55 protein-coding genes (2 of these 55 cut by a window edge) are annotated in these 55,241 nt (G+C 72.3%); 31 read left to right on the top strand and 24 right to left on the bottom strand.

Translation table 11 applies throughout. The features are described from left to right. Positions 1-582, top strand: the 3' portion of a protein-coding gene (locus AC4BGE_RS08215; protein WP_490574950.1) for an RNA polymerase sigma factor. 594 nt of this gene lie to the left of the window's left edge; only the last 582 of its 1,176 coding nucleotides appear in the window; the start codon falls outside the window, past its left edge; the stop codon is at positions 580-582. A gap of 127 nt (positions 583-709) precedes the next feature. After that, on the top strand, positions 710-2,050 hold the full coding sequence (locus AC4BGE_RS08210) for a dipeptidase (protein ID WP_490574949.1): 1,341 nt from the start codon (positions 710-712) through the stop codon (positions 2,048-2,050). A 24-nt stretch (positions 2,051-2,074) separates the two neighbouring features. On the opposite strand, the gene AC4BGE_RS08205 is transcribed toward AC4BGE_RS08210, so the two are convergent. Further along, a complete protein-coding gene (locus AC4BGE_RS08205; RefSeq protein ID WP_490574948.1) occupies positions 2,075-3,064 on the bottom strand; it encodes an LLM class flavin-dependent oxidoreductase in 990 nt (329 codons plus the stop codon). A gap of 132 nt (positions 3,065-3,196) precedes the next feature. On the opposite strand from AC4BGE_RS08205, the gene AC4BGE_RS08200 reads away from it, so the two are divergent. Together AC4BGE_RS08200 and AC4BGE_RS08195 are read left to right on the top strand one after the other, a co-directional pair. Next, the gene (locus tag AC4BGE_RS08200) at positions 3,197-3,868 is read left to right on the top strand and encodes a DUF2238 domain-containing protein (protein ID WP_490571048.1); all 672 of its coding nucleotides are present in this window, start codon (positions 3,197-3,199) and stop codon (positions 3,866-3,868) included. Between the two features lie 23 nt (positions 3,869-3,891). Then, positions 3,892-4,350 carry a sulfotransferase family protein gene (locus AC4BGE_RS08195; protein WP_490574947.1) on the top strand — a complete coding sequence of 153 codons (459 nt, stop codon included), beginning with the start codon at positions 3,892-3,894 and terminating at the stop codon, positions 4,348-4,350. A gap of 50 nt (positions 4,351-4,400) precedes the next feature. On the opposite strand, the gene AC4BGE_RS08190 is transcribed toward AC4BGE_RS08195, so the two are convergent. The 4 genes from AC4BGE_RS08190 to AC4BGE_RS08175 form a co-directional block, all read right to left on the bottom strand. Next, the gene (locus AC4BGE_RS08190) at positions 4,401-5,699 is read right to left on the bottom strand and encodes an RNA polymerase sigma factor (protein WP_490571050.1); all 1,299 of its coding nucleotides are present in this window, start codon (positions 5,697-5,699) and stop codon (positions 4,401-4,403) included. A gap of 40 nt (positions 5,700-5,739) precedes the next feature. Next, positions 5,740-6,108, bottom strand: a complete 369-nt coding sequence (locus tag AC4BGE_RS08185) for a YciI family protein (protein ID WP_490571051.1) — start codon at positions 6,106-6,108, stop codon at positions 5,740-5,742. Between the two features lie 141 nt (positions 6,109-6,249). Next, entirely contained in the window at positions 6,250-6,960 is a 711-nt protein-coding gene (locus AC4BGE_RS08180) for a CPBP family intramembrane glutamic endopeptidase (RefSeq protein ID WP_490574946.1), read from the bottom strand. Between the two features lie 55 nt (positions 6,961-7,015). Next, the gene (locus tag AC4BGE_RS08175; RefSeq protein ID WP_490574945.1) at positions 7,016-7,900 is read right to left on the bottom strand and encodes an excalibur calcium-binding domain-containing protein; all 885 of its coding nucleotides are present in this window, start codon (positions 7,898-7,900) and stop codon (positions 7,016-7,018) included. A gap of 233 nt (positions 7,901-8,133) precedes the next feature. On the opposite strand from AC4BGE_RS08175, the gene AC4BGE_RS08170 reads away from it, so the two are divergent. From AC4BGE_RS08170 to AC4BGE_RS08140, 7 genes are all read left to right on the top strand, one after another. Further along, positions 8,134-8,499, top strand: coding sequence for a PadR family transcriptional regulator (locus AC4BGE_RS08170; RefSeq protein ID WP_490574944.1), 366 nt, complete (start codon positions 8,134-8,136; stop codon positions 8,497-8,499). Then, on the top strand, positions 8,496-9,506 hold the full coding sequence (locus AC4BGE_RS08165) for a hypothetical protein (RefSeq protein ID WP_490574943.1): 1,011 nt from the start codon (positions 8,496-8,498) through the stop codon (positions 9,504-9,506). Before AC4BGE_RS08170 ends, AC4BGE_RS08165 begins: the two co-directional genes overlap by 4 nt. Before the next feature lie 25 nt (positions 9,507-9,531). Next, the gene (locus tag AC4BGE_RS08160; protein ID WP_490574942.1) at positions 9,532-9,699 is read left to right on the top strand and encodes a hypothetical protein; all 168 of its coding nucleotides are present in this window, start codon (positions 9,532-9,534) and stop codon (positions 9,697-9,699) included. 3 nt (positions 9,700-9,702) lie between these two features. Beyond that, a complete protein-coding gene (locus AC4BGE_RS08155) occupies positions 9,703-10,893 on the top strand; it encodes a cysteine desulfurase family protein (protein WP_490574941.1) in 1,191 nt (396 codons plus the stop codon). Then, positions 10,890-11,369, top strand: coding sequence for a DUF3099 domain-containing protein (locus tag AC4BGE_RS08150; RefSeq protein WP_490574940.1), 480 nt, complete (start codon positions 10,890-10,892; stop codon positions 11,367-11,369). Before AC4BGE_RS08155 ends, AC4BGE_RS08150 begins: the two co-directional genes overlap by 4 nt. A gap of 84 nt (positions 11,370-11,453) precedes the next feature. Further along, positions 11,454-12,938 carry a SulP family inorganic anion transporter gene (locus AC4BGE_RS08145; RefSeq protein ID WP_490574939.1) on the top strand — a complete coding sequence of 495 codons (1,485 nt, stop codon included), beginning with the start codon at positions 11,454-11,456 and terminating at the stop codon, positions 12,936-12,938. Positions 12,939-12,993: 55 nt separating this feature from the next. Then, positions 12,994-13,596, top strand: coding sequence for a dihydrofolate reductase family protein (locus tag AC4BGE_RS08140; RefSeq protein ID WP_490571060.1), 603 nt, complete (start codon positions 12,994-12,996; stop codon positions 13,594-13,596). Between the two features lie 9 nt (positions 13,597-13,605). On the opposite strand, the gene AC4BGE_RS08135 is transcribed toward AC4BGE_RS08140, so the two are convergent. After that, entirely contained in the window at positions 13,606-14,067 is a 462-nt protein-coding gene (locus AC4BGE_RS08135; protein ID WP_490574938.1) for a hypothetical protein, read from the bottom strand. Positions 14,068-14,186: 119 nt separating this feature from the next. Here AC4BGE_RS08135 and AC4BGE_RS08130 point away from each other — a divergent pair, with 119 nt between their 5' ends. Then, positions 14,187-14,768, top strand: a complete 582-nt coding sequence (locus tag AC4BGE_RS08130; protein ID WP_490574937.1) for a DinB family protein — start codon at positions 14,187-14,189, stop codon at positions 14,766-14,768. Between the two features lie 41 nt (positions 14,769-14,809). On the opposite strand, the gene AC4BGE_RS08125 is transcribed toward AC4BGE_RS08130, so the two are convergent. Then, positions 14,810-15,274 carry an SRPBCC family protein gene (locus AC4BGE_RS08125; protein WP_490574936.1) on the bottom strand — a complete coding sequence of 155 codons (465 nt, stop codon included), beginning with the start codon at positions 15,272-15,274 and terminating at the stop codon, positions 14,810-14,812. A gap of 91 nt (positions 15,275-15,365) precedes the next feature. On the opposite strand from AC4BGE_RS08125, the gene AC4BGE_RS08120 reads away from it, so the two are divergent. From AC4BGE_RS08120 to AC4BGE_RS08085, 8 genes are all read left to right on the top strand, one after another. Beyond that, positions 15,366-16,703, top strand: coding sequence for an APC family permease (locus AC4BGE_RS08120; protein WP_490574935.1), 1,338 nt, complete (start codon positions 15,366-15,368; stop codon positions 16,701-16,703). Then, positions 16,700-17,092: a hypothetical protein gene (locus AC4BGE_RS08115; RefSeq protein ID WP_490571065.1), complete on the top strand. Its 393-nt coding sequence runs from the start codon at positions 16,700-16,702 to the stop codon at positions 17,090-17,092. Before AC4BGE_RS08120 ends, AC4BGE_RS08115 begins: the two co-directional genes overlap by 4 nt. Positions 17,093-17,119: 27 nt before the next feature. Continuing rightward, positions 17,120-17,578, top strand: coding sequence for a DUF350 domain-containing protein (locus AC4BGE_RS08110; protein ID WP_490574934.1), 459 nt, complete (start codon positions 17,120-17,122; stop codon positions 17,576-17,578). Beyond that, positions 17,578-18,843: a glutathionylspermidine synthase family protein gene (locus AC4BGE_RS08105; RefSeq protein ID WP_490574933.1), complete on the top strand. Its 1,266-nt coding sequence runs from the start codon at positions 17,578-17,580 to the stop codon at positions 18,841-18,843. Before AC4BGE_RS08110 ends, AC4BGE_RS08105 begins: the two co-directional genes overlap by 1 nt. Before the next feature lie 94 nt (positions 18,844-18,937). Then, on the top strand, positions 18,938-20,311 hold the full coding sequence (locus AC4BGE_RS08100; RefSeq protein ID WP_490574932.1) for an HNH endonuclease signature motif containing protein: 1,374 nt from the start codon (positions 18,938-18,940) through the stop codon (positions 20,309-20,311). 149 nt (positions 20,312-20,460) lie between these two features. Then, positions 20,461-21,132 (top strand): Type 1 glutamine amidotransferase-like domain-containing protein, encoded by a 672-nt coding sequence (locus tag AC4BGE_RS08095; RefSeq protein ID WP_490574931.1) that lies wholly within the window; start codon positions 20,461-20,463, stop codon positions 21,130-21,132. A gap of 100 nt (positions 21,133-21,232) precedes the next feature. Beyond that, on the top strand, positions 21,233-22,627 hold the full coding sequence (locus AC4BGE_RS08090; protein WP_490574930.1) for a hypothetical protein: 1,395 nt from the start codon (positions 21,233-21,235) through the stop codon (positions 22,625-22,627). Next, positions 22,624-23,880: a benzoate/H(+) symporter BenE family transporter gene (locus tag AC4BGE_RS08085; protein ID WP_490574929.1), complete on the top strand. Its 1,257-nt coding sequence runs from the start codon at positions 22,624-22,626 to the stop codon at positions 23,878-23,880. Before AC4BGE_RS08090 ends, AC4BGE_RS08085 begins: the two co-directional genes overlap by 4 nt. A 116-nt stretch (positions 23,881-23,996) precedes the next feature. Here AC4BGE_RS08085 and AC4BGE_RS08080 read toward each other — a convergent pair whose 3' ends face one another. Genes AC4BGE_RS08080 through AC4BGE_RS08055 form a run of 6 tightly spaced genes read right to left on the bottom strand, consistent with a single transcriptional unit; the run spans position 23,997 to position 30,791 of the window. After that, on the bottom strand, positions 23,997-25,172 hold the full coding sequence (locus AC4BGE_RS08080; protein ID WP_490574928.1) for an acyl-CoA dehydrogenase family protein: 1,176 nt from the start codon (positions 25,170-25,172) through the stop codon (positions 23,997-23,999). A 24-nt stretch (positions 25,173-25,196) separates the two neighbouring features. Further along, positions 25,197-26,348 (bottom strand): acyl-CoA dehydrogenase family protein, encoded by a 1,152-nt coding sequence (locus AC4BGE_RS08075; RefSeq protein ID WP_490572542.1) that lies wholly within the window; start codon positions 26,346-26,348, stop codon positions 25,197-25,199. Position 26,349: 1 nt separating this feature from the next. Next, positions 26,350-27,987 carry an AMP-binding protein gene (locus tag AC4BGE_RS08070; RefSeq protein ID WP_490574927.1) on the bottom strand — a complete coding sequence of 546 codons (1,638 nt, stop codon included), beginning with the start codon at positions 27,985-27,987 and terminating at the stop codon, positions 26,350-26,352. Positions 27,988-28,038: 51 nt separating this feature from the next. Then, positions 28,039-28,779 carry an SDR family NAD(P)-dependent oxidoreductase gene (locus tag AC4BGE_RS08065; RefSeq protein ID WP_490572544.1) on the bottom strand — a complete coding sequence of 247 codons (741 nt, stop codon included), beginning with the start codon at positions 28,777-28,779 and terminating at the stop codon, positions 28,039-28,041. A 52-nt stretch (positions 28,780-28,831) separates the two neighbouring features. Beyond that, positions 28,832-29,977 carry an acyl-CoA dehydrogenase family protein gene (locus AC4BGE_RS08060; RefSeq protein ID WP_490572545.1) on the bottom strand — a complete coding sequence of 382 codons (1,146 nt, stop codon included), beginning with the start codon at positions 29,975-29,977 and terminating at the stop codon, positions 28,832-28,834. 19 nt (positions 29,978-29,996) lie between these two features. Next, positions 29,997-30,791, bottom strand: coding sequence for an enoyl-CoA hydratase-related protein (locus AC4BGE_RS08055; protein WP_490572546.1), 795 nt, complete (start codon positions 30,789-30,791; stop codon positions 29,997-29,999). Between the two features lie 173 nt (positions 30,792-30,964). On the opposite strand from AC4BGE_RS08055, the gene AC4BGE_RS08050 reads away from it, so the two are divergent. Beyond that, positions 30,965-31,630 carry a TetR/AcrR family transcriptional regulator gene (locus AC4BGE_RS08050; protein ID WP_490572547.1) on the top strand — a complete coding sequence of 222 codons (666 nt, stop codon included), beginning with the start codon at positions 30,965-30,967 and terminating at the stop codon, positions 31,628-31,630. 19 nt (positions 31,631-31,649) lie between these two features. Here the strand turns inward: AC4BGE_RS08050 and AC4BGE_RS08045 are convergent, their stop codons facing one another. From AC4BGE_RS08045 to AC4BGE_RS08015, 7 genes are read right to left on the bottom strand one after another with little or no spacing between them, the layout of a single operon-like run. After that, positions 31,650-32,870 (bottom strand): phenylacetate--CoA ligase family protein, encoded by a 1,221-nt coding sequence (locus AC4BGE_RS08045; RefSeq protein ID WP_490574926.1) that lies wholly within the window; start codon positions 32,868-32,870, stop codon positions 31,650-31,652. Positions 32,871-32,886: 16 nt separating this feature from the next. Continuing rightward, positions 32,887-33,732: an ABC transporter ATP-binding protein gene (locus tag AC4BGE_RS08040; RefSeq protein ID WP_490572549.1), complete on the bottom strand. Its 846-nt coding sequence runs from the start codon at positions 33,730-33,732 to the stop codon at positions 32,887-32,889. After that, on the bottom strand, positions 33,729-34,916 hold the full coding sequence (locus tag AC4BGE_RS08035; RefSeq protein WP_490574925.1) for an ABC transporter substrate-binding protein: 1,188 nt from the start codon (positions 34,914-34,916) through the stop codon (positions 33,729-33,731). Before AC4BGE_RS08035 ends, AC4BGE_RS08040 begins: the two co-directional genes overlap by 4 nt. 40 nt (positions 34,917-34,956) lie before the next feature. After that, positions 34,957-36,021: a branched-chain amino acid ABC transporter permease gene (locus AC4BGE_RS08030; RefSeq protein WP_490572551.1), complete on the bottom strand. Its 1,065-nt coding sequence runs from the start codon at positions 36,019-36,021 to the stop codon at positions 34,957-34,959. Positions 36,022-36,025: 4 nt separating this feature from the next. Then, positions 36,026-36,898, bottom strand: coding sequence for a branched-chain amino acid ABC transporter permease (locus tag AC4BGE_RS08025; protein ID WP_490572552.1), 873 nt, complete (start codon positions 36,896-36,898; stop codon positions 36,026-36,028). Continuing rightward, on the bottom strand, positions 36,895-38,841 hold the full coding sequence (locus AC4BGE_RS08020) for an AMP-binding protein (RefSeq protein ID WP_490572553.1): 1,947 nt from the start codon (positions 38,839-38,841) through the stop codon (positions 36,895-36,897). The genes AC4BGE_RS08025 and AC4BGE_RS08020 overlap by 4 nt, the downstream gene beginning before the upstream one ends. Continuing rightward, a complete protein-coding gene (locus AC4BGE_RS08015) occupies positions 38,838-39,683 on the bottom strand; it encodes an ABC transporter ATP-binding protein (RefSeq protein WP_490574924.1) in 846 nt (281 codons plus the stop codon). Before AC4BGE_RS08015 ends, AC4BGE_RS08020 begins: the two co-directional genes overlap by 4 nt. 178 nt (positions 39,684-39,861) lie before the next feature. Between AC4BGE_RS08015 and AC4BGE_RS08010 the strand changes: the two genes are divergently transcribed. Together AC4BGE_RS08010 and AC4BGE_RS08005 are read left to right on the top strand one after the other, a co-directional pair. Continuing rightward, positions 39,862-40,605 carry an IclR family transcriptional regulator gene (locus AC4BGE_RS08010; protein ID WP_490572555.1) on the top strand — a complete coding sequence of 248 codons (744 nt, stop codon included), beginning with the start codon at positions 39,862-39,864 and terminating at the stop codon, positions 40,603-40,605. Continuing rightward, entirely contained in the window at positions 40,598-42,403 is a 1,806-nt protein-coding gene (locus AC4BGE_RS08005; protein WP_490574923.1) for an AMP-binding protein, read from the top strand. Before AC4BGE_RS08010 ends, AC4BGE_RS08005 begins: the two co-directional genes overlap by 8 nt. Positions 42,404-42,474: 71 nt before the next feature. Here AC4BGE_RS08005 and AC4BGE_RS08000 read toward each other — a convergent pair whose 3' ends face one another. Continuing rightward, the gene (locus AC4BGE_RS08000; protein WP_490572557.1) at positions 42,475-42,993 is read right to left on the bottom strand and encodes a MarR family winged helix-turn-helix transcriptional regulator; all 519 of its coding nucleotides are present in this window, start codon (positions 42,991-42,993) and stop codon (positions 42,475-42,477) included. A 91-nt stretch (positions 42,994-43,084) separates the two neighbouring features. Here AC4BGE_RS08000 and AC4BGE_RS07995 point away from each other — a divergent pair, with 91 nt between their 5' ends. The 4 genes from AC4BGE_RS07995 (at position 43,085) to AC4BGE_RS07980 (ending at position 47,577) form a co-directional block, all read left to right on the top strand. Further along, positions 43,085-43,726: an FMN-dependent NADH-azoreductase gene (locus AC4BGE_RS07995; protein WP_490572558.1), complete on the top strand. Its 642-nt coding sequence runs from the start codon at positions 43,085-43,087 to the stop codon at positions 43,724-43,726. An 18-nt stretch (positions 43,727-43,744) separates the two neighbouring features. Beyond that, positions 43,745-45,913: an LLM class flavin-dependent oxidoreductase gene (locus AC4BGE_RS07990; protein WP_490574922.1), complete on the top strand. Its 2,169-nt coding sequence runs from the start codon at positions 43,745-43,747 to the stop codon at positions 45,911-45,913. Beyond that, positions 45,910-46,806 carry an LLM class flavin-dependent oxidoreductase gene (locus AC4BGE_RS07985; RefSeq protein ID WP_490574921.1) on the top strand — a complete coding sequence of 299 codons (897 nt, stop codon included), beginning with the start codon at positions 45,910-45,912 and terminating at the stop codon, positions 46,804-46,806. The genes AC4BGE_RS07990 and AC4BGE_RS07985 overlap by 4 nt, the downstream gene beginning before the upstream one ends. Positions 46,807-47,097: 291 nt before the next feature. After that, a complete protein-coding gene (locus AC4BGE_RS07980) occupies positions 47,098-47,577 on the top strand; it encodes a DUF305 domain-containing protein (protein ID WP_490574920.1) in 480 nt (159 codons plus the stop codon). A gap of 12 nt (positions 47,578-47,589) precedes the next feature. On the opposite strand, the gene AC4BGE_RS07975 is transcribed toward AC4BGE_RS07980, so the two are convergent. Next, the gene (locus tag AC4BGE_RS07975; protein ID WP_490572562.1) at positions 47,590-47,931 is read right to left on the bottom strand and encodes a DUF2200 domain-containing protein; all 342 of its coding nucleotides are present in this window, start codon (positions 47,929-47,931) and stop codon (positions 47,590-47,592) included. Positions 47,932-48,288: 357 nt separating this feature from the next. Between AC4BGE_RS07975 and AC4BGE_RS07970 the strand changes: the two genes are divergently transcribed. After that, positions 48,289-48,963 carry an ANTAR domain-containing protein gene (locus AC4BGE_RS07970; protein ID WP_490574919.1) on the top strand — a complete coding sequence of 225 codons (675 nt, stop codon included), beginning with the start codon at positions 48,289-48,291 and terminating at the stop codon, positions 48,961-48,963. Here AC4BGE_RS07970 and AC4BGE_RS07965 read toward each other — a convergent pair. Continuing rightward, entirely contained in the window at positions 48,920-49,828 is a 909-nt protein-coding gene (locus AC4BGE_RS07965) for an alpha/beta fold hydrolase (protein WP_490574918.1), read from the bottom strand. The two genes, AC4BGE_RS07970 and AC4BGE_RS07965, sit on opposite strands and share 44 nt — an antisense overlap. A gap of 90 nt (positions 49,829-49,918) precedes the next feature. On the opposite strand from AC4BGE_RS07965, the gene AC4BGE_RS07960 reads away from it, so the two are divergent. Continuing rightward, the gene (locus AC4BGE_RS07960) at positions 49,919-50,953 is read left to right on the top strand and encodes a GNAT family N-acetyltransferase (protein ID WP_490574917.1); all 1,035 of its coding nucleotides are present in this window, start codon (positions 49,919-49,921) and stop codon (positions 50,951-50,953) included. A 1-nt stretch (position 50,954) separates the two neighbouring features. On the opposite strand, the gene AC4BGE_RS07955 is transcribed toward AC4BGE_RS07960, so the two are convergent. Then, positions 50,955-53,096 carry an APC family permease gene (locus AC4BGE_RS07955; RefSeq protein WP_490574916.1) on the bottom strand — a complete coding sequence of 714 codons (2,142 nt, stop codon included), beginning with the start codon at positions 53,094-53,096 and terminating at the stop codon, positions 50,955-50,957. 105 nt (positions 53,097-53,201) lie between these two features. Here AC4BGE_RS07955 and AC4BGE_RS07950 point away from each other — a divergent pair, with 105 nt between their 5' ends. Together AC4BGE_RS07950 and AC4BGE_RS07945 are read left to right on the top strand one after the other, a co-directional pair. Next, positions 53,202-54,668 (top strand): sensor histidine kinase, encoded by a 1,467-nt coding sequence (locus AC4BGE_RS07950; RefSeq protein ID WP_490572567.1) that lies wholly within the window; start codon positions 53,202-53,204, stop codon positions 54,666-54,668. Next, positions 54,665-55,241 carry the 5' portion of a response regulator gene (locus tag AC4BGE_RS07945; RefSeq protein ID WP_490574915.1) on the top strand. It continues 89 nt past the right edge of the window, so only the first 577 of its 666 coding nucleotides appear in the window; the start codon lies at positions 54,665-54,667; its stop codon lies beyond the right edge, outside the window. The genes AC4BGE_RS07950 and AC4BGE_RS07945 overlap by 4 nt, the downstream gene beginning before the upstream one ends.

Below are 55,241 nucleotides of genomic sequence, written 5' to 3'. Positions count from 1 at the left end.
TACCTGATCTTCAACGAGGGCTACACCGCCACCGCGGGCGAAGCGTGGGTGCGGCCCGACCTGTGCCACGAGGGGATCCGGCTGGCCCGGATGCTCGCCGTCCTGGAGCCCCGGCACCCGGACGTGCACGGCCTCCAGGCACTGCTGGAGCTTCAGGCCCCCCGGCTCCCCGCCCGCACCGACGCCGCCGGCCGTCCGGTGCTGCTCGAGGCCCAGATCGCGGCCTGTCACGCCCGGGCGCGGACCGCCGAGGAGACCGACTGGCCCCGGATCGCCGGCTGGTACGACGCCCTCGCGGCGTCTGCTCCCGGACCTGTGGTCGAGGTCAACCGGGCGGTGGCGCACGGACGGGCCTTCGGCCCGGAGGCCGGGATGGCCGTGCTCGACGCGGTCGACCCGGCCGCCCTGCCGGGCTCACACCTGCTCCCCAGCGTTCGCGGCGACCTGCTGGCCCGCGCGGGCCGGCACCGCGAGGCCGCGGACTCCTTCGCCGAGGCGCTGGCGCTCACCGGGAACGAGGCGGAGCGGACGCTTCTCACCGGGCGGCGCGACGAGTGCCTGCGCGCTGCCCGTGATGGGTGATCACCGATGTCCCTGGACGACACCGCGCAGCGCGAGGCACGCTGGAAGACGCCGCCGCGTTCCTGGCGCCGTCCACCAGCGACGGCCACATGACAAGGGGACGACCACCTGAAAGGTGAGTGGCCAGATGGACCTCAAGACCCGGATCACCGAGCTGATGCCCCAGGCGCGTGCCGAGCTGGCCGAGCTGGTCTCGATCCCGTCGGTGTTCGACCCACGACAGTTCCCGGTCGAGGAGTGCACGCGGGCTGCGGAGTGGGTCCGCGACGCGTTCGCCGCGGTCGGGTTCGAGGACGCGCGGCTCGAGGAGACGCCGGACGGAAGCATGGCGGTGGTGGGCTCGCGGCCAGGTCCCGGCCCCGCTGCGCCGACGGTGCTGCTCTACAGCCACTACGACGTGCAGCCACCGCTCGACGACGCCGCGTGGCGGACGCCTCCGTTCGAGCTGACCGAGGTGGACGGGCGCTGGTACGGACGCGGCGCCGCAGACTGCAAGGGCAACATCGTCAGTCACCTGGCGGCGCTGCGGGCCCTAGGCGACGACGTGCCGGTCAACCTCAAGCTGGTCGTGGAGGGGTCCGAGGAGCTGGGCGACGGCGGGCTGGAGCGGTACGTGCCCGAGCACGCGGACCTGCTCCGCGCCGACGCCATCCTGGTCTGCGACACCGGCAACGCGGCGGTCGGGCAGCCGGCGATCACCGCCAGCCTGCGGGGCCTGGTCGAGATGGTGGTGCGGGTGGACGCGCTGCCGACCGAGCTGCACTCGGGGGTGTTCGGGGGAGCCGCCCCCGACGCCCTGGCCGCGTTGGTCGCCATGCTGGCCTCGCTGCGCAACGCGGCCGGGGACACCACGGTCGCCGGCCTGCCCCACGACGAGGTCTGGGACGGGGCGCCGTACTCGGAGGAGGCGTTCCGCAGCGACATCGGGATCGGGGACGAGGAGTCCCTGCTGGGGTCCGGGAGCGTGTCGGACATGCTGTGGGCCCGACCGGCGCTCACCGTCGTGGGGATCGACTGCCCGCCCGTGGTGGGGTCCAGCGCCTCCATCACCCCCACGGCGAGCGCCCGCCTGAACCTCCGCATCCCGCCGGGCACCGACCCCGACCAGGCCGAGCGTGCCCTGGCCAACCACCTGCGCGCGGCCGCTCCGTGGGGCGTCTCGGTCGAGTGCATCACCGAGTTCACCGGGGCGCCGTTCCGGGCCCGCACCGACGGGCCCGCCTACCGGACGATGCGCGCCGCGATGAGCCAGGCCTACGGGCGGGATCCCGTCCTCCTCGGGCAGGGTGGATCGATCCCGCTGTGCAACGTGTTCGAGGAGACCTACCCCGACGCCGAACAGGTGCTGATGGGCGTCGAGGAGCCGCAGACGCTGATCCACGCCCCCAACGAGAGCGTCGATCCCTCCGAGATCGAGCGGATGGCGCTGGTCCTGGCGCTCTTCCTGCAGGACTACGCCGGTTCCTAGCCGTCGCCGAGGGCGGTCAGCGGGTCACCCCGCCAGCTCCATCACCTGCGCGACCATCTCGAAGGAGCGCAGCGTCGCCTCGGTGCTGCGCGCCATCGAGGCGACGATCAGCTCGTCGGCGTCGGCGTGCACGGTGAACTTGTCGAGGTAGTCGCGCACCTCCGCGGGGTCGCCCACCGCGGTGTAGTGGCTCATCTGCTTGATCTGCTGCCCCGACGGGGAGTCGAGGACGGCGTCGGCCTCGGCGTCGCTGAAGGTGCGGCCCCGGCCGACGAGCTGGCTGACCCGCAGCCGCTGGGACTCACGCAGCAGCGCGTGCGCCTCCTCGCTGGAGTCGCACGCGACCACGTTGACCCCGGCGATGACGTAGGGCTCGGCCAGCTGCTCCGACGGCTGGAAGCTGCTCCGGTAGGTGGCCACCGCCTGGGTCAGGGCCTGGGGGGCGAAGTGCGAGGCGAAGGCGTAGGGCAGGCCCAGGGCGGCGGCCAGCTGGGCGCCGAAGAGCGAGGAGCCGAGGATGTAGAGGGGCACGTCCGTCCCCTTGCCGGGGATGGCGTCCACGCCCGGGATCTTCGAGTGGCCCGTCAGGTAGCCCTGGAGCTCCTGCACGTCGGTGGGGAAGGAGTCGGCCGACCTCGGGTCCCGGCGCAGGGCGCGCATCGTGTTCTGGTCGCTGCCGGGCGCGCGGCCCAGGCCCAGGTCGATCCGGTCGGGGTGCAGCGTGGCCAGGGTGCCGAACTGCTCGGCGATCACCAGCGGGGAGTGGTTGGGCAGCATCACCCCGCCGGCGCCGAGCCGGATCGTCGAGGTGTGCGCGGCGACGTGGGCGATCAGGACGGCGGTCGCCGAGGAGGCGATGGTCGGCATGTTGTGGTGCTCGGCGTACCAGACCCGGCGATAGCCGGTGCGCTCCGCGAGCCGAGCGATCTCGACGCTGGCGCGGAAGCTGTCCGCCGCGGTGTCTCCGGCTCCTACTTGGGCAAGGTCGAGGATCGAGATCGGGGTGGCGGTCATGACGGGCCAACGGTCCGGCGCGGGGGGACTATTCCGGTCCGCCCCGGCGAGTGCGTCCGACGCACCGCGCCGGCCCGTGCGGTGCAGCGCGTCGGAGGCTCGCATTGGTCGCATCTGGCTAGCGTGGGTCGTGTGAGCGAACTCACCTCCCTCTCGGTCCGAACCCCCGTGCCGGGTCCGGTCGCCGTCATCGTCCTGGACGTCGCGGCCAAGGTGATGCTGGTGGGTCTGCTGATCACCGCGCTCCGCTACCCCGAGCTCGGCCACCTCGAGGGCAAGGGCTCCACCGCCCGGGCGGTCGGCTACCCGCTGGCGGCGTTCGTCGTCCCGGCCCTCTGGTTCCTGCGCTGGCGCCACTGGGTGACGTTCCCGTGGGTCGTGGACCTGATGGTCACGCTGACCTGCTTCACCGACACCCTCGGCAACCGGATGGACCTCTACGACACGGTGCGTTGGTTCGACGACCTGATGCACTTCGTCAACACCGGCGTGCTGACCGCCGCCTTCATCCTCCTCACCCTGCCGCCGCGGGCGACCCGCGGCCAGGTGCTCGAGCGCTCCCTCGCCTTCGGCGTCACCGCGGCGCTCGGCTGGGAGATCGCCGAGTACTACGCCTTCCTCAGCACCTCGGGCGCCGTCGACAGGTACGCCGACACGCTGGGCGACCTCGCGCTCGGCTCGCTCGGCTCGGTGACCGCCGGTCTGCTCGTGCACTGGGCCTGGCGGCACCACCACCTCCTGACGGCCGGGCCCCAGCCCCTGCTGCCCGGCGTGCACCCGCCGGGCTGGCGACCGCGGCGGTGACCCGGAAGCCCTACGCTCGCCGGGTGACCCTGCGACTGATCGGCGCCGGCCTGCCGCGCACCGGCACCTCGTCGCTCCGCGAGGCGCTCAAGCACCTGCTGGGCGCACCCGTGCACCACATGAGCGAGGTCTTCGCCCATCCGGAGCAGGCGCCCGTCTGGGTCGCGGCGATCGCGGGCCGGCCGGAGACCGGCCCGATGGTGCCGCTCTTCCGCGCGATCTTCCGCGACCTGCTCCCCGACGCCGGCGCCCCGGGCGACGTGGTGGCCGGCTACGACCGGTGGAACGCCGAGGTCCGCGCGGAGGTGCCGCCCGAGCGGCTGGTCGAGTGGCAGCCGGGCGACGGCTGGGAGCCGCTCAGCCGCGCGCTCGGCGTCCCCGTCCCGGACCTGCCGTTCCCCCACGAGAACAGCACCGCGGCGTACCGGTCGCGCGCCGGGCTGCGCACCCGGCGCGACGAGTCGCGGACCCCGTCCGGCTGACGCGCGGCCTCGGTCCAGGTGACCGGTGGCTCAGACCTCGGGTCCGTCCGTCAGCCGCTTCGCGGGGCGTGCGGCCCGCCACGCAGGTTGTGCTGCGCCCGCCCGTGCAGGAGCGCCCGCTCGCGCTCGTTCTGGGTGAGTGCGGCAGCCCGGGTGAACGCCGCGGCCGCCTCGGCGTGGCGCCCCGCCCGCTCCAGCAGGTCGCCGCGGACGCTCGGGATGAGGGCGGAGCCGCCGAGCGCGTCGTCGCCCAACCGCCCGACCACGGCCAGGCCGGCGTCGGGGCCGAAGGCGCGACCGTGCGCGACGGCGCGGTTCACCTCCACGACCGGGCCGGGGGCGGCGTCGGCCAGCACGTCGTAGAGGGCGGCGATGCGCCGCCAGTCGGTCTCCTGCGCCCGCTCCGCGCGGGCGTGCTGCACGGCGATCGAGGCCTGCAGGAAGTACTTCCCGACCGGTCTGCCGCCCGCGGCCAGGCGCTCGGCCCGGCGCAGGGCCTCGCTCCCGCTCCGGATCAGCGACTGGTCCCAGCGGGCCCGGTCCTGCGCCTCCAGCAGCACCGGGGCGCCGGAGTCGTCGACCCGGGCGGCCGCCCGCGAGGCCTGCAGCTCCAGCAGCGCCTGCAGCCCCAGCACCTCCGGGTCGTCCGGGGTCAGCGCCGCCAGCATCCGCGCCAGCCGGATCGCCTCGTGGGAGAGGTCGGGCCGCATCCAGTCCTCGCCGGCGGTGGCGGTGTAGCCCTCGTTGAAGATCAGGTAGATCACGGTCATCACGTCGTCGAGGCGCTTGGCCCGCTCCGCTCCGGTGGGCAGGTCGAACTCGGCGCGCACCTCGGCGAGGGTCCTCTTGGCCCGCGAGATCCGCTGTCCCATCGCCTTCTCCGACGCCAGGAACCCTCGCGCGACCTCGGCGGTGGTGAGCCCTCCCACCAGCCGGAGCGTCAGCGCCGCGCGCGACTCGGCCGTGAGCACGGGGTGGCAGGTGAGGAAGACCAGCCGCAGGACGTCGTCCTCGACGTGGTCGATCTGGGAGTCGAGATCGGGCATCGCCTCCTCCTCCCCCACACCGGCGCGCCCGAGCTCGGCGACCCGCCGGCGCAGCACCTCGGCGCGCCGGAAGTGGTCGATGCCCCGTCGCTTCGCGGCCGTCATCAACCAGGCGCCCGGGTTGTCGGGCACGCCGCTCTCGGGCCACTGCTCGAGCGCGGCGACGAGCGCGTCCTGGGCGAGATCCTCCGCGAGGTCGACGTCGCGGGTCATCCGGGTCAGCGCGCCGACGAGGCGGGCCGACTCGGCCCGCCACGCGGCGACGACGGCCTGCTGGGGGTCGTCGGTCTGCTCTGCCGGCACCTGTGCAGCGTAGTGAACCCCCGTCGCGACCACCCGCTGCTCAGTCGCCCGGCGCCTCCGAGACCTGGCGCAGCGTCGCGACCACGGTCATCTCCGGCCAGTGCTTGGCGTGCAGGTCGGCGAAGAGCTGCTGGTCGGCGACGGCCTCCTCGAGGGTGTCGTACTGCAGGAGGGACCACCCGCCGACGACCTCCTTCGCCTCGGCGTACGGCCCGTCGACCCGGCTGACCTCGCCCTGGCGGACCACGAAGTTGACGGCGTCCTCGGTGCCGTAGAGCCCGCCACCGTCGAGGAACACCCCCTTCGCGGCGCGCTCACCGATGTATCCCTCCATCGCGGTGAACAGCGACTGCGGGGGCGGCGTGCTGACGCCCTCCTCCATCCTCACGAACCCCATGAAACGCGGCATCTCGATCACTCCTACTGGTTGCTGGAAGATGCTTCTCGCACACACGTCGAACGACCGGGCGCTCCTTCGACAACGAACCTCGAGTTTTTTCCCACCGCGTCTACGGCGAGGGGCCGGCCCTCGCCCGCGCCGCTGTCCGACCTATCCGCCGACGCGCTGGGCGATCGTCGGGATGAGGATCGGGAGGTTGAGACACAGGTGCAGCAGCATGCAGGCCGGCAGGTTCCGCGTCCGCGCGTAGAGGACGTAGAGCGCAAGGGTTCCGACGCCGCTCGTCCAGAGCCATGCGGGACCGAAGAACGCCACGTGTGGGGCGATGAAGAGCGGCATCGTGAGCGCGAAGGCGACCCAGCGACGTCCGGTCAGCTCGGTGAGGCGTTCGATCGGATAGCCGCGATAGACGATCTCCTCGCAGACGGCCGCGGAGACGATCATTGCCAGGACGGCGATGATCGGCAGCGAGGTGATCGATGCCGTGCCGGAGTCCTCCTCCGGAGGCCAGAAGGTCAGGACGACCCACTGCCACGTCATGGCGAAGCCGAACAGGTAGAGCGCCCACTCGACCTCCTTCCCCTGCGGACGCCGCAGGCCGATCGAGGCGAGGGGACGACGCTCGACGAGCAGCACGTAGGCGAGCAGGCACGCGACCGCCAGCACGTTCCACGGGATCGACGACGCGGGACCGGGTAGCGGTGGCTCGACGCCGACCGCCCGGCTCAGCCGCGGCAGCCACATCGGCGAGTAGGCGATGACGAGGCCCACCACCCCGACCAGCCAGGGCAGCCACCCCCGCCGGCCAGCCGTGCGGCCAGGCGGTGCGGAGGACGGGGTGGTCCGCGGCGAGCGATTCATAGAGTAGCCACTCTAGAGTAGTCACTCGCCTGATGCACGCAAGGTGCTCGACGGCCTATTCGCAGGCCACGCCGTCGCCGTCGCCGTCCAGGTGCGGGCCGTAGCCGGGGTCGCCGCGGCGGACCGGCGCGAGCCCGGCCGCTCGCGCCGCGGTGCAGTTCTCCAGGTGGCGGGCGCCCCCGGGGGCGGGCGGGGCCGGGGCGCCCGGGTCGGTGAGGTCGTGGTCGACGCGCACCGGCGCCCCCGAGTCAGCAGTGGCGGGCTGCTCCGGACAGCCGGTCAGCACCCGCTCGATCGCCGCGCGCTCGGCCGGGGTGACCCACAGCTCGTACTTCGCCTTCACACTCACCTGACGGGCCACGTAGTCGCAGCGGACTGCTCGGCGCGGCGGCAGCCAGGTGGCGGCGTCGCCGTCCCGCTTCTGGCGGTTGACCCCCGCGTCGACGGGCAGCAGGTTGAGCGGGTCGTTGGCCAGCGCCGCCCGCTTCCGGACGTCCCAGTCGAAGGCGCCGGTGGCCCAGGCGTTGCCGAGCGCCACCACGTGGTCGACGTCGACCAGGGCACCGTGGCCGAGGACGAAGTCGATCCGGCTCCCGGTGTAGGGATCCGCGAGCGTCCCGGAGGTGACCACGCAGTCGCGGGTCCCGGGCTCGAAGGCGAGGTCGACCAGGTGCGCGGCGAGCACGTCGTTGCGGGTGTCGCACCCGTTGCGGTCGGCGTCGAGCCAGGCCGGGCCGAACCGGGCCCGGTCGTATCCGGTCATCGGCGCCCGGCCCTTGGTCTCCAGGGTCGCCAGCAGCGCGGACGCCGTGCCGTGCGGTGCCACCGACGCGTTGGGCAGGGGCGGCGCCTGGGTGGCCCTCGTGGGCTCCGCCGTCGAGGGACCGGGCTCGACGAAGGCGCAGCCGCCCAGCGCGACCAGTGCGACTGCCGCCTGCATCGCGTGTCTCGTCAGCCCCCTCGTCATGGCGTGACCATAAGCCGATGACCGGCCCGGTCGTGGGCGTTGCGACGGGTCGACGCTGTCTGGGCCCACGTCGAGCGTGCTGACATGGAGTCAGGCCGAGCCGGCGACCGGGCCCGGCGCAGACGCCGCCGAGGATCCCCTGGCCGACCCCTGACCGGAGATCCTGAGTGCTGACATCTATCTAGATATGCTGCATACTTAGATACGTGACCGACACCCCTCGCTGGCCGATGCCCTGGATCCGGGCCGGGCTGGATCTGGCCGTGCTGGGCAGCCTGACCGGGGGGCCCCGGCACGGGTATGCCATCGCCCAGGAGTTGGCGGCGCACGGCTTCGGGGTGCTCAAGGGCGGCTCCCTCTACCCGGTCCTCAACCGGCTGGAGGAGGCCGGCAGCGTCGAGGCCGCCTGGGTCGAGGGCACGGGGGGCCCGGGGAAGCGGGAGTACCACCTGACCGCCGCCGGTCGCGCCCGACTCCACGAGGAGCTCACCTTGTGGCGCGAGCTCGCGGAGACGCTGAGCGCCATGGCCGGCGACGGCACCGGATCGACCACGACGGGGGAGACACGATGAACGAGGCCGACGAGCGATCCGCGGACCTGGAGCACTGGCTCGACGAAGCCCGGCTCGGACTGGTGCTCGCACACGTGGCGGCACCGGTGCGCGACGAGATCCTCCAGGAGGCCCGCGTGCTGATCGACCAGACCGGCGACTCCCCCGTCGAGCTCTTCGGCGAGCCTCGTGAGTGGGTGGACGGGCAGCTCGCCGAGCGCCGGAGCCAGGGCCTGCCCTCCGTCATCCCCGAACCGAGCAGCAGGTGGCGCGACGTCGCCGTGATCGGCATGTACCTGGCCGCCGGGCTCGCCGTCACCTTCCTCGTCGTGGGGGTGGCCCAGGAGGGCTGGGGGCTCGACTACGAACTCGGGCTCCTCGGCTTCCCCGTCCTCGGCGGGCTGGTGATGGTGAGCGCCCTCACCGCCTGGGAGAAGACGCTGGCCCGACGTCCGGTCGGCGTCGCGATCGCGGTGGGTGGGACGGTCATGGTGGGCGGGAGCCTCCTCACCGCCCTGCTGATCTGGTGGAGCAGGGAGCACCCCATCGGGCAGGCCGGCGCCTGGCAGCTCGTCCTGCTGGCACTGGCGTGCGCGCTGGCGGGCCGGGTCCTGGACAGCCTGCTCCCGGGCAAGGAGCCCGCCACCTGGCGCGCGCCGCGGGACGACGAGGAGTGGCTGCGGGTGCTGGCCGGCGTCCTGCGTCTGCGCGCCGACATGCCCGAGTCGCGGGTGCGCACCCTGGTGGCCGAGGCACAGGCCCACGCCCTCGAGGCCGGCACCACGCTGCAGGAGGAGTTCGGACGCCCCGAGGACTACGCGGCGCACTTCCCCGTGGACCGGGCCAACCGCACCCGGCGCAAGGCGTGGCTCCACTCGGGGCTGGCCGTGCTCGCCGGCTCCCTCGCCCTTCCGCCCGACGGCAGCTGGAGCAGCCGGGTCCTGACCGTGCTGTTGGCCTCCCTGGCCGCCTGGGAGTGGCGGCGGGTCCGGCGCTCCGCGGGATCGCCCGCCACCGGGGGCCGATGAGGGTCCGCGGTGTCAGGATGGCGTTATGCCCACGCCCCGCCTCGTCGCTGTCAGCCGCGACGAGACCCACCGCTTCAGCAAGGTACCGGCCGGGGTGATGGCCGTCGTGGAGCGCGGCGGCGACGTGGCGCCGGGCCAGCCGATCACCGTGACCCTGCCCGAGGGCCCCCACAGCCCGCTGGCGCCGGTGTAGGTCATGACCCGGCCCCACGAAGCGCCCCGCCGCACGGTCTACCTGGATCACAACGCCACGACGCCGGTCGATCCGGCGGTGACCGAGGCGGCCCTGCCCTACCTCCAGGACCACTTCGGCAACCCGTCGAGCTCGCACGAATTCGGGGCCGAGCCGCAGCGGGCCGTGGCACGGGCCCGCGCGGAGGTGGCCGCGCTGATCGGCGCCCGAGAGCGGGGAGGGACGGTGGTGTTCACCGGCTCCGGCTCCGAGGCGAACCTGCTGGCCCTGCGCGGCAGCGTGCTCTCCGCGTCGGCACCGCGGACGCACGTCATCACCCAGGCCACCGAGCACCCGTCGGTCCTCAGCACCTGCGAGGCGCTCGCACGACACCACCGCACCCGGGTCTCGCTCCTGCCGGTCGCCGACGACGGCGTCGTGGAGCCGGCCCTGCTGGCCCGGCTGCTGGAGCAGCCCTCTTCCGGGGCGAGGGCCGGCGAGCGGACGCTGGTCTCGGTGATGGCCGCCAACAACGAGACCGGTGCCCTGCAGCCGATCGCGGAGCTGGCGGCGATCGCCCACGAGCACGGCGCGCTCCTCCACTGCGACGCGGCCCAGGCGGCCGGGAAGATCCCGCTGGACGTGGAGGCGCTGGACGTGGACCTGCTCACCGTCGTCGGACACAAGATGTACGCCCCCAAGGGGATCGCGGCGCTCTACGTGCGTGCCGGGATCGACCTCGAGCCGGTGGTCTACGGCGGCGGGCAGGAGGCGGGACTCCGTGCGGGGACCGAGAGCGTGGCCCTCATCGTCGCCCTGGGGACGGCGGCACGGCTGGCCGCCGAGGACCTGGCCTCAGGCTCCGAGCAGCGACTCGCGGCGCTGCGCGACCGGCTGCACCACGCACTCGACCACGGGCTGCCGGGCCGGGTCCGGCTCAACGGACCCGAGCGCGATCGGCTGCCGAACACGCTCAACGTCAGCGTGAGCGGCGTGCTGGGCCACGAGCTGCTCGACTCGGCGCCGACGGTGGCGGCCTCGACCGGGTCGGCGTGCCACAGCGGTGAGCACACTCCGTCGCCGGTGCTGACCGCGATGGGAGCCGACCGGGACCGTGCCCTGGGCGCGCTGCGGCTCTCGCTGGGGCGCTGGACCACGACGGAGGAGATCGACCTCGCCGCGGCGGAGCTGGTGCGCGCGGCCTCCCGAGCGTGACCGACCCCTGGCGCGTCGCAACGGCGCAGCGTCAGGAGGTCAGCACCGAGCTCCCCGGCACCGCCGACGCGCTCTGGAAGTCGCTCTCCGGCGAGCTCGACCTCGGCGAGCAGGGCACGGACGTCGAGGTCCGCGGCGCCGCCGGCTACGCCGAGCGCGAGGAGCCGGCCTGGCGGGCCTGGCTGGAGGAGCTCGCCGTCACCTCGCCGGAGACGCAGACCGCGTGGCAAGGTGGACCGATGGGACCGGACCGCCCCCGCTTCACGGTCAGCACCGCCCGCGAGGCCCAGAGTGCGCGCCTGCGGCGGCGCCGGCGCTGGTACCTCGCCCTGATGGGCACCTGCCTCGTGCTGATCCTGCTGGCGTGGAACCTGGTCCGGCTCTGGTCCACGTCCGCGGCCGTCGCCATGTCCGTGGTCGCCGCGGTGCTGCCGCCGGTGGCGGTGCTGGTCGCCAACTGGGGCGAGGACCACTGAGGACGGTACGACGGCAGACCCGCTCCCGGTCGCCTCGTACCCTGCCCGACGGGCCTGTCCGCCCTGTCCTCGAAACGGAGCCACGTGAGCACCACCCTCTCCCCCGCCGCCGACGTCACCGTCCGCACCGCCCTGCGCTCCCCACGCCTGCTGCGCACCGAGGCGCTGGGCGGGCTGGTCGTGGCGCTGGCGCTGATCCCGGAGGCGATCTCCTTCTCGATCATCGCCGGCGTCGACCCGCGGGTGGGGCTCTTCGCCTCGGTCACCATGGCGATCTCGATCTCGTTCCTGGGCGGGCGGCCGGCGATGATCTCCGCGGCCACCGGGGCGGTGGCGCTGGTGATCGCGCCGGTGATGCGCGACCACGGCCTGGACCACCTGATCGCCACCGTGCTGCTCGGCGGCGTGCTGCAGATCGCCTTCGCCGTGGCCGGGGTGGCGAAGCTGATGCGGTTCATCCCGCGCCAGGTGATGGTCGGCTTCGTCAACGCCCTGGCGATCCTGATCCTGGTGGCGCAGCTGCCCCATCTGGTCGACGTGCCGTGGCCGGTCTACCCGATGGTCGCCGTCGGCCTGGCCGTGATCGTCGGCCTGCCCCGGCTCACCACGGCCGTCCCGGCGCCGCTGGTCGCCATCGCGCTGCTCACCGCCTTCACCGTGCTGGCCGCGGTCGACGTCCCGAACGTCGGCGACGAGGGCGAGCTGCCCGACAGCCTGCCGTCGCTCTTCCTGCCCGACGTCCCGTTCACGCTCGAGACGCTGCAGCTCATCGCGCCGTACGCGCTGGCGATGGCCCTGGTCGGCCTGCTGGAGTCGCTGCTCACCGCCAAGCTGGTCGACGACGTCACCGACACCGGCTCCGACAAGACCCGGGAGGCGTGGGGCCAGGGCGGCGCCAACCTGATCACCGGGCTCTTCGGCGGCATGGGCGGCTGCGCGATGATCGGCCAGACGATGATCAACGTGAAGGTCTCCGGGGCTCGCACCCGGATCTCCACCTTCCTCGCGGGCTTCTTCCTGCTGGTGCTGGTCGTCGGGTTCGGCGACCTCGTCGCCCTGATCCCGATGGCCGCGCTGGTGGCGGTGATGATCATGGTCGCCGTCGGCTCCTTCGACTGGCACAGCGTCGCGCCGGCGACGCTGCGCCGGATGCCGCTCTCGGAGACCCTGGTGATGGTCGCCACGGTGGTGGTCACCGTGTGGACCCACAACCTGGCGATCGGCGTCGGGGTCGGCGTCCTGGTGGCGATGACCCTCTTCGCCCGGCGGGTGGCGCACCTGACCGAGACCCACCGCACCCTCGACGAGGGCGGCGCCATCGCCGTCTACCGGGTCACCGGCGAGCTCTTCTTCGCCTCCAGCAACGACCTCTACACCCAGTTCGACTACGCCGGCGACCCGGCGCGGGTGGTGATCGACCTCTCCGCCGCGCACGTCTGGGACGCCTCCACCGTCGCCGCGCTCGACGCCATCACCACCAAGTACGAGCGGCGCGGCAAGGCGGTGGAGATCATCGGCCTCGACGAGGCCAGCGCCGCCCGGCACGGCCGGCTCACCGGCCGGCTGTAGCCCTCCCGGCCTCAGGGGGTGGCGCCGCCGGCCGCGGGGCCCCTAGCGTCTCTTCATGGGCATCGTGACCGCGGACATGGCCGTCTCCCTCGACCTGGTCGGGGCCGGCCGAGACCAGTCGCTGGAGCACCCCTTCGGACCGCACGTGGGCCACCGGCTGCACACCTGGATGTTCGAGCACCACGACGAGAGCGCCGCGGAGATCGAGGCGATCGTGCAGGCCCGCGCCTACGTGATGGGCCGGCACATGTTCGGGCCCGATCGCGGCGAGTGGGACCTGGGGTGGACGGGCTGGTGGGGCGACGAGCCGCCGTACCACGCCCCGGTCTTCGTGCTCTCCTCCCGGCCGCGGGAGCCGGTGCGGATGAAGGGCGGCACCACCTTCCACTTCGTCACCGACGGCTACGACGCCGCGCTCGCGCTGGCCCGCGAGGCCGCCGGGGAGGGCGATGTGTCCATCGCCGGCGGGGTGAGCACGCTCAACGCCTACCTGGCCGCCGGCGACGTCGACGAGCTGCGCCTGCACGTCGTGCCGTTCACGGTCGGCGCCGGCCTGCGGGTCCTCGACGGGGTCGACGACCTGGCGATGACGCCGGTCTCGGCCCGGACGACGCCGCACGTCACTCACCTGGTCTACCGGCACGACCCGCTGGACTGAGACGTCCGGTCAGGACGTCGCCGGGTCGACCTGCGGCCACCCCAGCACCAGCGCGTCCAGCTGGGCGAGGGTGAGGAACGACGGGTTGCTGCCGGCGGGCATCCGGATCACCTCGGCGCCGCGGAGCGCGGGGTGCGCGAGCAGCTCGTCGCGGCCCACCGGCCGGGGCAGGGCCCGGAGGGTGACCGGCATGACGAGCCCGCCCTCGTCGTCGAGCGTCGCCGGCCCCGTGGTGCGGCCCTGGGCGTAGAGGCCGGCGCGATGGCGCCGGTCGCCGCCGCTGACCCACAGCAGCACCGGCTGCCCGGGGGCGATCAGGTCGGTCCGGTAACTGCGGCGTACGCACCTGGTGGCGACGGCGGCGAACCCGCTCACCAGCAGGTCGTCGACGGGGGTCACCCGCGGGTCGGTCTTGAGCAGCCAGGCGCCCAGCGACCCGGCGTGGATCGCGCGCGGACTCGCCGGGCTCATCGGGCTCGCTGCTTGCCGCCGGTCCTCACCGACCACATGGTGGCGGGTGTCGCGGACGACCGCCAGGTGGGGGGGCGCGCCCTGGACAGCACGCCCCCGGATCCGCCACAGTCAGGAGGATGGAAGCCACCCCCGCACAGAGCACGGTGCGGGCCGAGTCCGGCCTGAGCGACGACGACTTCGCGCCGGGCTGGGCCGACGACGACCGGCCCCGGATCCCTCGGGTCGCCGGTGAGCGGGAGGCGCTGACCGCCTACCTGGAGTACTACCGCGCCACGGTCGAGCTGAAGTGCCGGGGCGTGAGCGACGAGGACGCACGGTCCCGTCCGATGCCGCCCTCCACCCTGTCGTTGCACGGGATCGTGCGACACCTGGCCGACTGCGAGCGCTGGTGGTTCCAGCAGAACTTCGAGCGCCGCGACGTCCCGCTCCTCTTCCCCGTCACCGACGGTGCCGAGCTCGACTTCGAGCCGCCTCCCGACGCCGACCTGGAGACCGACCTCGCCCGCTGGCGCGCGGAGTGCGACGTCTCCCGCGAGATCCTCGCCGCCCACGACCTCGACGACCGCGCCCGGCCGCTGGACTGGGACGAGGAGGTCGACCTGCGCTGGCTGGTGCTGCGGATGGTCACCGAGTACGCCCGGCACTGCGGCCACGTCGACCTGCTGCGCGAGGGCATCGACGGCCGCATCGGCGCGTGAGCGCCGCGCCGAGCTGACCGGCGACCCGGCCGGGACCCCGGCTACGCCTCCGGCGGGGACTCCAGGGTGCTCGCCAGCCAGCCGTTGCGCGAGGCCACCAGGCGGCGCAGGTAGCGCTCCAGGACCAGCGCGTCGACCGCTCGGCCGACCGGCCCCAGGGGTGAGCGGAAGCAGATCTCGTCGGTCATCGTCGTCCCGCCGCGCCCGTCCGGCTCGAAACGATGACGGTGACGCCACACCGCGAACGGCCCCCGGACCTGGACGTCGACGAACTCCTCGGGCCGTCGGTGCTCGACGACTCGCACCGTCATGCGGAACGGCAGTCCGAAGTGCCGCGCCTGCCACGTCACCCACTCCCCCGGACCCAGGAGACCCTCCGTCCGGCCGGCCACGGCACGCTCGCCCGAGCGGCCCATCGAGGCGGTGTGGGCGTCCACGGAGAGCGACAGGTCGAAGCACCGGGACGGCGGAGCCGCGACGTGGGTCGTCAGGCGGAAGCAGGGCACGCGACGATGCTAGGGCCGGGGACTACCCTGAACCCGCTGCAGTGGCGCGTCGAGTGACGAACGGACCGCAGCCCGTCGAGAGGACGCGCGCATGTCCGGGAGCCTCGCCCCGTGCTCGGTGGGGTTGACCGTCTCGACGGTCTTCTCGCTGGCCTCCACCGCCCCGGCCTACTCCCTGGCCGTCACGGTCGGGCTGCTCGCCGCGATGGTCGGCGACGCGGCCCCGCTGCTGCTCGCCGTCGCCGCGCTCCCGGTGGTGCTCGTCATCCTCGCCTTCGCCGAGCTCAACGCCGTCGAGCCCGACTGCGGCACCTGCTACGCCTGGACCTCCAAGCCGTTCGGGCGGCGGGCCGGCGTCCTGGCCGGCTGGATGGTGATCGCCGCCTGCGTGCTGGTGATGAGCAACCTGATGCAGGCGGCGGCGATCTACGGCTACACGGTGGTCGGGCTCGACGACCTGGCCGACTCCCGCCTCGCCCAGGCGGGCGCCGGGATCGTGCTGCTGGTCGCGATGGCGGCGCTGGCCGCGCGCGGCATCACCCTGGCCGCCCGCACCCAGCTGACCCTCTTCACCGTGGAGGCGCTGCTGCTGGTCGTCTTCGCCGTCCGGGCCGCGCTGGCGACACCGCTGCCGCCCACGGCCGGGGCGGCGAACCCCGACCTGAGCGCCTCGGGCGTGGTCGCCGCCTTTCTGGTCGCGGTCTTCCTCTACTGGGGGTGGGACTCCTCCTTCTCGGTCAACGAGGAGTCCGAGGACCCGGTGGCCACCCCGGTCCGCGCCGCCCTGACCGCGATGGGGCTCCTGGTCGTCCTCTACGCCGGGTTCGCCTGGGCGATCACCTCCTACGCCGGGGTCGACCGGCTGGCCGCGGTCGGCGAGGGGGACGTGCTGGCCGAGTTCGGCACCCGGCTGATGGGCTCGACCGGCGGCACGATCCTGGCCGGCGCCGTCCTCGTCTCGGCCCTGGCCAGCGCCCAGACCACCATCCTCCCGTCGGCCCGGGCGATGTTCTCGATGTCGCGGCGCGGCGACCTGCCCGCCGTGCTCTCCCGGGTCACCTCGACCGGCTCCCCGGCGACCGCGACGTGGGTCTTCACCGGGCTCGCCGCTGCCACCTACGCCGTCCTGGTCGTCACCAGCGACGCGGTCCTGGCCGACTCGGTCGCGGCCACCGCGCTGCTCGTCTCGGCGTACTACGCCCTGACCTGCGCCGCCGTCCCGTTCTACTTCGGCCGACGCGACAGCGCCGAGCGGCCGGTACGCCGCATCGTTCTTCCCACAGCCGCAGCGGGTACGTTCATCTCAGCCCTGGTCCTCAGCGCGCGGGACAGCTCCACGACCTCCCTGGTCGCCGCCGCCCTGGTCCTCGGCACCGGGCTCGCCTACCCCAGCCTGACCCGTCACTCCCAGCAGAGGCAGGACCGATGACCACCACGCCACGTCGACGCATGCGCTCCGCCTCGGTCGCGCTCGGCGTCACTGCCCTGGCGGCGTCCGGACTGACCGGCTGCGCCACCACCTCCGCCGACTACGCCGCGGTCTGCGTCGACCCCGACACCCAGGAGCGGGTCGACGACGACCAGTGCGACACCAGCCGCGACTACAGCGGCGTCGGTACCGGCTTCTTCTGGTACTACCTCGGCGCCAGCTCGCGGGTCCCGCCCGTGGGCGGCCTGGCCACCGGCGGTACCTGGCGCGGCAGCGGCCTCAACGGCAGCGTGCAGCGCGGCGGGCTGCCGGCCACCGGCGGCTCAAGCGTGAAGTCCACGACCACCAAGGGCGGGTTCGGGGTCTCCAACCGCGGCTTCTCGTCCTGACCTGCCCATCCCCGACCAGGAGAACCCGTGACCGACCTGCTCAACGCCGTCTTCCACGCCATCGTCTACGCGCTGGTGTCGGGGGTGATCCTCATCCTCGCCTACTACGTCCTCGACCTGGTGACCCCCGGCCACCTGGGCAGCCACCTGCACGGCACCGACGAGTCCGGCAAGGCCTCGGTCCACCTGCAGTCGCGCTCGGCCGGACTGGTCGCCTCGGCGTGGATGATCTCCAACGCGCTGGTGCTCTTCACCGCGATCTGGGTCAACGGGGCGACCGACCTGGGGTGGCCGCTGGCCTGGACGGTCTCCTTCGCCATCCTCGGCGTCGCGCTCAACGCGGCGATGCTCTTCGCCATCGACGCGGTGACGCCCGGCAACCTGCGCCAGATCGTCACCGAGCCGGGGCCGGTCCGCCCGCTGGCCTGGCTGGCCGCCGCCTCCGCACTCTCGGTGGCCGCCATCGTCTGCGCCAGCATCGCCTGATGTGGCGCCATGAGATCAAGCCGCGCCCCGACTGGCAGCGGATCGTCACCGAGCAGGGCCTCGTCTTCCCGGTCACCGAGCTGCCCGACGGCACCACGCGGCCCTACTGGAACGAGTCCGCCTGGTACGAGGTGACCGGCGACGAGGTCGACGCCCTGGAGGCGGCCACCGAGGAGCTCTGGGCGATGTGCGTCGACGCCGCCGGGCACATGGCCGCGACGATGTCGGATGAGCGGCTCGGGCTGCCGCCGGGCACCATGGACGTCGTACGCCGCTCGATCGCGCGGCAGGACCCGTCGCTCTACTCCCGCTTCGACCTCGTCTACGGCGCCGACGCCTCGATCAAGATGCTGGAGATCAACGGCGACACCCCCACCGGGCTGGTGGAGACCGGCGTCGCCCAGTGGCGCTGGCTCGAGGACCGGATGCCCGAGCTCGACCAGTGGAACAGCGTCCACGAGCGGCTCGTCGACGGGTGGCAGCGGCTGCGCACCTCGGGGGCCACCGACGGCGACGAGCTGCACTTCTTCTACGACCTCGGCGAGGGCGAGCGCTACGACGACGGCGAGATGGAGATGACCGCCCACTACCTGATGGACACCGCCGTCCAGGCCGGCTTCGCCACCCTCGCCCACCCGATGGCCGAGATCGGGTGGAACCCGGACGCCCGCGAGTTCCGCGACGCCCACGACTACCGCGTCCGCAACGCCTTCAAGCTCTACGCCTGGGAGCAGATGCTGGCCGAGCCGTTCGGGCGCCACATCGTCGAGGAGCGCGAGGCCCGTCCGGTCAACTGGTTCGAGCCCGCCTGGAAGGCGATGCTCTCCACCAAGGCGCTGCTGCCGGTGCTGTGGGAGCGCAACCCGGGCCACCGGCTGCTGCTCCCCGCCTACTTCGACGACCCGGGCGACCTGGAGGACTGGGTCGCCAAGCCGCTGCACGGCCGGGAGGGCGACAACATCCGCATCCACCTCGCCGACGCGCTCGAGGACATCGAGATGCCCGGCTCCTACGGCGCCGAGGGCTACGTCTACCAGGCCTACACCGACGTGCCGGTCTTCGACGGCAACTACGTCGTCATCGGCTCGTGGGTGATCGACGGCGAGGCGGCGGGGATGCTGGTGCGCGAGTCCGACGGCCCGATCACCGACTACTTCGGCCGGGTCTGCCCGCACGTCATCTCCGACGCTCTCTCCCCGGACGACGCGCAGCGGCAGGCGTGGCTCGCCGAGCGGGTGGGACCGAGCGCACCGACGCTGCGCTGAGCCGTCTGCGACTTTTTTCGAACTGGTGTTCGCAGTCTGAGACGGGGCCTGCGGCAGGGGTGGAAGTGTCGGTGGCGGCTGGTTGGGTTGACGCATGTCGACCACCCGCCCCGCCACTGCGGCACCCGGTGCCCCCGGTGCCCCCGGTGGGTTCGGTGGGTTCGGTGGGTTCGGGGTGCCCTCGCGGGTCGGGGCCCTGGTGGCAGCCGCCCGGGAGGCGGTCCGCTCCGCCGGCACCCTCGACACCTCCACGGTTCCGCTCACCGAGCTCGGTGAGGTGATCCAGACCGTCGCCGAGCTCGAGTCCGCAGCCACCGCCCTGCGACTGGCACTCTCCGCCGAGGCCGACGCCCGCCAGATCGCCGACGACCCCGACGTCGGTGGCGCCGCCACCGGCACCGACGCCTGGCTCGCCGGGCTGCTGGGCTCCACCCGCGCCTCCCAGGCCGCCGGAGTGCGGTTGGGAGAGCTGCTGAAGACCAAGTACGCGGTGACCCGTGAGGCGTTCGCCGCCGGACGACTCCGCACCGACCAGGTCCGCGTCATCGTCGAGGCCGCCGAACAGTCCCCCGACACCGCCACCCCCGACCAGATCGCCGAAGCCGAGGAGCACCTGGTCGCCAAAGCCACCGGCGACGCCACCCGCACCGGCCGACCGATGAACGCCAAAAGGCTCCGCCAAGCCGCCCGCCGCATGTTCGACCCCGTCGACCGCGAGCTCGCCGACGCCCACGAACACAAGCTGCTCACCCGCGAGAAGCACGGCGCCGACCGGGAGACCTTCCTCTCCCTCCACGACAACGGCGACGGCACCTGGAGCGGGAAGTTCCGCATCCCCGAGCTCCACGGCCACCTCCTCGACACCGTCCTGGGCCACCTCACCTCCCCCCGACGGCTCGCCACCAAACACGCCGCCGACGGCACCCGCCCCACCGTGATCGACGAGTCCGCACCCCCCTCGCAGTCCTACCTCCTCACCCAGGGCCAAGCCCTGTGCGAGCTCATCGAGCACCTCCCCACCACCGGACTGGCCACCTCCCAGACCACCGTCCTGGTCACTCTCAGTCTCGACGCCCTCCTCACCGGGATCGGCGCCGCCAAGCTCGACACCGGCACCACCATCACCGCCGGCGAGGCCCGCCGCCTCGCCTGCGAGGCCGGCCTCGTGCCCGCCGTCCTCGGGAGCCGCTCCGAACCCCTCGACCTCGGCCGACTGACCCGACTCCACACCCTCACCCAACGCCGCGCGCTCTCCCTGGTCCACGACAGCTGCGCCGTCGGCGGCTGTGAACGCCCCTTCGCCTGGTGCGAGATCCACCACCACCAGCTCTCCTGGGGCAACCACGGACACACCGACCTCGACAACGGACTCCCCCTCTGCGGCCACCACCACCGCAAAGCCCACGACCCCGACTGGGACCTCAGACACCACCCCTCCGGCGACTACCGCTTCCACCGACGACGGTAAGAGCTGCCCGGACGAGCGACTCCCGGGCGGGCCATCCGTGCTGTGGGCCGGGTCCCTTCCTGCTGTGGGGCGGGCTCCTTCCTGCGGTGCCGGGTCCCCTCCTGCGGTGGGTATGGACAGCACGGATCACCGGCCGCCAGGATCTGCCCATGAGTACCGGGAAGCTCCTGCTCACCTCGGGAGGCGTCACCAACCCGAGCATCCACGCGGCGCTCGAGGATCTCCTCGGCAAGCCGGTCGCTGAGGCGCGCGCCCTGCTCGTGCCGACCGCCCAGTGGGGCCATCCGATGTGCGGGCCGGGGTCGGTGCGCGGCCTGGTCGCCGCCGAGCCCACCTGGGAGCACCTCTCCGGGCTCGGCTTCGCCTCGTTGGGCGTCCTGGAGCTCACCGCCCTGCCCAGCATCGGCGCGGACCGCTGGGTGCCCTGGGTCCGCGACACCGACGTGCTGCTGGTCGACGGCGGGGACGCGACCTACCTCTGCCACTGGATGCGGGAGTCCGGGCTGGCCGACCTGCTTCCCCAGCTCCCCGACCTGGTCTGGGTGGGGGTCAGCGCCGGCAGCATGGTGATGACCCCCCGGATCGGCGAGTACTTCGTGGAGTGGCCGGCCGCACCCGACGACCGAACGCTGGGGGTCGTCGACTTCTCGATCTTCCCGCACCTCGACCTCTTCCCGACCAACACCATGGCCCACGCGGAGCGCTGGGCGGCCGACCTGGACGTCCCGGCCTACGTGATCGACGAGCAGACGGCCCTCAAGGTCGTCGACGGCACCGTCGAGGTGGTCTCCGAGGGGCAGTGGAGGAAGTTCGAGCCGTAGTCCGCCGATCCCCGGCCACCAGGAAGCCCGCGCCACCAGTAGGCCACGCGCCACCAGCGCTACGCTCCACGCCTCGCCGCCGACAGTCCACGGGGGATCCATGCGCCGCACCACCGTCCTGACGACCGCGCTGCTGCTGGGCGGGGCCCTGCTCGCCGCCCCGACGGCCGGGTACGCGACCGGGTCCGCGACCGGGTCCGCGACCGGGTCCGCGACCGGGTCCGCGACCGGGTCCGCGACCAGCTCGGCCCCGGGCAAGACCTGCCGCGGGCTGCCCGTCACCATCCACGCGATCGACCGCGACGTGCGGGGCACCGAGGGGCCGGACGTCGTGCTGCTGGAGTACACCCGCTCCCGGTGGGGGAACGTCCAGACCTTCGGCGGCGACGACGTGGTCTGCATCCGGGGCCGCACCCCTGGCTACGACTCCCGCACGGGAAAGAACCTCCTGATCGACGTGGGACCGGGGGACGACATCGTCGACAGCACGCAGGCTCCGACGTGGAACCTGCTCCTCACCCTCGGCGCCGGGTCGGACCGGTACGAGGGCGGGTCCGGCCGCCACGAGGTCAGCGCCGGCCACTGGGGTGGCGAGGCGGGAGGACACGTCGACACCGAGCCGGACGTGCTGATCGGCGGTGCCGGCATCGACTCGTTCGACAGCGGAACCATCGGAGAGCCGAACGGCGACCGCCTCGAGCTGGGGGGTGGGCACGACTACCTCGACCTGGAGGGGTACTGGGCGGAAGGCGGCTCGGCCAGCGGCGGAGCGGGCGACGACCTCCTCGTGCTGGACCTCCGGGGCCGGTCGGCGACGCTCGACTCCCGCGCCGGGCGCTACACCGAGGACGGTCGGACCGTCGCGGTCATGGACGGCTTCGACGCCTACTCGGTGTCCGTGCTGAGCGAGGAGTCCGACCTCACCTTCCTGGGCAGCGATGCCGACGAGTCCCTCTTCGCGACCGGGTCTCGCCTGACCGCCCGCCTCGGCGGTGGCGACGACATCGTGGAGACCTCGAGGACGACCGCCGAGACCGACCTCGACGGCGGCCGGGGCCGCGACACGATCTCGCTCAACGGGGACGGCGAGACCTCGCTCGCCCTCGACCTGCAGGCCGGGGGCCTCCGGGTCGACAAGGCCGGGTCGACGCACCGCGCCCGCCTGGCCCGCTTCGAGGCTGCCATCGTCACCTCGCACCGGGTCCGACTCTCCGGGACGGGCGGGGCGAACCGCCTCGCCGTCTCCGCCTGCTACGGCTCCGTGCGGGGGCGCGGCGGGGACGACCTGCTGATCGGCAAGGAGTGGGGCCGGCTCTGGCCCAGCCGGGAGTGCCACGGATCCGACCTCTTCGGCGGCCCCGGGGACGACGAGCTCCGGGGCGGCAGTCGGGACGACACGCTGATCGGCGGCCCGGGTCGCGACGTCGCCAGCGGGCACAAGGGGCGGGACCGGTGTGCCGCCGAGGTGCGGAGCTCGTGCGAGCGGCGGGCTTGACCGGCGACGGCGTGGCGCGTGGCCCGGAGACCGGGCGCGGCGGCCTGCTCGCCCCCGTCTCCGCCGGGGTGGTCTCGGGGCTGGTCGGGTTCACCAGCGCCTTCGTCGTCGTCCTGGCAGGGCTCGAGGGAGTGGGGGCCAGCCCGGCCCAGGCCTCCAGCGGGCTGCTCGCGGTCAGCATCACGATGGGGCTGGCCTCGATCGTGCTCGCCCTCACCACCCGGCTGCCGATCACCGCCGCCTGGTCCACACCCGGCGCGGCACTGCTCGCCACCACCGGGGCGGTCGCGGGCGGCTGGCCCGCGGCGGTCGGCGCCTTCCTCGTCACCGGCGTGCTGATCGTGCTCACCGGGCTCCTCCCGCGGCTCGGGGCGCTCATCTCCCGCATCCCGGCCTCGATCGCCCAGGCGATGCTCGCGGGCGTCCTCTTCCAGCTGTGCCTGGGTCCGGTCACCGGGCTGGCGGACAACCCCGCCGCGGTCGCGCCGATCGTCGTCGTCTGGCTGCTCGGCGTCCGCTTCGCGCCGCGCTTCGCCGCCCCGCTGGGCTTCCTCGCCGCCGCGGTCGTGATCGCGGTCGACCTGGTCGCCTCCGGTCGCCAGGTCGACCCGGCGACCCTCGTCCCCCAGCTGGAGCTCACCGCACCGGCGTTCACCCTCTCCGCGCTGGTCGGCATCGCCCTGCCCCTCTACCTGGTGACCATGGCCGCCCAGAACGTCCCGGGCGTCGCCGTCATGAAGGGCCTCGGCTACGTGGTGCCGTGGCGGCGGGCCATGCTCGTGACCGGGGTCGGCACCCTCGTCGGGGCGCCGGCCGGCGGGCACGCGATCAATCTGGCCGCCATCAGTGCCGCCCTCGCCGCGGGGCCGGAGGCCGGCGAGGACCGTTCCCGGCGCTGGGTCGCGAGCGTCACCTCCGGCCTCGTGCTCGTCGTCCTCGGCATCGCCTCGGCCGCCTTCACCACCCTGGTCTCCTTCGCCCCCCTCGGCGTCCTCGCCGCCGTCGCGGGCCTCGCGCTGCTGGGCACGCTGGCCGCCTCGCTGAGCGCCGCGCTCGCCGATCCGGCCGAGCACATCCCCGCGGTCGTCACCTTCGCCACCGCCGCCTCCGGGATCGCGGTCGCCGGGGTGAGCGCCGCCTTCTGGGCGCTCCTCGCCGGCCTCGTCGTCCGGCTCGTCCTCAGCGCCGGCCGGCCCCGCCACCGTCAGGCCCGAAGGGCAGGAGCGCCTGACCACACCGCCTCGCGCTCCTAGGGCGGTCGCGTGGCCATCCCACTGGACGCTGACCGGGGACGTCGTCGCACTGGGGCGCCAGCGTCGTGCGCGAGTGGGCTACAGCGAGGCCCTCGGGCACGTCGTCATGCTGGATGTCAGCGGTAGGCCGCCTGGCCCGTCAGCGCCTGGCCGATGACCAGCTGGTGCACCTCCGAGGTCCCCTCGTAGGTCAGCACCGACTCGAGGTTGTTGGCGTGGCGCATGATCGGGTATTCGAGGGTGATGCCGGCGGCACCGAGGATGGTGCGGCACTCCCGGGCGATGGCGATCGCCTCGCGGGTGTTGTTGAGCTTGCCGAGGCTGACCTGCCGGTGGTCGAGGGCTCCCGCGTCCTTGAGGCGAGACAGGTGCAGGGCGAGCAGCATCCCCTTCCCGAGCTCGAGGGACATGTCCGCCAACTTGGCCTGGGTGAGCTGGAAACCCGAGAGCGCCTTGTCGAAGATCTCCCGCTCGCCGGCATAGGCGATCGCCGTCTCCAGACAGTCGCGGGCCGCGCCCAGAGCGCCGAAGATGATCCCGAACCGCGCCTCGTTGAGGCACGACAGCGGGCCGGCGAGCCCGGTCGCCCCGGGCAGCACCGCCGAGTCCGGGAGGCGCACGCCGCTGAGCACCAGCTCGGAGGTCACCGACGCCCGGAGCGACATCTTCTGCTTGATCTCCGGCGCGCTGAACCCGGGCGTCTGGGTGGGCACGACGAAGCCGCGAATCCCCTCGTCGGTCTGCGCCCAGACCACGGCCACGTCGGCGACCGAACCGTTGGTGATCCACATCTTGTTGCCCGTCAGCACCCAGTCGGTGCCGTCCCGCTTCGCCCGGGTGCGCATCCCCGCGGGGTTGGAGCCGAAGTCGGGCTCGGTCAGACCGAAGCACCCGATCGCCTCGCCCGCTGCCATCCGGGGCAGCCACTCCTGCTTCTGCTCCTCCGAGCCGTGCTTCCAGATCGCGAACATCGCCAGCGAGCCCTGTACCGAGACCAGGGAGCGCAGTCCGGAGTCGCCCGCCTCCAGCTCCATGCACGCCAGGCCGTACGACGTCGCGCTGGTGCCCGCGCATCCGTAGCCCTCCAGGTGCATTCCCAGCACCCCCAGCGAGCCGAGCTCGCGGGCAAGGTCGCGCGCCGGGATCGAGGCGGACTCGTACCAGCCGGCCAGCTGCGGCCTGACCTTGTCCTCGACGTACTTGCGGACGGTGTCGCGGATCGCGATCTCCTCCTCGCTCAGCAGCGAGTCGGTGCCGAAGAACCCCAGGGGGGTCTGCGGGGTGGTGGCCATGACGGTGTCCTTTCGAGCCGGGGGTCAGAGGAAGGCGTTGACGCCGGTCTCGGCGCGTCCGATGAGGAGCTTCTGGATCTGGCTGGTGCCTTCGTAGAGCGTCATCACCCGGGCGTCGCGCATGTACTTCTGCACGGGGTACTCGTCGACGTAGCCGTAGCCGCCGAAGATGGAGATGGCCTGGTTGGCCGCCCGCACCGCCGCCTCGGAGGCGAAGTACTTGGCCTTGGACGCCTCCACGCCGAACGGCTCGCCACGCTCGATCAGGTCGGCCGCGCGCCAGGTCAGCAGCCGCGAGGCGTCCGCGTCCACCGAGATCTGGGCGATCATGTCCTGGATCATCTGGAACGAGGCGAGCTGACGGCCGAACTGCTTGCGCTCCTTGGCGTAGTCGACCGCGGCGTCCAGGCACCCGGCGACGATGCCGGTGCACCCTGCCGCGACCGAGACCCGGCCCTTGTCGAGAGAGTGCATGGCGATGGCGAAGCCCTGGCCCTCCTCCCCGAGCAGCGCCGAGGCGGGCACCCGCACGTCGTCGAAGGAGAGCTCGGCGGTGGCCTGTCCGCGCAGCCCGAGCTTGCCGTGGATCTCGGTGCGGCCGAAGCCCGGGGTGTGGGTAGGGACCAGGAAGGCCGAGATGCCCTTCGGGCCCTCTCCCCCGGTGCGGGCGAAGACCAGGCAGACGTCTGCCCAGGTGCCGTTGGTGATGAAGATCTTGGACCCGTTGATCACATAGTCGCCGCCCTGCCGGGTGGCCCGGGTCTTGAGGCTGCCCGGGTCCGAGCCGTTGTCGGGCTCGGTCAGGCCGAAGCAGGCCAGCCGGGTGCCGGTGGCGATGCCCGGCAACCACTCCTGCTTCTGCTCCTCGGTCCCGTGGGACAGGATCACCTTGCCGACCAGGCCCATCGAGACCGAGACGATGCCCCGGACCGCGGAGTCCGCACGGCCGAGCTCCTCCATGCCGAGGCAGTAGGTGATGTAGTCGCCACCCAGGCCGCCGTACTCCTCGGGGATCGTCAGCCCGAAGAAACCGATCTCACCCAGCATCGGGATGATCCTGGTGTCCACCGACTCGTCGCGGTCCCACTGGGCGCGGTGGGGCACCACCTCGGCGTCGAGGAAGTCGCGGGCCAGCCGCTGGAAGCTGCGCTGGTCGTCGTTGAGTGCCATGTCCATGTCAGCTCTCCCGTCCCGCGGTCTCCCGCAGCGCGAACTTCTGGATCTTGCCGCTCGGCGTCTTCGGGAAGTCGTCGAGGATGACCAGCTTCTCCGGCCAGTACTGCTTCGCGACCCCCTTGGTGGCGAGGAACTCCCGCATCGCCTCGAAGGTGAGCTCGGGGGCGCCCGCCCTCAGCACCAGGCAGGCGCAGGCCCGCTCCTGGAGCCGGGGGTCCGGGATGGCCACCACGGCGACGTTGTCGACGTCCGGGTGCTCGTGCAGCACGTTCTCGACGTAGGAGACCGGGATGTTCTCCCCGCCGCGGATGATGACGTCCTTGGTGCGTCCCGAGATGCGCAGGTAGCCGTCGGCGTCGATGTGCGCGAGATCGCCCGTGTCGAACCAGTCGCCGTCCGGGTCCTCACGGAACAGGGAGCGCGTCAGCTCCAGCCGCTCGGCGTACCCGACGAAGAGGAAGGGTCCGCGCACCTGCAGGGCGCCCTCCTGGCCGGCGGGCAGCGGCTCCCCGGCGAAGTCGACAACCCGGATCTCCATCCCGGGGAAGGGGTAGCCGTCGGTGTCGATCACCTTCTCCTCGGGATCACCCGGGATCCCGAGGGTCACCAGCCCCTCCTCGGTCTGCCCCCAGCCGCCGAGCACGGCGAGGCCCGGCAGCAGGTCCCGCGCCTCACGCACCAGCACCCGCGGGATCGGAGCGCCCATGCAGCAGAAGAGGACCAGCGAGGAGAGGTCGTGCTGGTCGAGGTCGGGCGCCTTGAGCAGGTCGTGCAGGAAGGGTGTGGCACCCGAGGTGTAGGAGATGCGGTGGCGCTCGACGAGCTCGACGAAGTCAGCCGCGTCCCACACGTCCTGCAGCACGCAGGTCGCGCCGTTCTGCACGTTGAGCCGGGCGCCGTAGAGGAACCCGGTCAGGTGGGCCAGCGTCGAGGCCATGTGGAAGACCGTGTCGGCGGTGATGCCGAGGCGCTCGGGCAATGCGTCGTTGGCCGCGACGACGGTGTTGTGGGTGTGCATCACACCCTTGGGCTCGCCGGTGGTGCCGGAGGTGAAGATCAGCAGCGTCACGTCATCGGGGTCCGGGCGGAGGGCGTCCAGCTCGCCGGGGTCCCGGCGCTCCTCCCACGGTGTCGCCATGAACTCCTCCCACGAGCCCGGCCCGCCGGGGGCGTCCACGACCAGCACGTGCTCCAGCGCCGGCCAGTCACCGCGCAGGCGCTCGACCATCGCCGGGTAGTCGAATCCGCGGAAGTCCTGCGGCACCACGATGAGCCGGGACTTCGCCAGCCCCACCATGAAGCCGACCTCGCGCTCGCGGTAGATCGGGATCAGCGGGTTGCTGACCGCACCGATGCGGCTCGCCGCGTAGTGCACGACGATCCACTCGATCCAGTTGGGCAGCTGGAAGGAGACCACATCGCCGGGCTTGATCCCGAGTTCGAGCAAGCCCAGGGCGCAGCGGTCCACCTGCTTCTCGAGCTCGGCGAAGGTGACCGCGCGCCGGCTGTCGACGAAGGCCACCTTGTCCGGGGTCGCTGCGGCAGCCTCGTGCAGGAAGTCGATGATGGTCCGGTCGCGCCAGTAGCCGGCACGGGTGAACCTCTCCTTCTGCGCGGAGGTGAGGGTGGTCTCGAACATGACTGCGGCTCCGATGGGGTGGAAGGTTGCCGGTTGGACTGCGGCGGGCCGTCAGGCCATCGTCAGCCCACCGCTGACGCTGATGGTCTGGCCGGTGATGAAGGCCGCGTCGTCGGAGGCGAAGAAGGCGACCGCGCCGGCGATGTCCTCGGGCTGGCCGAGGCGGCGGAACGGGATCGCCTTCGCCAGGGCCTCGCGCAGCTTCTCCCCGCCCATGCTGGCGAAGAGGGCGGTGTCGGTGGGACCTGGGCACACACAGTTGATGCTGATCTGGTTGCGTGCCATCTCGCGGGCGGAGGCCTTGGTGAAGGCGATGACCCCGCCCTTGGCGGCCGAGTAGACCGCCTCGCCCGACGAGCCGACGCGGCCGGCGTCGGAGGCCAGGTTGACCACCCGGCCCGATCCCTGGGCGGCCATGATCGGCAGCACGGCCTTGGAGGTGTTGAGCACGCCGTACAGGTTGATGCCGATGACCCGGTCCCAGGTCTCGGGCTCGGAGTCGACGAACGGCTCGGCCTTGTCCCAGCCCGCGTTGTTGACCAGCACGTCGATGCGGCCCAGCTGGTCGACCACCTGGGTCACCATGGCGTTGACCGACTCCCGGTCGGTGACGTCGGTGTGCAGGCCGAGGGAGCCGTTGCCCAGTGAGGCGGCGGTCTCCTTGGCCGTGGCCTCGTTGACGTCGGTGACCACGACCGTGGCCCCTTCGGTGGCGAGACGCCGGGCGATGGCCTGGCCGATGCCCTGACCCGCTCCGGTGACGATCGCGATCTTCTGGTCGAGGGTTCCCATGGTGGTGCCTTTCTGGATGCGTGGGGGGAGGCGTGCCGGGTGGCGGACCTGCTCAGGGAGCGAAGGATCGGCCCAGCAGCGAGCGCGAGATGACGAGCTTGGAGACCTGGGCGGTGCCGTCGCCGATCTCCAGCCCGATGACGTCGCGCAGGCGCTGGCCGACGGGACTCTCGGTCGAGTAGCCCAGGTGACCCAGGATGAGCAGGCACTGGTGGATGACCTCGGCCGAGAGCTTCGGGGCCCAGAACTTGGCCATCGCGGCCTCGGCGGAGTGGTCCAGGCCGGTGTCCTTGCGCCACAGCGCCTCGTAGCAGACGTGCCGCGCACCCTTGATGTAGGTCGCCTGCTCGGCGAGCGGGAAGGCCACCCCCTGGAAGGTGCCGATCGGCTTGCCGAACGCCTCCCGGTCCCGCGCCCACTGCAACGCCTCCTCGAGGGACGCGCTCGCGGCCCCGAGGCAGGCCAGACCGATGATGGCCCGTGAGTAGTCGAAGCCCTGCATGACCGAGACGAAGCCGTCGCCCTCGGCGCCGATCAGGGCGTCGGCGCCCACCGGGGTGCCGTCGAAGTGCAGCGACGCCCGGCCGATGGACCGGGCACCCAGGTCGTCGAAGGGGGCCCGGCTGACGCTCGGGTGGTGGAGGTCGACCCAGAAGGCGCTGACTCCCCTGGCTCCGGGACCGCCGGTGCGGGCGAGCACGACGGCGCGGTCGCTCGCCATGCCCAGGGTGATCGAGGTCTTCTCGCCGTGCAGGGTCCACCCGTCCGCGGCCGGCTCAGCCCTCAGCTCGAGGTTGGCGGCGTCTGTGCCGTGGCCGGGCTCGGTGATGCAGATACAGGGCACGGTCTCGCCGCTGGCGATCCCGGGCAGCCAGGCGGCCTTCTGCTCGTCGGTGGCGTTGCGGACGATCACGTCGCTGATGAGCGCGGTGTTGATGATGAGGTACGTCGCGTTGAAGTCCGCGCGGCCCACCTCCTCGGCCGCCACCCCCGCGATGACGGCGGTGGCGTCCTGGCCGCCGTACTCCTCGGGGATCCGGAGGCCGGTCAGCCCCAGGCCGGCCATGTCGAGGGCCAGTTCGCGACGGAAGACTGCCGCCTTGTCGTCGGACTGGTAGTGCGGGGCGAGGATCTTGGCCGCGAACCGGCGGACCTCCGCACGGAACGCCTCGTGGTCCGCGTCATCGGCGTAGTACATCGGTGTCTCCCGCTCCGGCTCAGTGCCAGTTGACGTGCTGGTTGAAGTCGGGGGTGCGCTTCTCCGCGAATGCGGCGGCACCCTCCAGACCCTCGGGCGAGGCGGTGAACAGGTCGAGCGCGGTCATCGCCATGTTGCTGTAGCCGGCCTGGTGGTCGGTGTCGGCGTTGAAGGACTGCTTGAGGAAGCGGATCGCGGTGGGACTCTTCGTCGACACCTCGGCAGCCCACTCCTTGGCCTCCGCGAGCAGCCGATCCGCGGGCACGACCTTGTTGACCAGACCCATCGCCAGCGCCTCCCGGGCGTCGTACATCCGACACCAGAACCACATCTCGCGGGCCTTCTTCTCCCCCACGACCCGCGCCAGGTAGGCCGTCCCGAAGCCTGCGTCGAAGGAGCCCACCTTGGGACCGGCCTGGCCGAACCTGGCGGTCTCACTGGCCAGCGAGACGTCGCACAGGACGTGCAGGACGTGCCCACCGCCCACCGCGACGCCGTTGACCGCGGCGATCACCGGCTTGGGGATGTCGCGGATCAGCTTGTGCAGGTTGCCGATCTCGAACATGCCCGACTCGCTCGGGCCGTAGTCGCCGGTCTCGGCGCGCTGCTTGACGTCACCACCGGTGCAGAAGGCCTTCTCACCGGCGCCGGTCAGGATGACCGACTGCACCTGCTTGTCGGCCCAGGCCAGCCGGAATGCCTTGATGAGCTCCTCCACCGTCTTGGCCCGGAACGCGTTGTAGCGCTCGGGACGGTTCATGGTGATGAGGGCGGCCGAGTCCTCGACCGCGTACGTGATGTCCTCGAATGTCATCTTCGCCCCTGCCTCGAAAACTGAATCATGCTTCACTACAAATGAACGTAAGTTCATCCATGCTCGCTGTCAAGGGTCGAGCCGGGTAGAGTGAATGTAGATTCATCCCAGGTTTCTCGCTGCGAGCGTCTGCGGCCCATCCCTCGCGGCCCACCCAGAGTCCAGGAGGCTCCATGACGACCCCCGTCCAGCTCGCGCCGGCCGACGCCGCCAGACAGGCCCGCGCCGCGCAGCGCAGCGCGCAGCTGCTCGACGCCGCGGCCCGCCTGATGGAGCGCGACGGGTCGCACGCCGTCTCGATGCAGGCGGTCGCCGCCGAGGCCGGCGTGAGCGTGGGCCTCATCTACCGCTATTTCGGAGGCAAGGACGACCTGTTGCTGGCCGTGATCCTCGGGGTGCTCGACTCCTTCGCGACCCAGGTGCCCGAGGCCGTCGAGGCTGCCGGGGAGGACCCGGTCCACCGGTTGGCGGCGGCGTTCCGGTCCTACTGCCAGGTCATCGACCAGCATCGGCACGCCGCGGTGCTGACCTACCGCGAGACCAAGAGCCTCGACGAGGCCGGGCGGGCCCGGATCAAGGAGCTCGAGGTCCAGACGAGCGAACCGCTGCGGGCCGCGCTCCAGCAGGGCGTGGAGGCCGGCCTCTTCGACGTCCCCGACCTCGAGCTCACGGCTTACGACCTGCTGCTGCTCGCCCACGCCTGGGCCCTGAAGCACTGGTACTTCGAGCGGACCCTCTCCCTCGAGGTCTACGTCGAGCGCCAGCTCGCCCTTGTCCTCAAGGGGATCGTCCGGTCCCGCCACCGTCGCAAGTACGCCGCACTCATCACCCCCGCCTGACCCCCGGGCCGGCGGAGCATCAGCCGCGCCGGTCGACCAGGACAGCGTCCTCCTCCAGCGTCTCGACGACCCGCACCACGGGTCGCACCCGCAGGACGTCGCGACATCGCCTCTCCGCGACCGCGGCCACGTCCTCCGGCGCAGCGTCCTCCACCACCAGGTCCATGCGCAGGACGTCTGTCCCGCCGCCCTGCTCGACGACGAAGCACCCCTGGGCGACACCGGACGAGCGCAGGGAGCGGAGCAGCTCCGCGGCCTGATGCGGATGGACGAACATCCCGCGGACCTTGACCGCGGCGCCCACCCGGCCCAGCACGCCGGCGAGCCGAAGGCCGTGCGGTCCCTCGATCCAGCGGGACACGTCGCCGGTGCCGAACCGGACCAGGCCGTAGTCCTCACGCAGGACCGACACCACGACCTCTCCGGGCTCCCCCGCCTCGACCTCCTGACCGGTCACCGGGTCGCATACCTGCAGGTAGACGTCCGGGCCGGGGACGAGACCGGCGTCGGGCGCGGCCTCGTAGCCGATCAGCCCGCACTCGGCAGTGCCGTAGGACATCAGCACGCGTGGCACCCGCTCCACCAGGCGCTGGCGCAGTGCCGGTGACAGCGGCTCCGCGGTGACCAGTGCCTTCTCCACGCGCCACCGGTCCGCCGCCAGGCCCGCCTCGTCGAAGGTCGTCATCAACGCGGCGAGGTACGACGGCAGCCCGATGAAGGCGGTCACCCCGAGGTCGGCGATCACGTGGACCTGCACGTCCTGCATCCCGACCCCCGCCGGGATGACCCGAGCGCCCACGGCGCGACAGGCCTCGTCGAACATCAGGCCGGCCGGGGAGAGGTGGTAGCTGAAGCAGTTGAGCACCACGTCTCCTCGCCCCACGCCCAGCTCGGAGAGGGCCGGCGCCCACCTCCACGGGTCGGGCCCGGCCAGCTGCGGCTCGTAGATGGGACCGGGCGAGGCGAACGCCCGGACCGGATGTGAGCCGTCGGCGACCAGGCCCCCGAAGGGTCGCTCGACCGCCGCCTGCTGAAGTGCCGGCAGCGCGTCCTTGGCGAGCACGGGCAGCCGGTCGAGAGCCGCCGCATCGGCCGGGCCCTGCGGCAGTCCGGCGGCACGGAGCCGGTCGTCCAGCGCCGGGATGCGCCCGACCCCCGCGCGGGCCACCCCCGCAGCGCGCCCGCCCTGCTCGTGTCGGTAGGCCGCCAGGGCCTCGGTCATCGAGGTGGTGTGTGACATGTGATCTCCCGAGTTCCTACAGCCAGCGCTTGCGACGCTTGTAGTGCTTGACGTCGCGGTAGTTCTTGCGACCCTCGTCACCCAGGCCCAGGTAGAACTCCTTGACGTCGGGGTTGTCCTGGAGCTCGGCGGCGGTCCCCTCGAGCACGATCCGGCCCTGCTCGAGGATGTAGCCGTGGTGGGCCACCTCGAGCGCGCGTCGAGCGTTCTGCTCGATCACCAGCACGGTCAGGCCGGTCTCCTCGTTGAGGGCACGGATGTAGCCGAAGATCTCCTGCACCAGCAGCGGGGCGAGCCCCAGCGACGGCTCGTCGAGCATCAGCAGCTTGGGCCGCGCCATCAGCGCCCGCCCGATGGCGAGCATCTGCTGCTCGCCGCCGGAGAGGTAGCCGGCGACCCGCGCCCGCATGTCGGCCAGCTTCGGGAAGTAGGTGTAGACCCGGTCGAAGTCCTCGGCCGACGCCCCGCCACGGGAATACCCGCCGGCCACCAGGTTCTCCTGGATGGTGAGGTGCTCGAAGACGTGACGGCCCTCCATGCACAGCGAGAGGCCGGTGCGCACCCGCTCCGCGGCGTCCATCCGGGTGATGTCGGTGCCGTCGAAGATGATCGAGCCGTCGGTGATCTCGCCGCGCTCGCTGGGGAGCAGGCCCGAGGCCGCCTTGAGCATCGTCGACTTGCCGGCACCGTTGGAGCCCAGGAGGGCGACGATCTTGCCCTCCGGGATCTCCATCGAGAGCCCGCGCAGCACCAGGATCACCTCGTCGTAGATGACCTCGATGCTGCTGACGGTGAGGAGGTTGCCCCCGGGGGCGGCCGGGGTGGACCCGGCCGCCTCCGAAGCCACGGTGGATGGGGTCACGGCGAGACGCCCAGCTCGACGGGAGCCATCTCGCCATCCTCGACCCGGTAGATGCCGGTGGCGGTGCTGCCACGGTGGGAGTCCTCGGAGAACTCGATCTCACCGGTGCCCAGCACGCCGCCGGTGTCGATCGGGCCCATCGTCTCCAGGGCCTCCTTGATGCCGGGCCCGCTGAGGTCGCCGGCCTCGACCGCGGCGCGGATGCCCTCGGCCATCGCGTGCATCGTGTACCAGCCCTGGGCGAAGTGGAGGCCCTCCTTCTCCAGCGAGGAGCCGTTCTCCTCGAGGTAGGCCTGCACGTCCTCGTGGCCGGGCTGGTCTGCGGAGACCGGGGCGAACGGCTGCACCAGGATGTGACCCTCCGCCACGTCGGCGCCGGCGGTGTCGATGAAGAGCTCGTCGGCGCACCAGTTGAGGCAGACGATCTGCATGTCCAGGCCCTGGGCCTTGATGTCCTTGGCGACCAGGGCCGCCGGGGAGGAGACGTTCTGGATCATGATGTATTTCGCGCCCTGCTTCTCGGCCTGGGACAGGAGCCCCGTGTAGTTCGTCGAGCCGGCCGGCATCGGGTAGGCCTTCACGTTGAGGTCCAGGTCGGCGGCCCACTCCTGGGCGTCGGCGACCGGGGCAAGCCCGAAGGGGCTGTCGTTGTGGAAGATCGCGATCTCGCTGCTCTTGCCGTCCTCGGCGATCCAGTTGAGCGCAACACGCGCCTGGTCGGAGTAGGTCGGGGCGACCACGAAGTTGTACGGCGCCTCCGCAGGGTCGGTGAGCGGCTCGGCGTACGAGGCGGACATGAACGGCAGCTCATCAGAGGTGATCCGCGGTGCGAGCGCCTCCGAGTCGCCGGTCCCCCAGCCCATCACGGCGAGGACGTCGTCGTTGACGTACTCCTTGTAGATCCGCTCGGCGGTGGGCAGGTCGTAGGCGTAGTCCGTGACGGGGGCGTCGAGCTCGCGGCCGTCGATGCCGCCGTTGTCGTTGAGCCAGTCGACGTATGCCTTCTGGCCGTTGGCGTACGGCGTGCCTACGTCACCGGTCGCGCCGGTGAGGTCGGCGATGACGCCCAGCTTGATCGGGCCGTCGCTGTCCGCGGCTTCGTCGGAGTCGCCGCCCGGTGCGCAGGCGGTGAGGCTGAGCGCGGCCGCGGCGGCGGCCACCAGCAGGGTGCGGGTTTGGCGCATGGTGTTTCTCCTTGGGTGGGTGTTTCTCAGACGTGCCGGGTCAGTAGCGGAAGGGCCAGAAGCGGACGTAGTCCTTCATCCGTTGCCAGATGCGGTCGAGACCGCGGGGCTCGATGAGCAGGAAGGCGATGATGACGAGGCCGAAGACGGCGTTCTCGATAGCGGGCAGCCGACTCACGAGCCACGGGACCTGCTCGCCGACGCCACCGATCACCTCGTTGAGGAAGACGGGCAGCAAGGTGATGAAGAAGGCGCCGTACACAGCGCCTGCCACGCTCCCGAGCCCGCCGACGATGATCATCGCCAGGTAGAGGATGGAGATCTCGAAGGTGAAGGACTCCCAGGTGACGGTCTCGGAGTAGTGCGCCGTGAGCGCGCCGGCGAGACCGACGAAGCCGGAGGAGACGGCGAAGGCGACGACCTTGGTGCGGGTCACGTTGACGCCGATCGCCGCCGCGGCGATGTCCTGGTCACGGACCGCCATGAACGAGCGCCCGAGCCCGGTGCGGAATAGGTTGCGTGCGGTCAGGACCGCGACCACCGCACAGGCGAGGAGGATCCAGTACCACTGGAACTCGAACCACTCGCGGGTGATCTCGTAGCCACCGACCCGGAAGCGCTCGACCGCGAGCGGCGCGCCGCTCTCCTCGCGCAGGAAGGACCACCGCCGCGCGATGAAGACGATGATCTCCTGGCTCGCCAGGGTCGCGATGGCCAGGTAGAGACCCTTGAGCCGCAGGGCCGGGAGGCCGAAGAGGGCGCCCGCTGCGGCCGTGACCACCACCGCACAGGCGATCGAGAGCGGCGCCGGCAGGTCGGCGCGCATCGTGAGCAACCCGGAGGTGAAGGCGCCGACGGCCAGGAACCCTCCCTGCCCGAGCGAGATCTGCCCGGTGAAGCCGACCAGGATGTTGAGGCCGACGGCCCCGACGACGGCGATCAGGACGGTGTTGAGGATGCTCAGCTGGTAGGGGTCGAAGACGTAGGGCGCAGCGATCGCCGCGACCACGATCAGGGCGAGCCTGACGTACTGCGCCGCGGTGTGTCGCAGCGACAGCTCGCGCTGGTAGCTGCGGAAGTAGACGCCGGTGGAGATCGATGCCATGGACCTAGACCCTCTCGATCCGGGTTTCGCCGAAGATGCCGTAGGGCCTGACCATCAGGATGGCGATCAGCAGGAGGTAGGGGACGATCTGCGCCAGGCCCGGGTCCCAGTAGCCGCTGACGTACTGAGCGGTGAGCCCGATCACCAGCCCGCCGACGATGGTGCCCGGCACCGAGTCGAGCCCGCCCAGGATGACGACGGGGAAGACCAGGAGTCCGAAGGACACGAGGTTGCCGCTGACCGAGGTGATGTCCCCGAGCAGCACCCCGGCGACCAGCGCCGAGACCGCTGCCAACGCCCAGGCCATCGCGAAGATCTTGCGGACCGAGATGCCCATCGTGAGCGCCGCCTGCTGGTCGTCGGCGACGGCCCGCATCGCGATGCCGTGCCGGCTGCGCTGGAAGAAGACGGTGAAGGCGGTGAGCACGAAGCCGGCGATCACGATCACCAGGATCCGGTTGAGCGGGATGGTGGTGCCGAGGAACTCCACCGGGGTGCGGGGCAGCAGCGCCGGCTGGGAGACGGGCCGGGTGCCGAAGATCATCTGCACCACGGCCCGCAGGAACCCCGCGAGCCCGATGGTCACCATGATCACGCTGATCGCACTCTCCCCCACCAGGGGGCGCAGCACGAACCGCTCGATGAGCAGTCCCATGAGGACGGCGAAGACCAGGCCGACCGCCACGGAGAGGACGAGCGGGAGCTTGAACACCACGAAGGCGGCGTACACGGTGTAGCCCCCGATGAGGAGGAACTCGCCCTGGGCGAAGTTGATGACCGAGGTGGACTTGTAGATGAGGACGAAGCCCAGCGCCGCGAGGGCGAGGATCGCTCCCTCGGAGAGTCCGTAGATGGTGAGGTTGAGGAACTGGCTCATCGGCGTGTGCTCCAGACGGGACGCTTCTTGCTGTCAGCGGAGGGCTGGTGGTCATCCAGGTCGAGGATCGCCAGGTCGATCTGGCGCTTGGCGACCGTGCCGTCCTGGTAGGAGACGGTGTTGGTGATCGACACTCGGTCGTCGCCCCGGGCGAGCGCCGCGATGAGGTCCGCGTAGCGCTCCACGATGACGTTGCGACGGACCTTGCGGGTGCGGGTGATCTCGTCGTCGTCGGGGTCGAGCTGCTTGAACAGCAGCATGAAGCGACGCACCCTGATCTCCTCGGGGAGGTCGACGTTGGCACGGTGCACCTCGTCGGCGATCAGTCGATAGGTCTCCGGCTTGGCCGCCAGGTCGGTGAAGGTGGTGTAGGTGAGGTGCTGGCCCTCGGCCCAGGAGCCGACCGTGTTCGGGTCGATCACGATCATCGCCACGATCTCGTCGGTCCCGAAGACCACCGCCTCCTCGACGTAGGGGCTGAACTTGAGCTTGTTCTCGATGAACGCGCTCGAGAAGCGGGTGCCCGTGGCTGTCGTCTGCACGTCCTTGGCGCGGTCGATCACCACAAGCTGGCCGTCGTCGAGGTAGCCGGCGTCGCCGGTGTGCAGCCAGCCGTCGTCGGTCAGCGCCGCGTCGGTCGCCTCGGGGTTGCCCACGTAGCCACGGAAGACAGCCGGCGACCGGAGCAGGATCTCGCCGTCGTCGCCGATCCTCAGGTCGCACCCCGGGATGGGGACCCCGACGCTGTGGAACCGGACGTCGTCGTCGTGGTGCACGACGGCGAGGCCGCAGATCTCGGTCTGCCCGTAGATCTGCTTGAGGTTCACCCCGATCGCGTGGAAGAAGCTGAAGACGTCCGGCCCCAGCGGTGCCCCGCCGGTGTAGGCACGCTTGATGCGGGTCAGTCCCAGCTGGTTGCGCACCGGGGCGAGCGCTGCCCAGTCGGCGAGCAGGAGCAGCGCCCGGTCGCCGGGCCCGGGCCGCCTGCCGCGCAGCCGCTTGGCCGCGACCCGGTCCCCGACGGAGTAGCCGAGGCCGAAGATCTTGCGCTTGAGCCAGCCCGACTCCTCGATGCGGACCTGGACCTCGGAGAGCATCGACTCCCAGATGCGCGGAGGGCTGAACATGACGTGCGGACCGATCTCACGCAGGTCGCTGCGCTGGGTGGCGGAGTCCTCGGGGAAGGAGAGCGTCAGGCCCTGGGCCAGGCCGCACGCGACGGCGATCATCTGCTCGCCGATCCACGCCAGCGGCAGGAAGGAGACGAAGCGGTCCTTCGGCCCGAGCGGGTCGATGGAGACCAGGCTCTCGGCCATCGAGAGCAGGTTGCGGTGCGAGAGCTGGCCGAGCTTGGGTTGGGAGGTGGTTCCGGACGTGGTGCAGACGACCGCGATGTCGTCGGGCGTCCCGGCCCGCACCTGCTCCTCGAACCATCCGGGGCGCTCGGCTCCCCACGCCCGACCTGCCTCCTCGACCTGGCCGAACGGCAGCAGCCACGGCTGGGTGTAGGACTCCAGGCCGTGCGGGTCGTAGAAGACGACGTGCTCCAGGTCCGGAGCGAGCGCCTTGATCTTCAGCAGCTTGTCGACCTGCTCCTGGTCCTCGGCCACCACGACCCGGGTGCGCGCCGTGGTGAGGACGTGCACGATCTCCTCGTCGAGGCTGGTGGGGTAGATGCCGACCACGGCGGCGCCGATGGACTGCACCGCCAGCTCGGCGATCAGCCACTCGGGCCGGTTGTCGCCCAGCACGGCGACCATGTCGCCGCGTCCGACCCCCAGCGAGGCGAGCCCGTGCCCGAAGTCGCGCACCCGATCGGCATACTCCTGCCAGGTGATGGGCTGCCAGATGCCGTAGAGCTTCTCCTGGAGAGCGACCGCCTGCGGCCGGGTCTCCACCTGGCGGGCGAGCAGGCGTGGGAACGTCTCGTCGGCGATGCTCATGCGTCGGCCCCCAGGTACGCCTCGACCACGGCCTGGTTGCCGCGGATCTCGGTCGGCGTCCCGTCGCCGATGAGCCTGCCGAAGTCGAGCACGCTCACCTGGTCGGAGATGTCCATCACCACGCCCATGTCGTGCTCGATCAGCATCACGGTGACCCCGCGAAGCTCGTTGACGTCGAGGACGTAGCGCGCCATGTCTTCCTTCTCCTCAGCGTTCATGCCGGCCATCGGCTCGTCGAGGAGCAGCAGACCGGGCTCGATGCACAACGCACGTCCGAGCTCGACCCGCTTCTGGATGCCGTAGGCCAGCGCCCCCACCGGCGAGTGCCGGTAGGCCTGGAGTGCGAGGAGGTCGACGACCTCCTCCACGAACTCGCGGTGGGCGATCTCCTGGCGCCGGGCGGGCCCGAACCAGACGAACGCCGGCAGCAGCCGGTGCTTCATGTGGATGTGCCGGCCCAGCATCAGGTTCTCCAGCACCGTCAGGTGCCCGAAGAGCTCGATGTTCTGGAAGGAGCGGGCGACACCGAGCCGGGCGATCTGGTGGGGCTTGGCATGCACGAGGTCGTGCTCACGCGGCGCCCCGTCCTCAGCCCGGGTGTGCAGCGTGATGCTGCCCTCCTGAGGCCGGTAAAGGCCGCTGATGCAGTTGAGCATGCTCGACTTGCCGGCGCCGTTGGGGCCGATGACCGCGTGCACGTCGCCCTGTCGGACGGTGAACGACACGTCCGAGAGCGCATGGATGCCGCCGAAGCGGAGTCCGACGGAGTCCACCTGCAGCAGCGGCTCGCCGGCAGTGAGGCGACTTGAGTTGAGCTCGAAACGGTAGGCCCTGGTCAGCACCTGGCATCCTCCTGGTCAGCCGATGTGACGCACGTTACTTTCCACTATGCGGAAGCGCAACCCCCGTTTTTGATAAGCCGACCTACTTCCTGCCACTTGAAGTCACCGAATGACTCCACTATGTGGAAACATGCACCTCGGAACGGGAACACCGGGGTGACCAGCGGGAGGAGGGCGCGTGACCGAGGACCCCTCAGGGGAGGCCGGCCGGGGCAAGCTCGGGACCATCCGCAACGCCGCGCTACTCCTGGACCTGCTCAGTGACGGGCCCGCGTACCAGCAGCTGACGGACCTGGCCGAGCGCTCGGGTCTGGCGCTGCCGACCGCGCACCGACTGTTGCGCTCGCTGGTGCTCGCCGACCTCGTCGAGCAGGATGCCCGCACGTCGCGCTACAGCCTCGGCCCGGAGGTGGCGCGTCTCTCCCAGCGCTACCTCGGGAGGCTCCCGATCCTCAGCGCACTGTCGCCGTACCTCCTGTCACTTCGCGACACCCTCCAGACGACCATCTACGTCGCCCTGCTGGTCCGCGAGTCCGTCGTGTACGTCGACCGGGTGGACGGCGTCCAGGGCGACCCCTACCGCGAGAGCCACCGGGTCACCAACGCCCTGGACACGCCGTCGGGCCGCCTGCTGATCAGCCGCGCGCCCCCGGAGACCTGGTCGCGGGCCCTGGCCGGGCACGCGGGCGCACTTCCCGACGATCTCGACGTGGCGCGCAGGCAGTGGGCGTCGGCGGCCTACCTCACGAGCGACGGGACGTCTGGACCGCAACCGGAGGTGGCGGTGGCGATCAGTGACGCCGAGGGACGCGCGATCGCCTCGTTGGCCGCCAATCTCTCCCCCACCGCCGATCCTGAGCGAGTGGCCAACCAGCTCGGCCGGGCCGCGGCCGCCGCGGGAAGGACCCTGGGCCATGGTTGAGGGACGTGCCGACCTGGCTGGACGCGAGGACGCGATCCGGGCGTGGGAGCCGGTGGCCCAGCAGCTGCGGTGGCAGACCCGCTGGGACGAGCTCTTCGTCGACGACGCGCCCTTCCACCGCTGGTTCGTGGGCGGCACCTTCAACCTCGCCGAGAACTGCACGGACCGGCACCTGCCCGATCGGGGCGACCAGGTCGCCATCTGGTGGGAGGGCGAGCCCGGAGACCGCCGCTCGCTCACCTATGCCCATCTGCACGAGGACGTGCTGCGGCTGGCCGCCGGCCTGAGGGACCTCGGAGTGGGTCCGGGCGACCGGATCGCGCTGCACCTGGGCTGGCTCCCCGAGGCGGTGGTCGCCTTCCTCGCCGCGTTGCGGCTCGGCGCCGAGGTGACTGTCATTCCCGTGGCACTCCCGGTCGAGGCGCTCTCCGCGCGACTGGCCGATTTCCGGCCTCGGGTGCTGTTCACCCAGGACGGCGGCTGGCGACGGGGGTCCATCCTTCCGTTGAAGGCGCGCGCCGACGAGGCGATCGAAGCGATCAGCAGTGTGGAGCGCACGATCGTGGTGCGCCGTACCGGCGTGCACGTGGAGTGGTTCGAGGGCGACAGCTGGTACGACGACGTCCTCGCCCCCGCCGGAGTCGACGTCCCGGCGCCAGGCCTGCCCGCTGAGCACCGAGCGATCACGGCGTACCTCGCGAATCGGGGCGGACGCCCCGTGGCCATCCATGCCGGCGCCGCGAACATCGCGGTGGTCGCGCTGGCGAACCAGCTCTTCGCGATGGGAGAGGGCGGTGTCTTCTGGGGCGCCACCGATGTCTCCTGGCTGGGCGCCCAGAGCCACGGCATCCTGGGGCCGCTGCTCTCCGGCACTTCCGCGGTGATGTACGAGGGGACCCTCGACGTCCCGGACCCGGCCCGCGCCTGGCGGATCATCGAACGCTACGGCGTCACCTCGCTCCTCACCTCACCGTCGGTGCTGACCGCGCTGCGGGCGTGGTCGCTCCAGCCGCCCGACGGCGTCCAGTCGCTGCGCCGCGTCGTCACCATCGGTGAGCGCCTCGAGCCGGAGGTCCGCACCTGGCTGTGCAGCACCCTGGACCACGGCGTGACGGTGGTGGACGGCTGGGGCCAGACGGAGCTGGGCGGCATCGTCGCCTACGAGCGCGGTGCGGTCGACCCCGCCATGCCCGATCCCGGCTGCGCCGCGCTGGACGAGACGGGTGCTCAAGTGGTTGACGGCGAGGTCGGCGAATGGGCCGTGCTGCACCCGTGGGTCGGTCTGATGCGTGCGGTCGGAACCGGGGCCGGCGACCTGGTGGACGACCACTGGGGACGCATTCCCGGGGTCTACACCACGGGCGACCTGGCTCGTCGTGGCGCCGACGGCCGGGTCGAGTTCCTGGGTCGCCGCGACGAGGTCATCTCGGTCTCCGGCCAGCTGGTCTCGCTCACCGAGGTGCGTGACGTGCTGCTGGACCAGCCGTTCGTGGTGGCCGCCGAGGCCTTCGAGCGGGTCGACACCCACCTCGGGCGGTCCGTGGGCGCAGCGGTCGTGCTCGAGCCGGGCGCTCCTGACGACGTGGCGAGCCTCCGGGCACTCCAGGACTCGGTGCGCGAGCTGCTCGGGGGGCTGAGCCGGCCGAAGGTCCTGCTGGTGCTGGACCGGATGGGCGACCTCCCCAGGGGAGCTGTCCTGCGGCGCGGCCTGGCGGCTGTGGCCGCCGCAAGCGCCGGCGATCCGTCGAGGGTGTCCTGGGAGCAGGTGCTGTCCGCCGGCGACTCCACCGCCCGGTGACGGCGACGGGTCGAGAGAGCGGGACTGCGAGAGCTCCGTGGCGCAGGATTAGACCCTGGGGTGGGGCGCCGTCAGCAGGAGGTCTCGCTGCAACGGCCGGAGGTCTCCTCGTTGGTCACCGCGGTGACGGCGCGAGCGGCCTCGCCCAGGGCGGCGAACTGCTCGGGGGTGAGCGCGTCGACGACCAGTCGCCGCGCCTCCCGGACGTGGCCCGGCGCCGTGGCCTCAAGCTTCTCCCGGCCGGCCTCGGTGAGGCGCGCCTCCATCCGGCGGCCGACCCCGCCGCTGCGCCGCTCCACCCACCCCGCTCGCTCCAGCCGTTTGAGCGCGTGGGAGAGCCGCGACGGTGAGCCCGCGGAGAGGATCGCCAGCTCGCTGAGCCCGCGGGTGTAGTCGAGGGTCTCCCCGAGGACGCCGAGCACCTGGTACTCGTAGAGGTTCAACCCCGCATCGCGCCTGAGCTGGGCGTCGAGGGCCGCCGGCAGGGTGGCGAGCAGGTGGACCAGGGAGCGCCACTCCACCTGCTGGTCGCTGGTGAGCCACCGGACGTCGTCCGGCGTCTCGGCGGGGGGGTGGGTGTCGGTGCTCACAGTCCCATCGTAGCCTGCGTATTGAACATTCAACTCGAATCCGGCTACTCTCGACTTGAACATTCAATCCACCATGTCAGGAGACCCATCGATGACCCTGCTCCGCATCGACGCCAGCATCCAGGGCGCGCACTCCGCCAGCAGCGCGCTGGCCGACGTCGTCGTCGAGGAGTTCGCCGCCGCCCGCCCCGACGTGCCGCTCGTCCGGCGCCACCTCGGCCAGGAGCCGCTGCCCGCCGACGCCTGGGCCACCGCCCTCGGTGCCGGCTCGACCCCCGAGGCCGACCGGTCCACCGAGCAGCGCGAGGCGCTCGGCCTCGCCGAGCAGCTGGCCACCGAGCTGCGGGCGGCGGAGTACGTCGTCCTCGCGATGCCGCTCTACAACTACGGCATCTCCCAGCACGCCAAGACCTGGATCGACCTGACCCTCGCGGGGGCGCCGCAGGGTGCCCGGCTGCTCGACGGGACCCCGGTCACCCTCGTGATCACCCGGGGCGGGGCCTACGGCGCCGGCACCCCGCGCGAGGGCTGGGACCACTGCACCGACTACCTGCGCCGGATCCTGGTCGACATCTGGGGTGCCGACCTGACGGTGGTCGAGCGCGAGTTCACCCTCGTCGGCGTCAACCCGGCGCTCGACGAGTTCACCGAGCTGGCCGCGACGATGCGCCGCAGCGCCGAGGAAGCGGCGGCCAAGGCCGGCGCGGCCCTCGCCGCCCGCCACGCTGCCTGACACCCTCCAGGAATCGACATGACCCGCCCCCTGCTCCGCCTCGGCCTCCGGCTCGAGGGCGACGACCCCGTCGCGGCCGCCGCGACGGCGCTCGCCGCCGAGGCGCTCGGCTACGACTTCGTGGTCGCGCCGCGTGCGGTGCTGGGGTGGGTCGCGGGGCGCACCACGCGGCTGGGGCTGGTGGTCGCCGAGGTCGCGGGCGAGCAGCCCCCGACGGTCACCGCCCGGACGACGGCCAGCCTCGACCTGCTCTCCGGCGGCCGGGCGACCCTGGCGCTGCGCGGTGAGCCCGGGCGCGAGGCGGCGGTGGCCGAGGCCGTCGGCCTGGTGCGGCGCATGTGGGACACCGGGGCCGGACCGGTGCGCCACACCGGCGAGCACCACCACGCCGCCGGCGCCGAACCGGGTCCGCTGCCCGCCCACGAGGTGCCGGTCTGGCTGAGCGGCGACGAGATGGTCGAGGTCGCCGGCCGCGTGGCCGACGGGTGGCTGGGTGACCTCGGCGAGCCGCACCAGCCCGAGGCGCTGGACGCACTCACCGCGCGGCTGCGCCTGCTCGACGAGCACGCCCGGCGGGCCGGCCGGGACCCCCGGGAGATCCAGCGGGTGGTCACCCTCACGCATGGTCCCGGCGCCGACTGGTCTGAGGCCCTCGCGCCGCTGGTCGTCGAGCACGGCGTGACCGGCTTCGTCCTCCGCGTCGACGACGCCGTACCCACCGAACGGCTGGAGCGGTTCCTCCGCGAGGCCGCCCCCGTCCTGGAGGAGGCAGCGCCACAGGCGCTGAGCGCCGGCACCGTCTCGGCGCGCCCACCGCGACGTGCCGAGGTGCGGGCGCGACGCCGTCCCGGCATCGACTACGACGGGCTGCCCGACCACCTGGCCGAGACCGCCGTGGAGCCCGGCGACGTGCGGTACGCCGCGGTCCGCTCGACCTACCTGCGCGGCGGACGCCCCGGCCTGGTGCTCCGGCCCCGGACGGTCGAGGAGGTGCGCGACGCGCTCGCCTTCGCCGGCCGCCACCGGCACCTGCCGCTGGGGGTGCGCAGCGGCGGCCACGGCGTCAGCGGGCGGTCCACCAACGACGGCGGTCTCGTCGTCGACGTCGGCGCCCTCAACAGCATCGAGGTCCTCGACGAGAGCGCCCGCCTGATCCGCGTCGGGCCCGGCGCCCGGTGGAAGCAGGTCGCCACCGCGCTGCAGCCCCACGGCTGGGCGATCAGCTCCGGCGACTACGGCGGCGTGGGTGTCGGCGGCCTGGCCACCGCCGGCGGCATCGGCTTCCTCGGCCGCAAGCACGGCCTCACCATCGACAACCTCCGCGCCGTCGAGGTGCTCCTCGCCGACGGCTCCCACGTCCGGGCCACCACCGACGAGCACCCCGACCTCTTCTGGGCGATGCGCGGGGCCGGGGCCAACTTCGGCATCGCCACCGCCTTCGAGCTGGTCGCCGACGAGGTGCCGGACGTCGGCTGGGCGCAGCTCGCCTTCCAGGTGGGCGACCCGGCCGCGTTCCTGGCCGAGTTCGGCCGGCTGGTCGCCGCCGCGCCCCGGGAGACCACGCCGTTCCTGGTGATGGGCCGCTCCGGGGTGGCCCGGGTGATGGCGATGGTGGCCTCCGACGACCCGGCGGTCGTGGTCTCCCAGCTACAGCCGTTCGCCGACATGGCGCCGATGGTGGAGCAGCGGGTGGTGATCGCGCCGTACGCCGCGGTGATGAACATGTTCCCCGACACCCCGCACCAGGGGCTCGGCGAGCCGGTCGCCCGGTCGGGGCTGGTCACCGCGCTCGACCGCGACGTGGCCGAGTCCAGTGCCCGCCTGCTGGCCAGCGGCGCGACGTACTTCTTCCAGCTCCGCGCGATGGGCGGCGCGATCGGCGACGTCGCCCCCGACGCGACCGCCTTCGCCCACCGCGACGCGGCGTTCGCGATCACCGCGATGGGCGCCGACGCCCCGCGCCTGGACCGGTCGTGGGCCGGGATGCGGCCGCACCTGTCCGGCTCCTACCTCAGCTTCGAGACCGACCAGAGCCCCGAGCGGCTCGGTGAGGCGTTCCCGCCGGCCACCCTCGCCCGGCTGCGCGCGCTCAAGTCCGAGCTGGACCCGGCCAACCTGTTCCGCGACAACTTCAACCTCGCCACCTCACCCACCTCACCCACCTCGACCGCCGGGAGCCCCGCATGACCGACTACGGACACGACCTCCTCTTCGGCACGTTCGTGACGCCGGCCAACGAACCCGTCCGGCACGCGGTCGAGCAGGCGCTGGTCGCCGAGCGGGCGGGGCTCGACCTGGTCACCTTCCAGGACCACCCCTACGTGGCGAAGTTCCACGACACCTGGACGCTGATCGCCTACGCCGCCGCCCGCACCGAGCGGATCCGCCTGACCACCAACGTCACCAACCTGCCGCTGCGCCCGCCCGCCGTGCTGGCCCGCACCGTGGCCACCGCCGACCTGCTCTCCGGCGGCCGGATCGAGCTCGGGCTCGGCGCCGGCGGGTTCTGGGACGCCATCGAGTCGATGGGCGGTCCGCGGCGGACGCCGGGCGAGGCGGTCGTCGCCCTCGAAGAGGCGGTCCGGATCATCCGCGGCATCTGGGACACCGACCAGCCCGGCGGGCTGACCTTCGAGGGCGAGCACTACTCGGTCCGGGGCGCCAAGCGCGGCCCGGTCTCCGCGCACCGGCCGGGGATCTGGATCGGCTCCTACAAGCCGCGCCTGCTGCGCCTGACCGGCCGCGTCGGCGACGGCTGGCTGCCGTCGTTGCAGTACCTGCCGGGCGGTTTCGAGGACCTGACCGAGATGAACGAGCACCTCGACCAGGGCGCCGCGGCAGCCGGCCGCGACCCCCGCGACGTACGCCGCTTCCTCAACATCTCCGGCCAGTTCGCCAGGACCAGCACGGGCGTGCTGCAGGGGCCCCCGGACCAGTGGGTGGAGGAGCTCACCGACGTCGCCCTCACCTACGGCACCAGCGGCTTCATCCTCGCCTCCGACGACACCGCGACCACCGAGCTCTTCGCCGCCGAGGTGGCGCCGGCCGTACGCCGCGAGGTGGCGCAGGCGCGCGGCTGACGGCGCGTCACGGCTGGGACCGGATGACTCCACCCGTGCGCAACCGGGTCGTTCTGCGACCCTAGGGGCGACTGGGGCCTAGCGTTGCCGTCGTGGGTGCTTCGTCGTGCAGAGCCTGCTCGAGGCGTCCCGATCGGTAGGCCGATCGCGACGGGGGATCGGGAGGATGCCCGCCCGTGACCGGAGACGGGCTACCGTGGGTAGGGACTGCGGGTAGCAGGTCGCAGTCTCGAATCGGGGCGTCCGGGCACCTCACTCGCAGCACTGAGCAGAGGAATCACCTTGTCCGTCATGGATCAAGCAGTCACCGATCGCCCCGTCGCCACCCCGCCCGCCGAGGCCAACGCCGTCGACCTCCACTACCTGGAGCAGACCTACGCGGCGCTGCACGGAGCGATGGCGGCCAGTCGGGCGGCCTCGACCCGGGGCTCGTGCCAGGAGATCCGCTCGCTGGCGCGCGCCGCGCTCGCCCAGCAGACCACCGAGCTGGTCTCGATCACCGCCTGCCTGCGCGACTGGGGCCGGCCCGAGCCGCTGGGGCCGTACCCCGACTCCGCCGCGCTGCGCGGACTGGAGGGGACCGCCTTCGACCAGGTCTTCACCGAGCAGCTGACCGCCCACGCGCTCGCCTCGAAGGCCGCGGCCCGCACCGAGATCGACGGCGGCGGGTGCCGCCGCCTGCGGGACCTCGCCCAGAACTCCGTGCGGACCCAGGGTCTGCAGCTCGCCTCGGTCGCCCGGCTGGCGCGCGCAGCCGCAGCCCGCGCCTAGCCCACCTGCGGCTCAGCCCCGCAGCACCTTCTCCATCGCCTTGCCCTTGGCCACCTCGTCGACGAGCTTGTCGAGGTAGCGGATCTTCTGCATCAGCGGGTCCTCGATCTCCTCGACCCGGTAGCCGCAGATGACGCCGGTGATGGCGCTGGCGCGCGGGTTGAGCTCGGCCTGGTCGAAGAACTCCTCGAACGTCGTGCCGCCGGCCAGGTGGTCGTCGAGCTGCGCGGAGTCGAAGCCGGTCAGCCACTCGATGACCTGCCTCAGCTCCGCCTCGGTGCGTCCCTTCTTCTCCACCTTGGCCACGTAGTGGGGATAGACCGAGGCGACGCTCGCGGTGAAGATCCGGCTCATGGCTCGAGGGTAGACCGGATCGCCCGCAGCGGTCTGGCATCGCAGGGTGGGCCGCGCCGGCCACCGTCCTGGAGTGGCTGCCGGCCGCGCTCGACGCCCAGCTCCAGCGCGACGCCGAGGTGACGCACTTCGAGTACGGCGTCCTCTACGCGCTCGCCGACGCACGGAGGCGTGGCTCGCACCGTTTTCGGGTAAGGCTCTGACAGACGAACGCCACGGGGCACTGAGGCTTCGTCAGGTCCTCCGGGTCGAGCGAACGGACCGGGGGGCCGCACAGGTCGCCGGGAGGGCCGCGTCGAGCCTTAGATGGGATAGTGACGCCTTATGGACCACAGAGATGAGCCAGTGTCGGAGCGGATGGCCTCCGCCGCCCGCGAGCTGCAGGACCAGGGCGACCCGGCCGCGACCGTCAAGCACGCCGTGGAGCTGCTCGTGCGGAACGTCACGGCATGCGACTCGGCGAGCATCTCGCTCGTGTACGGCAAGAAGCGGGTGGAGACCCCCGCGGCCACCGACGACATCGCCGCCACCGGCGACCGGCTGCAGCAGGAGCTCGGGGAGGGGCCGGCCCTGCACACCCTGTGGGAGGTGGACACGGTCTACATCCCCGACCTCGCCGCCGAGCACCGGTGGCCAAACTGGGGCCCCCGGCTCACCGAGACGACCGGGGCACGCTGCGTCCTGACCTTCCGGCTGTTCACCCTCAAGGACATCGTCGGGGCCCTGAGCATGTACTCGACCCAGGCCGACGCCTTCGACGCCGAGGACAAGGCCGAGGGCTTGGCGCTCGCCGCCCACATCGCCCTCGCGGTGCTCGCGGCGCAGAAGCTCGACCAGTTCGAGACCGCCCTCGACTCCCGCACCCTGATCGGTCAGGCCTGCGGCCTGGTGATGGAGCGGTACGACGTGGATGCGCAGCGCGCGTTCGCCCTGCTCACGCGCCTCTCCTCGACGCAGAACGTCAAGCTGCGCCAGATCGCGGCAGAGCTCATCCACACCCGGGAGCTCCCGGGTGTGAGGCCCACCGACTGACGGCAGCCAGGTGCTCGAGGAGCACCTCCGCGAGCTGGGCGGGCGCCTCCTCTGCCATGTGGTGCCCCGAGTCGATGACGGCGGAGGTCACCGGGAGCCGGCACCAGGGCCGCCACACCGCGGCGGGGTCGCCGTAGAGGTCGGCCAGGTCGTCGTCCCGGGACCAGGCCACGAGGGTGGGGCACTCGACGAGTCGGCCCTCGGCCCGGGCCTCCTCGTCGTGCCGCCGGTCGACGTGGAGACCTGCGCGGTAGTCCTCGATCATCGCCCGGACGGTGCCCGGGTCCCTCAGGGCGTCGACCAGGTCGGCGTGGTTCTCGGCGCCCATAGAGGCGGCGACGGGGCGGTACCAGGCGAGGGGGTCGGCGGTGATGACCCGCTCGGCGTGCGGGGAGGCACCCAGGAAGAACCAGTGCCACCAGGCCTCGGCGAACTCGGCGTCCGCGCGTTCGAGGGCCTCGGCGATCGGCACGCCGTCGAGGACCGCCAGCGACGAGACACGCTCGGGATGGTCGAGCGCCGCGCGGCTGGCGACGTAGCTCCCGCGGTCGTGGCCCACCACCGCGAAGCGGTCCTGCCCCAGCCGGGCGGCCAGCTCGACCACGTCGGCAGCCATCGCCCGGTCGCAGTAGGTGAGGTGCTCCGGGTCGGGGTCCGGCTTGGAGGAGTGGCCGTAGCCGCGTAGGTCGGGGCAGATGACGAGGTGACCGGCGGCCGCCAGCCGCGGCGCGACCGCGTGCCAGGTGGTGTGGGTCCGTGGGTGGCCGTGGAGCAGCACCACCGCGGGGCCCGCTCCGCCGACCCGGACGCGGAGGTCGATCCCCGGCGCGACGGTGACGTCTCGGACCTCGAAGCCTGCGAACACCGGGCCAGCCTGCCACCGCCCGGCGGTCCTGGCGAGCCTCCTCGGGCCGTCGCTCGCCGATCCGGGCGACGGCTCACTAGCGTGGGAGCCGTGACCCCCGACGACGTGCGCCGCCTCGCCCGCCAGGCGCACGCCCGCTGGGCGGAGCTGGAGCTGGTGCATCGCTCGAGCTGGATCGACGTGCGCGCCACCCTCCGCCACGGCGAGCTCGACGGCGTGGCCCTCGACGACGGACGCACCCTCCACGAGCGCGGCGCTCCCCCGTCGTCGTGGGAGGTGCGCCCCCTGGAGCCCTACGCCACCAACTACCAGTGGTCGGCGATGCTCGACCCCCACGAGCTGGGCGTGGGCGTCGAGATCACCGACGTACGGCGCGAGGAGCTCTTCGGCCGCCCGGTGGTCGCCTTCGTGGCCCGCGCCGTGGACGGCTACGACCCGGTCTGCTCCTGCTGCCCGCTGGTCTTCTCCGAGGTCTCGCAGCGGCTCGAGCTCGGCGAGGAGTGGACACCGGCCGGGGAGATGCCCGACGGCGTCGACCTCGCCCTCGACCTGGCGGTGGGCCTCGTGGTCAGCAGCCGGGACCGGGGCGGGCGCCGGGGTGGTGGCTGGTTCACCAACGAGATCCTGCGGGCGGTCGAGATCGTGCCGATCGGCGCCGACCAGTGGGAGCAGTTCCGCGACGTGCGCCTGGCCTCCCTCCGCGACTCCCCGGCCGCCTTCGGGTCCCGGTACGACGACTGGGCCGACGCCCCCGAGGAGCGGTGGCGGGCGCGGCTCGTCGCCGTCCCGCTCACCCTGCTGGCCCGTGACGGCGACCGGGTGCTCGGCGTGGTCTGCGGCGCGCCCGACGGCGCCCCCGACGGCGACAGCGCGGTGGAGCTGATCTCGATGTGGGTCGCCCCCGAGGCCCGCGGGAGCGGTGTGGCGGCGACGCTGATCGAGGCGGTCGTGGCGTGGGCCGAGGAGCAGGGCCGCACCACCTTCCTGACGGTCCGCGAGGACAACGTGGCTGCCCGGGCGGCCTACGCGCGCGCCGGGTTCGTCGACACAGGTCCGGCCGACACGGGTCCGGCCGACACGGGTCCGGCCGACGGGCCGCGCGAGCGCCGGATGGTGCGGCGCTGACTCACTCCCCGCCGCCCTGGACCCGCCCGCGGCGTACGTCGCCGGCCTGGACCCGGCGGGTCTCCCGCCGCTTGCGGGTGAGGGCGTGGCGGGACGAGCTGAGCTGGTAGGGCACCGAGATCACCATCACGCCGGGGGTGAAGAGGAGCCGTCCCTTGATCCGCAGGGCGGTCTGGTTGTGCAGCAGCTGCTCCCACCACCGGCCCACCACGTACTCGGGGATGTAGACCGCGACGACGCCGCGCGGGCTGCTGCGCCGGATCTCCCCGGCGTACTCCACGATCGGGCCGATCAGCTCGCGGTAGGGGGAGTAGAGGACCTTCAGCGGCACGCCGAAGTCACGGGAGTCCCACTCGCGCAGCAGCCGCTCGACCTCGTCGTCGTCGCTGCCGACGTGGATCGCCTCGAGCACGTTGGGCCGCGACGCCTTGGCGAAGGCGATCGCGCGCAGCGTGGCCTTGTGGAGCCGGTCGACCAGCACGATGGCGTGCACCCGGGTGGGCAGCACCGCGTCCTCGGCGCTCGTCTCGAGCTCGGAGGCCACCCGGTCGTAGTGCCGGCGGATGCCGCGCATCAGGAGGAAGAAGACCACCATCGCCAGGATGGTGATCCAGGCGCCCTCCAGGAACTTGGTGACCAGCACGATCACCAGCACGACCGCGGTGAAGCAGAGCCCGACGCAGTTGATCGCCCGCGACCTCACCATCCTTCGTCGCTCGGCGGGGTCGGTCTCGGTGCGCAGCAGGCGCGTCCAGTGCCGGATCATCCCCAGCTGGCTGAGGTTGAAGGAGACGAAGACGCCCACGATGTAGAGCTGGATCAGCCGGGTGGTCTCGGCGTCGAAGGCGAGGATCAGCACGATCGCCATCACCGCCAGGAAGACGATGCCGTTGCTGTAGGCGAGCCGGTCGCCGCGCGACCCGAGCGCCTTGGGGGCGTAGCCGTCCTGCGCCAGGATCGAGCCCAGCACCGGGAAGCCGTTGAAGGCGGTGTTGGCGGCCAGCACCAGGATCACCCCGGTCATCGAGACCACGAAGTAGAAGCCCGGCGGGAAGTCGGCGAAGAGCGCGTCGGCGATCTGGGCGATCACCGTGTGCTGGTCGTAGTCGCCCGGCAGCGGCTGCCCGCCGGCGGTCCGGAGCCGGTCGAGATCGTGCGGGTCGACGTACCTGAGCCCCATCTGCCGGGCCAGCAGGATCACCGACATCATCATCGTCACCGCGATCAGCCCCAGCAGCAGAAGCGTGGTGGCGGCGTTGCGGCTCTTGGGCTTGCGGAAGGCCGGCACGCCGTTGGAGATCGCCTCGACACCGGTCAGCGCCGCACAGCCCGAGGAGAACGCCCGGGCCAGCAGGAGGAGCAGGGCCAGCGTGGTCAGCGGCTCGTCGAACCCCTCGGCCGGGACGATCTGCAGGTGCGCGCTCTCCACCTCGGGCAGCGACCCCGTCGCCCACCGGACGAGGCCGTAGCCGCACATGCCGAGCATGGCGAGCATGAAGGCGTAGGTGGGAGCGGCGAAGAACGCGCCGGACTCCCGGATGCCGCGCAGGTTCATCGCAGTCAGCAGCACCACCAGCAGGCTGGCGAAGACCGCCTCGTGACCGCTCAGGAAGGGCAGCGCCGCGGCGGCGTACTGCGCCCCCGACGAGATCGAGACCGCGACGGTGAGCACGTAGTCGACCAGCAGGGCGCTGGCCACGGTGACTCCCGCGGTGCGGCCCAGGTTGACGCTCGCCACCTCGTAGTCGCCGCCGCCGCTCGGGTAGGCGTGCACGGTCTGCCGGTAGGACGTCACCACCGCGAGCAGCACCAGGGCCACCCCGAGCGCGATCTTCCACGACCAGGAGTACGCCGCCACGCCGGCGACGGCCAGCATGATGAAGACCTCGTCCGGGGCGTAGGCCACCGACGAGAGGGCGTCGCTGGCGAAGACCGGCAGCGCGATCCGCTTCGGCAGCAGCGTCTCGGCGACCTGGGAGGTGCGCAGGCGACGGCCCAGGAGCAGCCGCTTGGAGCGGCGCCCCAGCCCCACCTGGCCCGACGGCGGCAGGACCCGGCCACCGGCGCGCCGGGCGGCGGCGACCTCGTCGTCGGGGAGCTGGGTGCGACGGGCGACGAGACGGGCGATGGGGGAGCTGTTCATGTCACCCTCATCGTCGGCCCGCACGACCCGGTCGAGAACGGGTTCGGCCATCAAGGAAGCGTCAAGAATCGGCCCACGCCGGCTCGCGGCGGTGACAATGGTGAGGTGAACCACGATCAGGGCGGGTTGCGGGTGTGGGGCGTCATGCTCCTGGCTCTCGGCGTGCCCCCGGCGGTGGCCGCCGCGCTCAGCGCCTCGGCCGGCGACGCCGCCCCCGCGGTCGGCGCGATGGTGCTGCTCGCCAACGCCGTGGTCTGCGCCCTGCTCGGCGGCCGGTGGCCCGCGCTCGCCGGTGCGGTGGTCGGCAGCCTCTCGCTCAACTGGTTCCTCACCTCCCCCCACCACACCCTCTCGATCGCGGAGCCGGTGGGCGCGGTGTCGCTGCTGGTCTTCCTCGTCGTCGCCCTCGCGGTCGCCTCGGTGGTCGACATCGCCGCCCGGCGCGGCGAGCGGGCCGCCCTGGCCCGGCAGGAGGCCGACGACCTGGCCGCCCTCAACCGCGCCCTGATGCGCGGCGACGACGACCCCGGTCACCTCCTGGAGCTGCTCCGGGTGCGGTTCGACCTCGACGCGGTGGGGCTGCTGCGGCGCGAGGACGAGTCCGAGCCGGGACACGAGCCCGAGCCGGGCGCCGGTGGCTGGGAGGTGGTGGCCGCCGCCGGGGACGACCCGCCCCGGACCCCCGAGGAGGCAACCGACACCGCCGCGCTCTCCCCCACGCTCGTGGTCGCCGCGCGCGGCGCCGCGCCGCTCCCGGCCCACCAGGCGACCGTGCTGAGCGCCTTCGCCGCCCACCTCACCGTCGCCCTCGAGCGCCAGCAGCTGCGCGCCCAGGCCGCCGACGCCGAGCGGCTCCGGGAGGGCAACCGGGTGCGCACCGCGCTGCTCGCCGCCCTCTCCCACGACCTGCGGACCCCGTTGGCCAGCATCAAGGCGGCCGTCTCGGGGCTCCGCGACGACGAGGTGCGGTGGTCCGAGGACGACGTGCGCGAGCTGCTGGCCGGCATCGAGGACTCCACCGACCGGCTGCACGGCATCCTGGCCAACCTGCTCGACCTGAGCCGGCTCCAGGCCGGGGTGGTCAGCCCCACCTCCCACGAGGTCGGCCTCGACGACGTGGTGAGCAGCACCCTGGCCCACCTGCCCGGCGGCGACACGGTGGCGCTGCGGTTCGCCGACGACCTGCCCCCGGTCCGCGCCGACGGCGGGCTGCTGGAGCGGGTGGTGGCCAACCTGGTCGACAACGCGCTGCGCCACTCCCCCGCCGACCGCGAGGTCACCGTCCGCACCAGCCACGCCGACGGGCGGGCCCGGCTCGCCGTCGTCGACCACGGGGCCGGGGTGCGCGACGCCGAGAAGGAGCGGATCTTCCTGCCCTTCCAGCGCCTCGACGACGTCCCCGGCTCCCAGGGCGTCGGCCTCGGCCTGGCCGTCGCCCGGGGGCTCACCGAGGCGATGGGCGGCCGCCTCACCGCCGAGGACACCCCGGGCGGCGGCCTCTCCATGGTCCTCGACCTGCCGACCGGCCCGTCGCCCGCCGAGCCCGCCCGTGAGGCGGTGCTGCAACCGTGACGACCGTCCTCGTCGTCGACGACGACCCGGCCATGACCCGCGCGCTGGCGATGAACCTCACCGCCCGCGGCTACGGCGTCCTCACCGCCGGCACCGGGGCGGAGGCCCTGGCCCTCGCCCAGGACGGCCCCGACCTGCTGCTGCTCGACCTCGGCCTGCCCGACGTGAGCGGGGTCGAGGTGCTCACCCGGCTGCGCCGGACCAGCGCCGTGCCGGTGATCGTCGTCTCCGCCCGCCACGACTCCCAGGACAAGGTCGCCGCGCTCGACGCCGGTGCCGACGACTACGTCACCAAGCCGGTCGGGATGGAGGAGCTGCTCGCCCGGATCCGCGCCGCCGTCCGCCGTGTCCCCGCCGCCGACCCGGTGCTCGAGAGCGGCGACCTGCGCCTCGACCTGACGGCCAAGCGCGCCTGGCGCGGGGAGGCGGAGGTCCGGCTCACCCCCATCGAGTGGCACATCCTCTCCACCCTGGCCGCCCGGCCCGGCGCCCTCGTCGGCCAGCGGGACCTGCTGCAGGCCGTGTGGGGCCCGGCGTACGAGAAGGAGACGAACTACCTGCGCGTGCACATGG

This window comes from Nocardioides sp. Z50_6 (genome assembly GCF_058215755.1).
The sequence above is the reverse complement of the archived record's forward strand: the minus strand, read 5'-3'. Positions and strand labels throughout refer to the sequence as shown.

Bases quoted from the DNA above. Each gene is read 5' to 3' on its own strand.
- AC4BGE_RS08210 (WP_490574949.1), top strand. From the start codon at position 710: ATGGACCTCAAGACCCGGATCACCGAGCTGATGCCCCAGGCGCGTGCC.
- AC4BGE_RS08205 (WP_490574948.1), bottom strand. From the start codon at position 3,064: ATGACCGCCACCCCGATCTCGATCCTCGACCTTGCCCAAGTAGGAGCC.
- AC4BGE_RS08185 (WP_490571051.1), bottom strand. From the start codon at position 6,108: ATGCCGCGTTTCATGGGGTTCGTGAGGATGGAGGAGGGCGTCAGCACG.
- AC4BGE_RS08180 (WP_490574946.1), bottom strand. From the start codon at position 6,960: ATGAATCGCTCGCCGCGGACCACCCCGTCCTCCGCACCGCCTGGCCGC.
- AC4BGE_RS08175 (WP_490574945.1), bottom strand. From the start codon at position 7,900: ATGCAGGCGGCAGTCGCACTGGTCGCGCTGGGCGGCTGCGCCTTCGTC.
- AC4BGE_RS08165 (WP_490574943.1), top strand. From the start codon at position 8,496: ATGAACGAGGCCGACGAGCGATCCGCGGACCTGGAGCACTGGCTCGAC.
- AC4BGE_RS08160 (WP_490574942.1), top strand. From the start codon at position 9,532: ATGCCCACGCCCCGCCTCGTCGCTGTCAGCCGCGACGAGACCCACCGC.
- AC4BGE_RS08155 (WP_490574941.1), top strand. From the start codon at position 9,703: ATGACCCGGCCCCACGAAGCGCCCCGCCGCACGGTCTACCTGGATCAC.
- AC4BGE_RS08140 (WP_490571060.1), top strand. From the start codon at position 12,994: ATGGGCATCGTGACCGCGGACATGGCCGTCTCCCTCGACCTGGTCGGG.
- AC4BGE_RS08135 (WP_490574938.1), bottom strand. From the start codon at position 14,067: ATGAGCCCGGCGAGTCCGCGCGCGATCCACGCCGGGTCGCTGGGCGCC.
- AC4BGE_RS08130 (WP_490574937.1), top strand. From the start codon at position 14,187: ATGGAAGCCACCCCCGCACAGAGCACGGTGCGGGCCGAGTCCGGCCTG.
- AC4BGE_RS08120 (WP_490574935.1), top strand. From the start codon at position 15,366: ATGTCCGGGAGCCTCGCCCCGTGCTCGGTGGGGTTGACCGTCTCGACG.
- AC4BGE_RS08115 (WP_490571065.1), top strand. From the start codon at position 16,700: ATGACCACCACGCCACGTCGACGCATGCGCTCCGCCTCGGTCGCGCTC.
- AC4BGE_RS08105 (WP_490574933.1), top strand. From the start codon at position 17,578: ATGTGGCGCCATGAGATCAAGCCGCGCCCCGACTGGCAGCGGATCGTC.
- AC4BGE_RS08100 (WP_490574932.1), top strand. From the start codon at position 18,938: ATGTCGACCACCCGCCCCGCCACTGCGGCACCCGGTGCCCCCGGTGCC.
- AC4BGE_RS08095 (WP_490574931.1), top strand. From the start codon at position 20,461: ATGAGTACCGGGAAGCTCCTGCTCACCTCGGGAGGCGTCACCAACCCG.
- AC4BGE_RS08090 (WP_490574930.1), top strand. From the start codon at position 21,233: ATGCGCCGCACCACCGTCCTGACGACCGCGCTGCTGCTGGGCGGGGCC.
- AC4BGE_RS08080 (WP_490574928.1), bottom strand. From the start codon at position 25,172: ATGGCCACCACCCCGCAGACCCCCCTGGGGTTCTTCGGCACCGACTCG.
- AC4BGE_RS08075 (WP_490572542.1), bottom strand. From the start codon at position 26,348: ATGGACATGGCACTCAACGACGACCAGCGCAGCTTCCAGCGGCTGGCC.
- AC4BGE_RS08070 (WP_490574927.1), bottom strand. From the start codon at position 27,987: ATGTTCGAGACCACCCTCACCTCCGCGCAGAAGGAGAGGTTCACCCGT.
- AC4BGE_RS08065 (WP_490572544.1), bottom strand. From the start codon at position 28,779: ATGGGAACCCTCGACCAGAAGATCGCGATCGTCACCGGAGCGGGTCAG.
- AC4BGE_RS08060 (WP_490572545.1), bottom strand. From the start codon at position 29,977: ATGTACTACGCCGATGACGCGGACCACGAGGCGTTCCGTGCGGAGGTC.
- AC4BGE_RS08055 (WP_490572546.1), bottom strand. From the start codon at position 30,791: ATGACATTCGAGGACATCACGTACGCGGTCGAGGACTCGGCCGCCCTC.
- AC4BGE_RS08050 (WP_490572547.1), top strand. From the start codon at position 30,965: ATGACGACCCCCGTCCAGCTCGCGCCGGCCGACGCCGCCAGACAGGCC.
- AC4BGE_RS08045 (WP_490574926.1), bottom strand. From the start codon at position 32,870: ATGTCACACACCACCTCGATGACCGAGGCCCTGGCGGCCTACCGACAC.
- AC4BGE_RS08035 (WP_490574925.1), bottom strand. From the start codon at position 34,916: ATGCGCCAAACCCGCACCCTGCTGGTGGCCGCCGCCGCGGCCGCGCTC.
- AC4BGE_RS08030 (WP_490572551.1), bottom strand. From the start codon at position 36,021: ATGGCATCGATCTCCACCGGCGTCTACTTCCGCAGCTACCAGCGCGAG.
- AC4BGE_RS08025 (WP_490572552.1), bottom strand. From the start codon at position 36,898: ATGAGCCAGTTCCTCAACCTCACCATCTACGGACTCTCCGAGGGAGCG.
- AC4BGE_RS08020 (WP_490572553.1), bottom strand. From the start codon at position 38,841: ATGAGCATCGCCGACGAGACGTTCCCACGCCTGCTCGCCCGCCAGGTG.
- AC4BGE_RS08005 (WP_490574923.1), top strand. From the start codon at position 40,598: ATGGTTGAGGGACGTGCCGACCTGGCTGGACGCGAGGACGCGATCCGG.
- AC4BGE_RS07995 (WP_490572558.1), top strand. From the start codon at position 43,085: ATGACCCTGCTCCGCATCGACGCCAGCATCCAGGGCGCGCACTCCGCC.
- AC4BGE_RS07990 (WP_490574922.1), top strand. From the start codon at position 43,745: ATGACCCGCCCCCTGCTCCGCCTCGGCCTCCGGCTCGAGGGCGACGAC.
- AC4BGE_RS07985 (WP_490574921.1), top strand. From the start codon at position 45,910: ATGACCGACTACGGACACGACCTCCTCTTCGGCACGTTCGTGACGCCG.
- AC4BGE_RS07980 (WP_490574920.1), top strand. From the start codon at position 47,098: ATGGATCAAGCAGTCACCGATCGCCCCGTCGCCACCCCGCCCGCCGAG.
- AC4BGE_RS07975 (WP_490572562.1), bottom strand. From the start codon at position 47,931: ATGAGCCGGATCTTCACCGCGAGCGTCGCCTCGGTCTATCCCCACTAC.
- AC4BGE_RS07970 (WP_490574919.1), top strand. From the start codon at position 48,289: ATGGCCTCCGCCGCCCGCGAGCTGCAGGACCAGGGCGACCCGGCCGCG.
- AC4BGE_RS07955 (WP_490574916.1), bottom strand. From the start codon at position 53,096: ATGAACAGCTCCCCCATCGCCCGTCTCGTCGCCCGTCGCACCCAGCTC.